General features: G+C 60.6%; 51 protein-coding genes. 29 read left to right on the plus strand and 22 right to left on the minus strand.

The genetic code is table 11. The features are described 5' to 3' along the window. The 5 genes from V6S97_RS25605 to V6S97_RS25625 form a co-directional block, all read left to right on the plus strand. On the plus strand, positions 1-246 hold a 246-nt coding region (locus V6S97_RS25605; protein ID WP_334428001.1), incomplete at its 5' end, for a TOBE domain-containing protein. Beyond that, positions 243-1,019, plus strand: a complete 777-nt coding sequence (locus V6S97_RS25610; protein WP_060724570.1) for an L-iditol 2-dehydrogenase — start codon at positions 243-245, stop codon at positions 1,017-1,019. The genes V6S97_RS25605 and V6S97_RS25610, both read left to right, overlap by 4 nt. Before the next feature lie 61 nt (positions 1,020-1,080). Next, positions 1,081-2,565, plus strand: coding sequence for a mannitol dehydrogenase family protein (locus tag V6S97_RS25615; RefSeq protein WP_107676908.1), 1,485 nt, complete (start codon positions 1,081-1,083; stop codon positions 2,563-2,565). Positions 2,566-2,572: 7 nt separating this feature from the next. Continuing rightward, positions 2,573-3,292: an HAD family hydrolase gene (locus V6S97_RS25620; RefSeq protein WP_111834942.1), complete on the plus strand. Its 720-nt coding sequence runs from the start codon at positions 2,573-2,575 to the stop codon at positions 3,290-3,292. A 60-nt stretch (positions 3,293-3,352) separates the two neighbouring features. Beyond that, positions 3,353-4,927, plus strand: a complete 1,575-nt coding sequence (locus tag V6S97_RS25625) for an FGGY-family carbohydrate kinase (RefSeq protein WP_162691907.1) — start codon at positions 3,353-3,355, stop codon at positions 4,925-4,927. 210 nt (positions 4,928-5,137) lie between these two features. On the opposite strand, the gene V6S97_RS25630 is transcribed toward V6S97_RS25625, so the two are convergent. After that, the gene (locus tag V6S97_RS25630) at positions 5,138-5,971 is read right to left on the minus strand and encodes a MurR/RpiR family transcriptional regulator (protein ID WP_111834944.1); all 834 of its coding nucleotides are present in this window, start codon (positions 5,969-5,971) and stop codon (positions 5,138-5,140) included. A gap of 298 nt (positions 5,972-6,269) precedes the next feature. Between V6S97_RS25630 and V6S97_RS25635 the strand changes: the two genes are divergently transcribed. Next, positions 6,270-7,007 (plus strand): sulfate transporter family protein, encoded by a 738-nt coding sequence (locus V6S97_RS25635; protein ID WP_111791378.1) that lies wholly within the window; start codon positions 6,270-6,272, stop codon positions 7,005-7,007. On the opposite strand, the gene nth is transcribed toward V6S97_RS25635, so the two are convergent. After that, positions 6,969-7,751: an endonuclease III gene (gene nth, locus V6S97_RS25640; RefSeq protein ID WP_111791379.1), complete on the minus strand. Its 783-nt coding sequence runs from the start codon at positions 7,749-7,751 to the stop codon at positions 6,969-6,971. The two genes, V6S97_RS25635 and nth, sit on opposite strands and share 39 nt — an antisense overlap. Before the next feature lie 37 nt (positions 7,752-7,788). Between nth and V6S97_RS25645 the strand changes: the two genes are divergently transcribed. Then, on the plus strand, positions 7,789-8,271 hold the full coding sequence (locus V6S97_RS25645; RefSeq protein WP_020809873.1) for a DUF2244 domain-containing protein: 483 nt from the start codon (positions 7,789-7,791) through the stop codon (positions 8,269-8,271). 246 nt (positions 8,272-8,517) lie between these two features. Further along, positions 8,518-9,390: a methylated-DNA--[protein]-cysteine S-methyltransferase gene (locus V6S97_RS25650; RefSeq protein ID WP_020809874.1), complete on the plus strand. Its 873-nt coding sequence runs from the start codon at positions 8,518-8,520 to the stop codon at positions 9,388-9,390. Positions 9,391-9,654: 264 nt separating this feature from the next. Here the strand turns inward: V6S97_RS25650 and V6S97_RS25655 are convergent, their stop codons facing one another. Beyond that, entirely contained in the window at positions 9,655-10,629 is a 975-nt protein-coding gene (locus V6S97_RS25655; RefSeq protein WP_003505414.1) for a sugar-binding transcriptional regulator, read from the minus strand. A 205-nt stretch (positions 10,630-10,834) separates the two neighbouring features. Between V6S97_RS25655 and tal the strand changes: the two genes are divergently transcribed. Beyond that, entirely contained in the window at positions 10,835-11,800 is a 966-nt protein-coding gene (gene tal / locus V6S97_RS25660; RefSeq protein ID WP_003505415.1) for a transaldolase, read from the plus strand. A 106-nt stretch (positions 11,801-11,906) separates the two neighbouring features. On the opposite strand, the gene V6S97_RS25665 is transcribed toward tal, so the two are convergent. Then, positions 11,907-12,680 carry an IclR family transcriptional regulator gene (locus V6S97_RS25665; RefSeq protein WP_087746748.1) on the minus strand — a complete coding sequence of 258 codons (774 nt, stop codon included), beginning with the start codon at positions 12,678-12,680 and terminating at the stop codon, positions 11,907-11,909. A gap of 199 nt (positions 12,681-12,879) precedes the next feature. On the opposite strand from V6S97_RS25665, the gene V6S97_RS25670 reads away from it, so the two are divergent. Then, the gene (locus tag V6S97_RS25670; protein ID WP_003499083.1) at positions 12,880-13,611 is read left to right on the plus strand and encodes an SDR family oxidoreductase; all 732 of its coding nucleotides are present in this window, start codon (positions 12,880-12,882) and stop codon (positions 13,609-13,611) included. A 58-nt stretch (positions 13,612-13,669) separates the two neighbouring features. Here V6S97_RS25670 and V6S97_RS25675 read toward each other — a convergent pair whose 3' ends face one another. From V6S97_RS25675 to V6S97_RS25695, 5 genes are all read right to left on the minus strand, one after another. Beyond that, positions 13,670-13,843 (minus strand): DUF1328 domain-containing protein, encoded by a 174-nt coding sequence (locus V6S97_RS25675; protein ID WP_003499086.1) that lies wholly within the window; start codon positions 13,841-13,843, stop codon positions 13,670-13,672. A 109-nt stretch (positions 13,844-13,952) separates the two neighbouring features. Next, positions 13,953-14,807, minus strand: coding sequence for a metal ABC transporter permease (locus V6S97_RS25680; protein ID WP_003505418.1), 855 nt, complete (start codon positions 14,805-14,807; stop codon positions 13,953-13,955). Then, entirely contained in the window at positions 14,804-15,664 is an 861-nt protein-coding gene (locus tag V6S97_RS25685) for a metal ABC transporter permease (RefSeq protein WP_003505419.1), read from the minus strand. The genes V6S97_RS25680 and V6S97_RS25685 overlap by 4 nt, the downstream gene beginning before the upstream one ends. Beyond that, a complete protein-coding gene (locus tag V6S97_RS25690; RefSeq protein ID WP_060727311.1) occupies positions 15,645-16,553 on the minus strand; it encodes a manganese/iron ABC transporter ATP-binding protein in 909 nt (302 codons plus the stop codon). The genes V6S97_RS25685 and V6S97_RS25690 overlap by 20 nt, the downstream gene beginning before the upstream one ends. Further along, positions 16,550-17,440 (minus strand): metal ABC transporter substrate-binding protein, encoded by an 891-nt coding sequence (locus tag V6S97_RS25695; RefSeq protein ID WP_003505422.1) that lies wholly within the window; start codon positions 17,438-17,440, stop codon positions 16,550-16,552. Before V6S97_RS25695 ends, V6S97_RS25690 begins: the two co-directional genes overlap by 4 nt. A gap of 314 nt (positions 17,441-17,754) precedes the next feature. Here V6S97_RS25695 and V6S97_RS25700 point away from each other — a divergent pair, with 314 nt between their 5' ends. After that, complete coding sequence (locus tag V6S97_RS25700; RefSeq protein WP_162691908.1) at positions 17,755-18,666, plus strand: hypothetical protein; 912 nt, start codon at positions 17,755-17,757, stop codon at positions 18,664-18,666. Positions 18,667-18,719: 53 nt separating this feature from the next. Here the strand turns inward: V6S97_RS25700 and V6S97_RS25705 are convergent, their stop codons facing one another. From V6S97_RS25705 to V6S97_RS25730, 6 genes are all read right to left on the minus strand, one after another. Beyond that, positions 18,720-20,423 (minus strand): patatin-like phospholipase family protein, encoded by a 1,704-nt coding sequence (locus V6S97_RS25705; RefSeq protein ID WP_442886112.1) that lies wholly within the window; start codon positions 20,421-20,423, stop codon positions 18,720-18,722. Between the two features lie 428 nt (positions 20,424-20,851). Beyond that, positions 20,852-22,351 (minus strand): lysine--tRNA ligase, encoded by a 1,500-nt coding sequence (gene lysS, locus V6S97_RS25710; RefSeq protein ID WP_111834948.1) that lies wholly within the window; start codon positions 22,349-22,351, stop codon positions 20,852-20,854. 224 nt (positions 22,352-22,575) lie between these two features. Beyond that, positions 22,576-24,033 carry a glutamate--tRNA ligase gene (gltX, locus tag V6S97_RS25715; protein ID WP_334428003.1) on the minus strand — a complete coding sequence of 486 codons (1,458 nt, stop codon included), beginning with the start codon at positions 24,031-24,033 and terminating at the stop codon, positions 22,576-22,578. Between the two features lie 245 nt (positions 24,034-24,278). Beyond that, complete coding sequence (locus V6S97_RS25720) at positions 24,279-26,051, minus strand: SLC13 family permease (RefSeq protein ID WP_334428004.1); 1,773 nt, start codon at positions 26,049-26,051, stop codon at positions 24,279-24,281. A gap of 287 nt (positions 26,052-26,338) precedes the next feature. After that, entirely contained in the window at positions 26,339-27,100 is a 762-nt protein-coding gene (locus V6S97_RS25725) for a TerC family protein (protein ID WP_020812092.1), read from the minus strand. Between the two features lie 182 nt (positions 27,101-27,282). Next, positions 27,283-27,969, minus strand: coding sequence for a TetR/AcrR family transcriptional regulator (locus tag V6S97_RS25730; protein ID WP_020812093.1), 687 nt, complete (start codon positions 27,967-27,969; stop codon positions 27,283-27,285). Between the two features lie 160 nt (positions 27,970-28,129). On the opposite strand from V6S97_RS25730, the gene V6S97_RS25735 reads away from it, so the two are divergent. From V6S97_RS25735 to V6S97_RS25790, 12 genes are all read left to right on the plus strand, one after another. Then, positions 28,130-29,344, plus strand: coding sequence for an HlyD family secretion protein (locus V6S97_RS25735; protein WP_334428007.1), 1,215 nt, complete (start codon positions 28,130-28,132; stop codon positions 29,342-29,344). Positions 29,345-29,378: 34 nt separating this feature from the next. Continuing rightward, positions 29,379-30,962, plus strand: a complete 1,584-nt coding sequence (locus V6S97_RS25740) for a DHA2 family efflux MFS transporter permease subunit (protein WP_003505432.1) — start codon at positions 29,379-29,381, stop codon at positions 30,960-30,962. 232 nt (positions 30,963-31,194) lie between these two features. After that, positions 31,195-31,845, plus strand: a complete 651-nt coding sequence (locus tag V6S97_RS25745; RefSeq protein WP_334428008.1) for a pyridoxamine 5'-phosphate oxidase family protein — start codon at positions 31,195-31,197, stop codon at positions 31,843-31,845. Positions 31,846-31,962: 117 nt separating this feature from the next. After that, on the plus strand, positions 31,963-32,985 hold the full coding sequence (locus V6S97_RS25750) for a LacI family DNA-binding transcriptional regulator (RefSeq protein WP_111794686.1): 1,023 nt from the start codon (positions 31,963-31,965) through the stop codon (positions 32,983-32,985). A 105-nt stretch (positions 32,986-33,090) separates the two neighbouring features. Continuing rightward, the gene (gene xylB / locus V6S97_RS25755) at positions 33,091-34,545 is read left to right on the plus strand and encodes a xylulokinase (RefSeq protein ID WP_334428018.1); all 1,455 of its coding nucleotides are present in this window, start codon (positions 33,091-33,093) and stop codon (positions 34,543-34,545) included. Between the two features lie 240 nt (positions 34,546-34,785). Continuing rightward, on the plus strand, positions 34,786-36,096 hold the full coding sequence (gene xylA / locus V6S97_RS25760) for a xylose isomerase (RefSeq protein WP_111792706.1): 1,311 nt from the start codon (positions 34,786-34,788) through the stop codon (positions 36,094-36,096). 746 nt (positions 36,097-36,842) lie between these two features. Continuing rightward, positions 36,843-38,222 carry a GH1 family beta-glucosidase gene (locus tag V6S97_RS25765; protein WP_020812099.1) on the plus strand — a complete coding sequence of 460 codons (1,380 nt, stop codon included), beginning with the start codon at positions 36,843-36,845 and terminating at the stop codon, positions 38,220-38,222. A gap of 245 nt (positions 38,223-38,467) precedes the next feature. Further along, positions 38,468-39,097 carry an NAD(P)H-dependent oxidoreductase gene (locus V6S97_RS25770; RefSeq protein ID WP_334428009.1) on the plus strand — a complete coding sequence of 210 codons (630 nt, stop codon included), beginning with the start codon at positions 38,468-38,470 and terminating at the stop codon, positions 39,095-39,097. A gap of 432 nt (positions 39,098-39,529) precedes the next feature. Next, positions 39,530-40,570: a methionine ABC transporter ATP-binding protein gene (locus tag V6S97_RS25775; RefSeq protein ID WP_077998810.1), complete on the plus strand. Its 1,041-nt coding sequence runs from the start codon at positions 39,530-39,532 to the stop codon at positions 40,568-40,570. Then, positions 40,560-41,228: a methionine ABC transporter permease gene (locus V6S97_RS25780; RefSeq protein ID WP_020009081.1), complete on the plus strand. Its 669-nt coding sequence runs from the start codon at positions 40,560-40,562 to the stop codon at positions 41,226-41,228. The genes V6S97_RS25775 and V6S97_RS25780 overlap by 11 nt, the downstream gene beginning before the upstream one ends. 33 nt (positions 41,229-41,261) lie before the next feature. After that, a complete protein-coding gene (locus tag V6S97_RS25785; protein ID WP_020009080.1) occupies positions 41,262-42,041 on the plus strand; it encodes a MetQ/NlpA family ABC transporter substrate-binding protein in 780 nt (259 codons plus the stop codon). 198 nt (positions 42,042-42,239) lie between these two features. Continuing rightward, positions 42,240-44,483, plus strand: a complete 2,244-nt coding sequence (locus V6S97_RS25790) for a bifunctional diguanylate cyclase/phosphodiesterase (RefSeq protein ID WP_334428010.1) — start codon at positions 42,240-42,242, stop codon at positions 44,481-44,483. Positions 44,484-44,709: 226 nt separating this feature from the next. Here V6S97_RS25790 and trhO read toward each other — a convergent pair whose 3' ends face one another. The 3 genes from trhO to V6S97_RS25805 form a co-directional block, all read right to left on the minus strand. Continuing rightward, positions 44,710-45,654: an oxygen-dependent tRNA uridine(34) hydroxylase TrhO gene (gene trhO, locus V6S97_RS25795; protein WP_111792709.1), complete on the minus strand. Its 945-nt coding sequence runs from the start codon at positions 45,652-45,654 to the stop codon at positions 44,710-44,712. 275 nt (positions 45,655-45,929) lie between these two features. Beyond that, on the minus strand, positions 45,930-46,838 hold the full coding sequence (locus V6S97_RS25800) for a CHAD domain-containing protein (RefSeq protein ID WP_334428012.1): 909 nt from the start codon (positions 46,836-46,838) through the stop codon (positions 45,930-45,932). Continuing rightward, positions 46,822-47,310, minus strand: a complete 489-nt coding sequence (locus V6S97_RS25805) for a CYTH domain-containing protein (protein WP_003505452.1) — start codon at positions 47,308-47,310, stop codon at positions 46,822-46,824. The genes V6S97_RS25800 and V6S97_RS25805 overlap by 17 nt, the downstream gene beginning before the upstream one ends. 170 nt (positions 47,311-47,480) lie before the next feature. Here V6S97_RS25805 and V6S97_RS25810 point away from each other — a divergent pair, with 170 nt between their 5' ends. The 4 genes from V6S97_RS25810 (at position 47,481) to V6S97_RS25825 (ending at position 50,130) form a co-directional block, all read left to right on the plus strand. Next, a complete protein-coding gene (locus V6S97_RS25810) occupies positions 47,481-48,119 on the plus strand; it encodes a 2-dehydro-3-deoxy-phosphogluconate aldolase (RefSeq protein WP_003505453.1) in 639 nt (212 codons plus the stop codon). Positions 48,120-48,227: 108 nt separating this feature from the next. Next, positions 48,228-48,923, plus strand: coding sequence for a tellurite resistance TerB family protein (locus tag V6S97_RS25815; protein ID WP_020812108.1), 696 nt, complete (start codon positions 48,228-48,230; stop codon positions 48,921-48,923). A gap of 297 nt (positions 48,924-49,220) precedes the next feature. Then, positions 49,221-49,907 (plus strand): GNAT family N-acetyltransferase, encoded by a 687-nt coding sequence (locus V6S97_RS25820; RefSeq protein ID WP_334428013.1) that lies wholly within the window; start codon positions 49,221-49,223, stop codon positions 49,905-49,907. Next, complete coding sequence (locus V6S97_RS25825) at positions 49,900-50,130, plus strand: hypothetical protein (protein ID WP_003505456.1); 231 nt, start codon at positions 49,900-49,902, stop codon at positions 50,128-50,130. The genes V6S97_RS25820 and V6S97_RS25825 overlap by 8 nt, the downstream gene beginning before the upstream one ends. On the opposite strand, the gene V6S97_RS25830 is transcribed toward V6S97_RS25825, so the two are convergent. From V6S97_RS25830 to V6S97_RS25840, 3 genes are all read right to left on the minus strand, one after another. Beyond that, positions 50,121-51,170 carry a nickel/cobalt transporter gene (locus V6S97_RS25830; protein ID WP_334428015.1) on the minus strand — a complete coding sequence of 350 codons (1,050 nt, stop codon included), beginning with the start codon at positions 51,168-51,170 and terminating at the stop codon, positions 50,121-50,123. The genes V6S97_RS25825 and V6S97_RS25830 overlap by 10 nt on opposite strands. After that, a complete protein-coding gene (locus V6S97_RS25835; RefSeq protein WP_003505458.1) occupies positions 51,164-51,805 on the minus strand; it encodes a DUF1007 family protein in 642 nt (213 codons plus the stop codon). The genes V6S97_RS25830 and V6S97_RS25835 overlap by 7 nt, the downstream gene beginning before the upstream one ends. A 107-nt stretch (positions 51,806-51,912) precedes the next feature. Next, positions 51,913-53,091, minus strand: coding sequence for a hypothetical protein (locus V6S97_RS25840; protein ID WP_334428016.1), 1,179 nt, complete (start codon positions 53,089-53,091; stop codon positions 51,913-51,915). Positions 53,092-53,361: 270 nt separating this feature from the next. Here V6S97_RS25840 and V6S97_RS25845 point away from each other — a divergent pair, with 270 nt between their 5' ends. After that, on the plus strand, positions 53,362-53,649 hold the full coding sequence (locus V6S97_RS25845) for a hypothetical protein (protein WP_003505460.1): 288 nt from the start codon (positions 53,362-53,364) through the stop codon (positions 53,647-53,649). A gap of 868 nt (positions 53,650-54,517) precedes the next feature. After that, positions 54,518-55,699 (plus strand): MFS transporter, encoded by a 1,182-nt coding sequence (locus V6S97_RS25850; RefSeq protein ID WP_162690443.1) that lies wholly within the window; start codon positions 54,518-54,520, stop codon positions 55,697-55,699. A gap of 101 nt (positions 55,700-55,800) precedes the next feature. On the opposite strand, the gene V6S97_RS25855 is transcribed toward V6S97_RS25850, so the two are convergent. After that, on the minus strand, positions 55,801-56,793 hold the full coding sequence (locus V6S97_RS25855) for a WD40 repeat domain-containing protein (RefSeq protein ID WP_334428017.1): 993 nt from the start codon (positions 56,791-56,793) through the stop codon (positions 55,801-55,803). Positions 56,794-57,025: the final 232 nt, after the last annotated feature.

Here is a 57,025-nt window from a genome sequence, read left to right on the forward strand (position 1 = left end):
GCGACCACCGCCGGCGTGCGGCCCGAGCACCTGACGCTGTCGAAAGAAACCGGGCTGTGGCAGGGCAAGGTCACGGTTGCCGAACATCTCGGCTCCGACACCTTCCTCCACCTCGACGTCCCCGGCATCGGCCCCATCACCGCCAGAACCGACGGTGAATTCGAATGCAAACACGGCGATACCGTCTTCATCACGCCGGATGACACAAAGATCCACAGGTTCGATGAAAAGGGCATCGCGATATGACGGGAAGACTGGAAGGCAAATCCGCGCTGATAACAGGTTCGGCGCGTGGCATTGGCCGCGCCTTTGCGGAGGCCTACATACGCGAGGGCGCAACCGTCGCTATTGCCGATATCGATTTCGAACGCGCCAGCAAGACCGCCCGTGAAATCGGCGAGAACGCCTATGCCGTCGAACTCGACGTGACCAAGCAGCACTCCATCGACACGGCCATCCGCACGGTGGAGGGCCAGACCGGTGGCCTCGATATCCTCATCAACAATGCCGCGCTCTTCGATCTCGCACCGATTGTCGAGATCAAACGCGATAGCTACGAAAGACTGTTTTCAATCAACGTATCAGGCACGCTGTTCATGATGCAGGCCGCCGCAAAAACAATGATTGCTCGGGGAAAAGGCGGCAGGATCATCAATATGGCAAGCCAGGCGGGCCGGCGTGGCGAGGGACTGGTGGCGATCTATTGCGCCACCAAAGCCGCCGTCATCAGCCTCACCCAATCGGCCGGGCTCGATCTCATCAAGCACGGCATCAACGTCAATGCGATCGCGCCCGGCGTGGTCGATGGCGAGCACTGGGACGGCGTGGATGCGCTGTTTGCGAAATATGAAAACCGCCCGGCCGGTGAAAAGAAGCGGCTGGTCGGAGAGGCCGTGCCCTTCGGCCGCATGGGCCGTGCCGAAGACCTGACCGGCATGGCGATCTTCCTTGCCTCCGATGAGGCCGAATACATCGTCGCCCAGACCTATAATGTCGATGGCGGCAACTGGATGAGCTGAGTATCGGGCGCTTGCCGCCCGGCCTTGGCACGAACAACGTTTCCCCTTCGAGGATCGTGACATGACATGCAAACTCTCCCTCGCAACGCTTGACGAAGCCAGAAAAACGGCGGCGGTTCCGGCCTATTCCCGGACCGATCTTTCAGCCGGCATCGTGCATTTCGGCGTTGGCAATTTCCACCGCGCGCATCAGGCGGTTTATCTGGATGACCTCTTCAACACGGGTGCGGACCATGACTTCGCCATCATCGGTGCGGGTGTTTTGCCCTCCGATGCGGTGATGCGTGAGAAACTTGCCGCGCAGGATTTCCTGACCACTGTTGTGGAGCAGGACAATAACCGCACCGGTGCGCGTGTTACCGGGCCGATGATCGACATTCTGCAAGTTGGCGATACGCAGCGCATCATCGATACGCTCGCCGATCCGAAAATCCGCATCGTTTCGATGACGATTACCGAAGGCGGTTATTTCATCGACGCTTCCGGTTCCTTCAATCCGCAGCACCCGGCAATTGCCGAAGACGGGCACAACCCGGCGACGCCGAAAACCGTGTTCGGCTTCATCGTCGCCGGGCTGAAGGCGCGGCGCGACAGGGGGCTTCAACCCTTTACCGTCATGTCCTGCGACAACATTCCCCATAATGGCAAGGTCACCAAAAACGCGGTGGTCGGGCTCGCGGCTCTCTCCGATCCTGCTTTCGCCAACTGGATCGGCGAAAACGTCGCTTTCCCCAATTCCATGGTCGACCGCATCACGCCCGCCACCGGCGAACGCGAACGCAATATTGCCCGTGACGATTTCGGCATCGACGACAACTGGCCGGTCTTCTGCGAGGAGTTCAAGCAATGGGTGATGGAGGATAATTTCCCTGCCGGTCGCCCGGCGCTCGAAAAGGCTGGCGTGCAGTTCGTCAAGGATGTCGCGCCTTACGAGCACATGAAAATCCGCATCCTCAACGGCGGCCATGCGGCAATCGCTTATCCGGCCGCGCTGCTCGACATTCATTTCGTGCATGAGGCGATGGAGCATCCGCTGATCCGGGCATTTCTGGCAAAGCTGGAAAAGGAAGAGATCATCCCGGTCATTCCGCCGGTTCCCGACACGAATCTCGCCGACTATTTCGGCCTGATCGAGCGGCGTTTCCTCAACCCGAAGATCGGCGACACCATTCCGCGTCTGGCGCAGGACGGATCCAACCGTCAGCCGAAATTCATCCTGCCATCCACCGCCGACCGTCTGGCGCGCAGCGAGGATATCATAGGCCTTTCGCTGGTTTCGGCTCTGTGGTGCCGTTATTTCTACGGCACCACCGACAGCGGCAAGCAAATCACCTTCAACGATGCCAGCGCCGAGCGTCTGCAGGCGGCGGCCATCAAGGCCAAGGATGATCCGATGGCCTTCCTCGCACTCGACGATATTTTCGGGGAGGTTGCCGAATCGGAGCTTTTCCGTAAACGCTTTGCCCATGCATTGAAGACGTTGTGGCGCGAAGGCACGGCGAAGACCTTGCAGCTTTATCTGGATGACAAGCTGGCTGAAAAGTGACCACGAGATGGAAGACGAGACCGCGCCCCTTTTGATTTTCGATTGCGACGGCGTTCTCGTCGACAGCGAGCCGGTCTCCATCTCCGTCCTTCTCGACATGCTCTCCCATCTCGGCGTGACGATGGGAGAGGAAGAGGCCTATGAGCGCTTTCTCGGCCGCAGCGTCGCCAGCATGACGGCGACGCTGTTTGAGGACTACGGCGTCGAGACGGACATCGATTTTCTTGATCATATGCGCGCGACGCTGTTCGAACGTTTCCGCACTGAGCTTCGGCCGATTGATGGTATTGGCGAAACACTGGACAGGCTGTTGCCGCTTCGGCGTTGCGTCGCTTCCTCAAGCCAGCCGGAGCGCATCCGTTATTCGCTGGGACTGTCCGGCCTGATCGACAAATTCGAACCGCATGTCTTCAGCGCCACCATGGTGAAGAACGGCAAGCCGGCGCCTGATCTTTTCCTGCATGCGGCGCGCGAAATGGGCGCTGATCCGCGTCACTGCATCGTGATCGAGGACAGCCCGGCGGGCATTGCTGCCGCAAAGGCCGCCGGCATGGGCGTTTTTGCTTTTACCGGCGGTTCGCATGCCCGCTTTCCCGCATTCCGCGAAAAGATCGCCGGGCTTGGGGCGGATGCCGTGTTTGACGCGATGCCGGATTTGGTCCAACTTGTCGGCAATTATGTGGGGAAGGGCGGTTTTGACAGGCGGGCGGAACGCGATGCAGGCTGAGCGGGACTCTGCCTGCTGCCGTCCGGAGGTCGTTGCGCAAGGGATGGAATTGCAGTCTTGATGCGTCAAAATCTCGTCGCTGTCGATGTCGGCACCGCCAGCGCCCGGGCCGGCATTTTCGATCCGGCCGGCCGGCTGCTTGCCCGCTCCACCCATCCCATCCTGATGCAAAGGCCGCAGGAAAACCACGCCGAACACGATTCCACCGATATATGGAACGCCGTCTGCATCGTGGTGAAGGCAGCGCTTGCCGAGGCAGGTGTTTCGCCGCAAAGTATCGCCGCCATCGGTTTTGACGCCACCTGCTCGCTCGTTATCCGTGATGGGCGGGGTGAGCCCGTTTCGGTTTCCGTTGCCGGTGAAGACCGGTTCGACACCATCGTCTGGCTCGATCACCGGGCGATAGGTGAGGCCGACCGGCTGACGGCATCCGGCCACCGGGTGCTGGATTTCGCCGGCAACAGCGTCTCGCCGGAAATGCAGATACCGAAGCTGATGTGGCTGAAACAGCATATGCCGGCCAGCTGGTCGCGCATGTCCTTCGCCTTCGATCTGGCGGATTTCCTGACATGGAAGGCGACCGGCTCAGCGCAGCGTTCAAATTGCACGCAGACGGCGAAGTGGAATTTCCTGGCACAGGAAAATCCCGGCTGGCAGGCGGATTATCTTGAACTGGCGGGCCTTGCCGACCTGAAGGAGCGGGCAGGCCTTCCCGAAACCACCGTGATGCCGGGGGAAAGCATCGGCCCGCTTTCGCCCGAAGCTGCCGCCGAGCTCGGTCTCGATACCGGCTGTGAGGTGGCGGCGGGCATGATCGACGCCTATGCCGGCGCGCTTGGCGCGCTTGGCGGCTGCCTGTCTGCAGATGTCGGCCGGCATGTGGCCCTGATCGCCGGGACTTCGAGCTGCCTTGTCGCCATGTCGGAGCGGCAGATGCCCGGCCACAGCCTCTGGGGGCCCTATTGGCAGGCGATCCTGCCCGGGCACTGGCTGGTGGAAGGCGGGCAATCAGCCACCGGTGCGCTGCTCGACCATATCGTGCGCATGCATGCGGCAGGCGGTGAGCCGGATACGGCGCTGCATGCGCGCATCGTTGCGCGGGTAACGGAGTTGCGCGCGCTTGAGGGTGAGGCCTTCGCCGAGCGGCTGCATGTGCTGCCGGATTTCCACGGCAACCGCTCGCCGCTTGCCGATCCACATGCCGTCGGCGTTATCAGCGGGCTGACTTTGGATACGTCTTTCGACAGTCTCTGCCGTCTTTACTGGCGCACCGCCGTGGCCATTGCGCTTGGCGCCCGCCATGTGCTCGATGCGATGGAGCGTTTCGGTTATGCGGTGGAAAGCCTGCATGTCACCGGCGGACATGTGAAGAACCCGCTGCTGATGGAGCTTTATGCCGATGTGACGGGCAAGCGCATCGTGGTTCCCGCAACCGCCGACGCGGTGCTTCTCGGAACGGCAATGACGGCGGCGACGGCTGGCGGGGTGCATGCGAGCCTTGCGGCCGCCGGGGCCGCCATGTATCCGGGCAATGCGGAAATATCAGGCAACCGGGCGCTCGCCCCCCGTTATGAGCGGGATTATCGTCGTTTCCTCGCCATGTACCGGCATCGGCAGGAACTGGAGAGCCTTTGATTTTCTGAAGGAAAATACAAGGCCGAGTGGGTGCCGCGCGTTTCTTCTCCCCGCCGGGGAGAAGGTGGCCCGAAGAGCCGGATGAGGGGGAACGCGAGCGATGAACGCACTCTAGCCCCCTCATCCCGCTGCCGCGGACTTCTCCCCGGCGGGGAGAAGAAACGAGCGGCAACCGCTCGATCCATATGCTGCCGCTGCTGTTAGCCGCAATCAACCACGCAGCGAGCGTTTCAGGGCGGTTAGGTTCTTTGCCCTTGCCCTGCCGCTATCATCAGCGTTGGCGCCAAGCGCACAGAGGGTGAATTCCAGCAGGGAAACCAGTTGAAGCAGGCCCTGGCCGCCATTCTGCGCCTGCGGCATGGCAAGACAGAGATCGGTGCTTTCGGGGCCCCATTCATAAAAGCGTGTGGTGATCAGCAATGTCCTGTAGCCGCTCTTGCGCGCCATTGCCGACAGGCGCTGCAGCGGCGACAGGCTGCCGCCGCAATCCATGATGACGAGCAGGGTGTGAGCGGGGTCGAAATCCCACAGGGCGACATAGGCCGCGCTGTCGCTGCCGAGATAATGGATGTGGCCTCGGCTCTCCAGAAGCCGCCCGTAAAAATGACGCCCGGCGTCGAGACCTTCCGGGGAGGTTGCCAGAAAGACATCGCCCGCCGTGGCGATCTCGTTCATGGCAAGCCGCCAGATCGACTGGGTCGTCATGTCGAAGGCGGTCTGGATGGCCTGGATCTGCTGGGACAGAAGCTGCGAAAACGGGTTGGACTGGCGTTCGCCGCCTTCTGCCGTTGCTGGCTGGTCCACACCGGCGGTTTCTTCGGCATGGCGCAGATCGGCGCGGATATCGCTGAATTGCCGGTATCCCAGCGAACGCAGGAAACGTCCGACCGTCATCGGGCTGAGACTGAGCTTGGCGGCCAGTGTCTGCGCCGTCTCGAACGGCAATTCGTCCAGATGTTCGATCAGATATTTAGCGATCTTGCGCTCGGAAGGCGTCCCTGCCTTCATGGCGCGTGTAAGGTTCAACAGCAGCTTTTCCACCAACGCCTCATTCTTTTATCTTTATTGAACGATGATGCATGCGCGCGCGCAAACGAGCGTGCGAACCGCAATTTGACGGTGGGGGATAGCTTCTCCGGCCTTGTCCTCCACCGGACCGGTATGCGAATTATAATAGATAGATTATTATATTTTAGAGATACCTTTTATTCAAGAGAAATTCCATCTGCGGTTTAAATCCAGACATCTGGCGCCTTTCCGTCCGTCTTGCAGAGCGGGCGGGCAGCGCTTATCTCTCGCCTGATAAGAGTGTTTCAATGCTAAAGGCGTCGAGGAGTTCCGAATGATTTTTGATGCGGCGAGGCTTGCCTTTCACAATCTCTTTGCCGCCGAAACCCGGTCAGTGTTCTGGAAGGTTCTGGGGCTCACGCTTCTCGTGCTGGCGGCGCTCTGGTTCGCTATTCGCTCGATCTTCATTTATTTCGCCCTGCCGTGGGTGGATACGCTGATACCCGGCGTGCCTGACTGGGCGGGCTGGCTGAGCTTCGTTTTCGCCATTTTCGCCGGAATAGGCCTTGCACTGGCGCTTGCGCTGCTCATCTCGCCGGTCACCGCCGTCATTGCCGGCCTGTTTCTCGATGATGTCGCCGAAGTGGTTGAAAAAAAGAGCTATCCGAACGATCCGCCCGGCGAGGCGATGCCGATCGGCGAGGCCGTGCTGTCGTCCATCAAGTTTTTTGGTGTCGTCATTGCCGGCAACCTCGTCGCGCTGTTGCTGCTTCTGGTGCCGGGCGTCAACCTCATCGCGTTTTTCCTGGTGAACGGTTATCTGCTCGGCCGGGAATTCTTCGAATTTGCGGCGATGCGTTTCCGAACACCCCTGGAAGCTAGGCAGTTCCGCTCAAAACACCGCGCCACCGTCTTCATGGCCGGGCTGGTGATCGCGGCCTTTCTGGCGGTGCCGTTCCTCAATCTGTTGACGCCGCTTTTTGCCGCCTCGATGATGGTGCATCTGCACAAGGCCGTCAGCCGGCGCGATCCCTCACTCGCCGCCGGCCGCACCGAACAGCTGCGCGGGTAGTTCCACCAGCGGCGCCGGAATATCGAAGGTCTTTTCCGGCGACTTGCAGATATCGGCAATCACGCAGCGCTCGCATTCCGGCTTGCGCGCCTTGCAGCAATAACGCCCGTGCAGGATCAGCCAGTGATGGGCGTGGAACAGATATTGTTCGGGAATGATGCGGATCAGCCGGTCTTCAACCTCGTCAGGGGTTTTGCCCGGCGCAAGACAGAGCCGGTTGGCAATGCGGAAGACGTGGGTATCCACTGCAAGGGTGGGCACGCCGAAGGCCATGGACATCACCACATTGGCCGTCTTGCGGCCGACACCAGGCAGGGTCACCAGTTCCTCGCGGGTTTTCGGCACCTCGCCGCCGAAATTGTCGATCAGGATCTGCGACAGGGCAATGACGTTTTTGGCCTTGTTGCGGTAAAGTCCGATGGTCTTGATATAGCCGATCAGCTGTTCCTCGCCGAGCGCCAGCATTTTTTCCGGCGTATCGGCCACCTTGAACAGCGCGCGCGTGGCGCGGTTCACGCCCACATCGGTCGCCTGTGCGGAAAGCGCCACGGCCACCAGCAGGGTGAAGGGATTGGTATGTTCCAGCTCGCCTTTCGGCTCCGGCCGCTGAATGGAAAAGCGGCGAAAGATTTCGGTCAGCTCATCCTTCGAATAGGCTGTTTTCACCCGCGCCGGCTTGCGGGCGGATGCCGGATTTGACTTTTTCAATGTTTGGGTGCTGGATCGTTTTTTGGCGATTGTCATGGTCTATCTATAGCCAGCCCGCCCAAAGGAAAGCAACGTGGATACGCTCAACGACCAGCCGATTTTCGCGGCGGAACTCGTTCCGCACCGTTCGCTTGGCAGAAGGGGTTTCCGGCTGCTCCTGCTTGTCTCCGGTCTGGCCTGCCTTGTCTATGGCGGCTTTTTCCTCGCCACCGGGGCATGGCCCGTCGGCCTCTTCTTCGGGCTGGATTTTCTGCTGCTTTATGTCGCCTTCCGCGCTAATTACCGGGCCGCGAAGGCGCGGGAAGAGGTCAGCGTTTCGCACACCAGCCTGTCGATCCGCAAATTTTCTCCGGCCGGGCGTATGGTGGAGCATCGCTTCAACCCCTTCTGGGCGCGCTTCAGGGTCAGGCGGCATGACGAGATCGGCATCGTCTCCATGCATGTGACGGGCGAAGGCCGGGCGACCGATATCGGGTCGTTTCTCAATCCCGATGACCGTGAAAGCTTCGCCAAGGCTTTCGGCGGTGCGTTGGCGACCGTCAGGCGGCGGATGTGAGGGGATGCTCTGCCGCCCTCATCCCCGTGCTTGTCACAGGGATCCAGCCAGCCCAAGTCCCTGGGCTGAAAGAACTCCTCCTGCCACGCGGACGCGTGTATGCTGGATTCCTGTGACGGGCAAAGGAATGAGGGTGAGTGCGTGTTCGGGCTAACGAACATTCCTTGCGTATCGTGATGCCGCGCAAGAAACGGGTGGAGACGAAGTCGCTTTAATGGTTTTCTCTTACCCGTTAGGAGATTTGCGATGAACGCCAATATTACGCTGAACGAAGACATTACCCCCATCGGATCGGACTACGACACGGTGCGCGGGGTCATCGAGCTTTTGACGCTGGATTATCGCGAGCAGCCTTCCCTCGAAGCCATTGCCGCAGAGCTCGGCCAGTCGCCGACGCAATTGCAGAAGACCTTCACCCGTTGGGCCGGTCTGTCGCCCAAGGCCTTTTTGCAGGCCGTGACGCTCGATCATGCCAAGCGGCTGTTGCGCGAAGAGGATCTGCCGCTGCTGGAAACCTCGATTGAGGTCGGCATGTCGGGGCCGGGACGCCTGCACGATCTGTTCGTGACCCATGAAGCCATGTCACCCGGCGAATGGAAGGCCAAGGGCGGCGGGCTGACGATCCGTTACGGGTTTCACGCCTCGCCCTTCGGCCTTGCGCTGGTCATGGTGACTGATCGTGGCCTTGCCGGCTGCGCCTTTGCCGATCCGGGCGAGGAAAGAGCCTGTTTCGAAGATATGGCCGGCCGTTGGCCGAATGCTGACTATGTCGAGGATCGCGAAGCGACCGCGCCCTATGCTGCCCGCATCTTCGATCCGTCCATGTGGTCGGCGGACAGGCCGCTGCGCGTCGTGCTGCTCGGCACGGATTTTCAGGTGCGGGTCTGGGAAAGTCTTCTCAAAATTCCGATGGGCCGCGCCGTCACCTATTCGCACATCGCCTGCGATATCGGTCAGCCCACGGCTTCCCGCGCCGTGGGTGCAGCAGTCGGCGCCAATCCGGTGTCCTTCGTCGTTCCCTGCCACCGTGCCGTCGGCAAAAGCGGGGCGCTGACGGGTTATCACTGGGGCCTGACCCGCAAGCGGGCGATGCTCGGCTGGGAAACGGGGAAGGTGTGAGTTTGGTCGACCGTTCGAGCCCCGCAACAAAACGCACTAAAGAAGATGCGTTGCCGGAGAGTTCGTTACTGCAGAAGAGATCGGCGTTGTTTTGAGCAAATATGCCAAGGCATGAAATGCCCGGAGTTCTCGCGTATCGTCATCCTCGGCCCTGTGCCGAGGATCTAATCACGTAGAATAAAATCAATCGGTTGCAGATCCTCGGGACAAGCCCGAGGATGACGGTGGAGGTTGGATGACTGCCCGAGAATGGCCCGACGAGGCTTAAACCAATTCCATCAACGCCCGGGCCGCTGCCTCGTCCGTTATCAGCGTATTGCACCCGATGCGCTTGATCGTGGCGCGGATGGCGATGGCGCGGTGGGCGCCGCCGGAGGCCAGCACGATGTGTTTGGCCTTGCGCAGCGTATCGAGATCGATGGCCATGGCGCGCTGATTGATCGGGTGATCGACGGAGCGGCCTTCCGCATCGATGAAGTTGAACATGGTGTCGCAGACGCAGCCGGCGTCGATGAGTTCCTGCAGCGTCGCCTTGGAAATGAAACCCTCCGACAGCGAGGTCGAATGCGGGCCGATATCGCCGCAGGAGACGATGGCGAGGTCGAGCGTTTCGGCCAGATCATAAAGCGTCGCCAGCCCGCATTTTTCGATCAGCGCCCGTTTGGTCTCGACGGAATCCACCAAAAGCGGCGCGAGGAACATGTAACATTCCGCCCCGAGCGCGCTTGCCAGCCGCCAGGTGTAATCGAGCGGGTTGGTCTGGTGCACGGCGACGATACCGCCGAGCAGCGAGACGACCTTGCAGTTTTCCCGGCGCGGCGGGCGGAAGCTGGAAAGCGAAGCGGTCATGGTGCGGCCCCAGCCGACGCCGATGGTGGCGCCGTTCGGCACCGCTTCGGAGAGAAATTGCCCGAGCGCCAGACCCACGGCCTTGGCCGTGCCCTCGACGCTTGCTTTATCGGGGGAGGGAATGATGACGGCCTCATCCAGCCCGTAAGCCGCCTCCAGCCGGCCGGCCAGTTCAACGAAATCCTCGATGCCCTCGTTGATCCAGATCTGCACCTCGGAGCGCTTCATCGCCTCGTCCAGAAGGCGGATGACGGTGGAGCGGCTAATGCCGAGCTTCTCGGCGACGTCTTTCTGCGTCATGCCCTGATTATAATAAAGCCATGCGGCGCGCAGCCTCAGCGAAGCCGCTTCCGAATAGGCCGTATGGGTTTCTCTTCTCAGTTTCGCCACGGTTTCCGCCATTCTTTATGTCGGCGGAGTATCGCAGGCGTGAAACTTATGTCAATTGCGATGCGCAAATGTCTTGACTTTGGGCCGTGCCGCTTGCGATAGTCGGAGCCGGACAAACCGCGATTTCGGCCTTGGGCGCACCCATGGTGCGGGAACGAAAAGACGGGTGAGCAAGTTTTCAAGAGATCATGAAGGATCATTCGATATGACGTCCAAACTCGAACAACTTCGCGCCATCACCACGGTTGTTGCCGACACCGGCGATATCGAGGCGGTTGCGCGCCTGAAGCCGGTGGATTGCACCACCAATCCCACCATCGTTCTGAAAGCACTCGGCACGCCTGCCTTTGCGGATGCGGTGAAGGAAGCCGTCGCATGGGGCAAGAAGCAGGGCGGCCAGTCCGACGCCGTTGTTGCCGCCGTTGCCGATCGTCTGGCCATTTCTGTCGGTGCGGCGCTTGCCGGCCTCGTTCCGGGCCGCGTTTCGACCGAAGTCGATGCCGACCTTTCCTTCGATACGGAAGCCTCCATCACCAAGGCGCGCCACATCATCGCGGCCTACAAGGAGCGCGGCATCGAGCGTGAACGCATCCTCATCAAGCTTGCCTCCACCTGGGAAGGCATCAAGGCTGCCGAAGTGCTGCAGTCCGAAGGCATTGACTGCAATCTGACGCTCCTGTTCTCGCAGGCCCAGGCGATTGCCTGCGCCGAAGCCAAGGTGTTCCTCATCTCGCCCTTCGTTGGCCGTATCCTTGACTGGTACAAGAAGTCGACCGGCGAGAACTACACCGCCGAGACCGATCCGGGTGTCGTCTCGGTGCGCAGCATCTACAACTATTACAAGGCCAATGGCATCAGCACCGTCGTCATGGGTGCGTCCTTCCGCAATGTCGGCGAAATCGAAGCGCTGGCCGGTTGCGACCGCCTGACGATCAGCCCGGCGCTGCTGGAAGAGCTGGACAAGGACAGCGGCAAGCTGGAGCGCAAGCTTTCGGCTGACAACGTCAAGGCAGAGCCGCTGCAGTCGCTCGACGAGAAGGCATTCCGCTGGGCGCTCAACGAAGACGCGATGGCCACGGAAAAGCTCTCGGAAGGCATCCGTTTGTTCGCCAAGGATCTGGTGACGCTGCGCGAGATGGTCCGCAAGGAGCTGACGCTGGCTGCGGCCTGATACAAAAAAGGGGGAACCATCCACGTTCCCCCGACGTTTAAGAGATATAATCTCCAGTCACTCAAAACGCGATCGGGTCCCTGCCGGTCGCGTTTTTTTGTGCGTTTCAGGAATTTCCGTTTCCGGTCGCCACTTCGGAAATCCGCTTTGCCGCCTCGCGGATCAGTGCTTCGCAGGCCTCACGTGTCGGCGCCTTGCCGCCAAGCGGTGTGATATAGGGGCAGGTGATGACGGCGAGCGCCGTGCCATCGAGCGTCAGCACCGGCGCGGAAATATTGCGCACGCCGGCGGTCTGAAGGCTGTCCATGGATTCGAAACCGTTTTTGCGCACCTCCGCCAGCCGCTCGGCGAGGGAGGGCGGCACGGTTTCGCCGCTGCCGCGCACCTGCTCGGTTATCATGATCTCACGTTGCGCCTCGGTCTGGAAGGCCAAGAGCACATGGCCGGAGCCGGTGTGGAACAGACTCATCTGCGCGCCGACCCGCATGGACATGGCCCAATAGGTGGCGGATTCCTGCTGGGCGATGACGACGACGCTGCCGCGGTCATAAACGGCCAGATGACAGGCCTGCTCAGCGCTGGCCGAAAAATCGCGCATGACAGGTGCGGCAAAAGAGACCAGCCGGCGTATCGGTGCATGGAAATGCGCCAGCCCGAACATCTTCAGCGTCAGCGAAAACCGGTCGCCGTCAAGTCGCTGCACGTAGCCGCGGCGCACCAGCCGGTCCAGCATGCGATAAAGCTCGTTCGGGCTTTTACCGATAGACTTGGCGATCTCAATCTGCGTCAGCCCGCCATCGGTGCGGGCCAGAAGCTCGAGAATGTCGAGACCCTTGTCGAGGGCGGGAGCGCGATATCTTTCGCTGTCGTCGTCGGTCATCTGGCCTCGATGTGTTTTCTATGAGTGCCCGGTGGAGGCGCCATAAAATATGGTTGCCCGATACCCGACATCCGCGCAAGTTTGCTTGACGCCATATGAATACCGCGTTTACATATGAATTGTCGATCCATATTTGAGATCATCGAAATTCAGCGGTCCGATCCCCGAAGGGCGGACGCGCCTTAGCGGGAGGCTATTCATGGTGCAGGATTTTAACGGCCGGACAGTGGTGATCACCGCCGCCGGTCAGGGTATCGGCCGGGCGACGGCGGAGCGGTTCATCTCGCTCGGCGCGCGCGTCATCGCCACTGATATCAACGAGCAGGCGCTTTCCACCCTCAAGGGCGCGGAAACCCGAGTTCTGAACGTGCTTGATGGCGATGGCGTCAAGGATTTCGCCGCCGATATCGGCCATGCGGATGTGCTGTTCAACTGCGCCGGCTTCGTTCATTCCGGCACCATTCTGGACTGCGAAGAGAAGGACTGGGACTTCTCCTTCGATCTCAACGCCAAGGCCATGTATCGTACCTGCCGCGCCTTCCTGCCCGGCATGCTGGAAAAGGGCAAGGGCGCGATCGTCAACATGTCCTCGGTTGCATCAAGCGTGAAGGGCGTGCCGAACCGTTTCGCCTATACCGCTTCGAAAGCGGCCGTGGTGGGCCTGACAAAGGCGATTGCCGCCGATTTCGTCACCAAGGGCATTCGTTGCAACGCCATCTGCCCCGGCACGGTCGACAGCCCGTCCTTGCATGACCGCCTGCGCGCCACCGGCAATTACGAACAGGCTCTGGCCGATTTCATCGCCCGCCAGCCGATGGGCCGTATCGCCACACCGGAAGAAATCGCGGCGCTCGTCACCTATCTTGCTTCTGATGAGGCAGGCTTCACCACCGGCCAGATCCATGTGATCGATGGCGGCTGGACTGGCTGAATTCCGTTACGGGAGAGAGGAGAGGCGACCGGCGTAAAACCCGGTCGCCTTTTTTCATTCAGACGACGGCGCTTCCGGCCATCAGTGCAAGCACGAGGAAGACCAGGAAGATCACCACGGCGATGAAGAACAGGATACGGGCCACGCCCGCCGCGGCTGCCGAAATGCCGGTAAAGCCGAACACGCCTGCGATCAAAGAAATGACAAAGAAAATAAGAGCCCACTTCAGCATGGTGCTTCCCCTTTTGCATAATTTTCCCGAGCCCGCCGCCCCGCGACTGGCTCAGTAAAATGACGCGCAAAAGGGGAAAATGTTCCACACGCCCGCAAAAATCGTTGTTTTAGAAGCCTGTTTCCCCCGCCGCGTCGATCCGCCGGGCCTTCCAGGTGGTGCGGATGAAGGTGGCAACGAAAGCAAGGCTCATGAACATGACGATGGTGGGGGCCGGCGCACTGTCGATCAGGAAGCTCAGCCATATGCCCGAAAGCGATGAGGCGACCGCCACCGCCATGGCCACCAGCAGCATGGCGGAAAAACGCCGGGTCAGCAGGAAGGCGATTGCGCCCGGCGCGACAAGCATCGCGACCGAGAGGATGATGCCCACCGCCTTCAGCGCGCCAACCACGGTCAGCGACAGAACCATCAGCAGGCCGTAATGCAGGATACGCACCGGCAGGCCGATGGCTTTGGCGTGCTGCGCATCGAAGGCGTTGACCAGCAGGTCCTTGCGCAGGATACCGAGAAACAGCGTGGCGAAAAGCGCGATCAGGCCCGTCTCCAGCATGTCTGAGGGCGCAATGCCGAGCATGTCGCCGAAGAGGATGTGATCGAGATGCACGTCGCTCTGCACCTTCACATAAAGCACCAGCCCCAGCCCGAACATGCCGGAAAAGACGATGCCGAGCACCGTGTCTTCCTTGATGCGGCTGTTTTCCTTGATGAAACCGGTGCCGAGCGCACAGATCATGCCGGCGATGAACGCGCCGATGGAAAGCGGGATGCCGACAATATAGGCCACCACCACGCCGGGCAGCACGGCGTGGGAAACCGCATCGCCCATCAGCGACCAGCCCTTCAGCACCAGAAAACAGGAGAGCATCGCCATCGGCACCGCGATCATCAGCGTGATCACGAAGGCATATTGCATGAAGGGCAATTGAAACGGCAGGATGGCGAGTTCGAGATAGTCGCTCATGGCGTTTCCTCCAGCGCCTTGCGGGCCTTGGCCCTGGAAGCGAGAAGCCCGTGTTTGGGCGCAAAAACGAAGGCGGCAAGGAAGATTGCCGTCTGCAGCACGACGATGACGCCGCCGGTCGCACCATCGAGGAAATAGCTGAGGTAAGCACCGACGAAGCTGGTGGCCGCGCCGATGATCAGGCTCATCAGGATCAGTCGCTCGAAACGGTCGGTCAGGAGATAGGCGGTGGCGCCCGGCGTCACCACCATGGCAACGACGAGGAAGGCCCCGACCGTCTGAAGGGCGGCAACCGTGGAGGCGGCCAGCAGGGTGAAGAAGATCACCTTCAGCACTTCCGGTTTCAGCCCCACGGTGCGGGCGTGGTTCTCATCGAAGAACACCACCATGAAGTCACGCCATTTCAGCGCCAGCACGATGAGGCTGATACCGCCGATCAGCGCCAGCTGGATCGTGTCTTCGGTGGTGATCGCGAGAATATTGCCGAGCACGATGGTCTGGATATTCACCGAGGTGGGCGAGAGCGACACCATGAACAGCCCGAGCCCGAAAAACGAGGTAAAGATCAGCCCGATGATCGCGTCTTCCTTCAGCCGCGTCTTCTGGTTCAGGAACAGCATGGAGCCGGCCGCAAGCCCGCCGGAAAGGAACGCACCGAGCGAAAAGGGCAGGCCCAGCATATAGGCGCCCGCAACGCCGGGAACGATGGCATGGGAAAGAGCATCGCCGATCAGCGACCAGCCCTTCAGCATCAGATAGGCCGAGAGGAAACCGCAGACGCCGCCTACCAGCGCGCTGACCCAGATGGCGTTCAGCATATAACCATAGGTGAAGGGCTCAAGAAGGCTGTTTATCATCGACTTTTTCTTTCGGAGCCTCAGGATCGTGCCCGTTCTGGCCGTTCTTGCCGTAGATCACAAAGGGCCGCTCATCATCGGTAATGACCTTCACCCGCCGCGGATCGGCGTCGTTATGCAGGTCGGCCCCGCCAAGCACGAAGTGGCGAAGGCTGCCGCCAAAGGCCTTTTGCAGGTTCTCCTCGTTGAAGGTATCCGCCGTCTTGCCCGATGCCAGAACCGTGCCCTTGACGAAGACGGCGCGGTCACAGAATTCCGGCACGCTGCCGAGATTATGGGTGGAGACCAGCATGACCCGGCCCTCGTCTCGCAGCGCCTTCAGAAGCGTGACGATCTGCTCTTCCGTTGTCACATCGACACCGGTGAAAGGCTCGTCCAGCAGGATCACCTGACCCTCCTGCGCCAGCGCGCGGGCCAGAAACACCCGCTTCTTCTGCCCGCCCGAGAGCTCACCGATCTGGCGCTTGCGATAATCGAGCATGTTGACGCGTTTCAGCGCCTCTTCCACCATCTGGTGGTCGCGTTTCGAGGGGATGCGCAGGAAATTCATATGGCCATAACGGCCCATCATCACCACATCCTCCACCAGCACCGGAAAACTCCAGTCCACCTCCTCGGCCTGCGGTACGTAGGCGACGAGGTTTTTCCTGAGCGCTTCCTTCACCGGCAGGTCGAAGATCGAGACGGAACCGGCGGCCAAAGGCACGAAACCCATGATCGCCTTGAAAATCGTGGACTTGCCGGCGCCATTGACGCCGACAAGTGCAGTGATCGTTCCGCGGGGGATGGAAAAGCTGGCATTTCTTAATGCGGTGTGGCCGTTTCGATAGGTCACTGTCGCATTTTGAACCGTCAGGCCGCCGCCTGATTTTTTACTGCCCATTCTCATGAAGACAGCCCCTTGGCGATGGTTTCGCTCGTCACGCGCAGGAGGTCGAGATAGGTCGGAACCGGACCATCGGCTTCGCTCAGCGAATCCACATAAAGAATGCCGCCATAGGCCGCACCGGTTTCCTTGGCCACCTGCTGGGCGGGATCGGCGGAAACCGTGCTTTCGCTGAAGATGACGTTGATATTGTGCTCGCGCATGGCGTCGATCACGCCGCGAACCTGCTGCGGTGTGCCCTGGCTGTCGGCATTGACCGGCCACAGGAACAGTTCCTTCAGGCCGAAATCACGGGCGAGATAAGAAAAAGCGCCTTCGCTCGTTACCAACCAGCGCTTGTTTTCAGGCAGGACGGAAAGCGTGTCGCGGATCGGCTGCACGGTGGCCTTGATCTTGTCCGAATAGGCCTTGGCATTGGCGGCATAGACATCGGCATGGGCGGGGTCGATATCCGTCAGGCCCTTGCGGATATTTTCCACGTAGATCAAGGCGTTATCGGGCGACATCCAGGCGTGCGGATTGGGCTTTCCCTGGTATGCCCCGCCGCTGATGGCCATGGGTTTCACGCCCTCGCTCACCGTCACGCTCGGCACGCCGGAAAGGTTGACCAGGAACTTCTCGAACCACAATTCCAGATTGAGGCCGTTGCGAAGCACCAGATCGGCCTTGCGGGCTTTGAGAATATCGCGCGGCGTCGGCTGGTAATTGTGAATTTCCGCACCCGGCTTGGTGATGCTTTCCACCTCGGCCGCATCGCCCGCCACGTTGCGCGCCATATCCGCGATGATGGTGAAGGTCGTCACGACAACAGGTTTTTCCTGGGCAAGGGCCGCACCGGGGAGGAAAAGCGAGAAGGCGAAAACTGCATGCCGGATTTTTTGAAAGTTCACGGGACTCACCAGATTTTGTTGCGATTAATTCGCAATACCATCTGTTATAAAATCACCCTTGTCAACGCTATTGCAAATCATTCGCAAATTAGTGGATTTCAAGAATGTCTGAAAATGGTGCGTTTTTGCCGGCGACGCGCCAGTGGGATTAAACTTTTTTCAATGAGAAAGCGGCACTATCGCAGGGCTCGGACAGCGTGGTCCGTAGCTTGTCCCGCGTGTGTTCCTCATCCATCGAGCCACGTTTTGGGATGAGGGCGTAAGACGGGGTACTTGATGTCAGGATGTTGCGGGTGAAAGCTGTATTCGGACGAATGCGGTTTTCGCGCAAGCTCGTTATGATTGGAGGCGGGATCCTGCTTTTGGCGGGTGCGACCGGTTCTGCTGCCGTATTCATCGGCAGCGATCGGCTGCTTGGTCCATCCTACGCTTCCACCAACGGGCTCTCCTGCGACGCGGTCCAGACAGTCAACATTCGCAAGAACGGTTCTTTATGGGTCCGTAAATTCATTCGTACCCAGGGCGGTGATGGCACAGAGCGGCTGAAGACCGCACTGCGCGTCGCCCAGGCGGTTTACGACAAGCAGAAACCCGATCTGGTTCAGGTCTCCGTGCTCGACAAGAACGGTCCGCAGCTGCGCTCGGAAATGCGCGGCCGCGCCATTGCCGCACAGGTGGTTTTCATTCCGGACCTCGCCAAAATCCCTGAGGGTGCGGAGGCGCGGCGTTATTCGGCTTTTTATTACGATGGCGTGGCAAACGGCGCCGGGCAATTTTACGGGCTGCGCATCGATTTGCCGCTGGAAGATACCGAAGCGCTGGCGGCAAGCCTCAGCGATTCAGCAGATTGTGCGACCCCGGCTCTGGATGCCGGCTCTGAAGGCCACGACGCAAAACCCGCAAAGAGCGCGACGGGCCACGGCGAAACCAAGGATGATGGCGCAGGCGGCCACGGCGGCGCGCCGGCGGAAACCAAGGAAGGCGGCGCCGGTGCGGAAGCCCATGGCGAAACCCCGTCTCCCGAAGCGCATGGCGAACCCACCGCCGATGAACTTCTGACCTCGACACCGGAAGCCGATGGCGGCAGCATCTTCAGCCTGTCCTACCTGAAATCGCTGATCTTCGGAAAAGGCTCGACGACCGCACAGGCGGCGGAAGAGAAGCCGGCGACCGAAAATGCGCCCGCGGAAGAACCGGGTGCGGAGAAAAAGGCCGCAAGCCACTAAGCGGGCGAGGGCGGTTCTCGGAGAAACCTTCCGGCGACCTTGCCCCGGTCGCGTCAGATATCGGGTCCGATCCGCAGACGGCCAGCCGGATTTGGAAATTTCTTGCGCTTGTTGACGATTGCCGGAGAGAAACTCTGCGACAGGGCGGCAAAGGCGGCAATTCGGGCGATCAGCTTTTCCCGCTCACCCTTTGTCACGGCTTCGTAGCTTTTGATCTCGTCAATGTAACCCGTCAGCCATTCTTCATATTTGCCTTCGCTCCACAGACGCTCAGTCGCAAACACCGCGTCTTCCAGCCGATCATAGGCAACAAGCGTCCGTCGCCAGCGATGCTCGTCGAAATCCAGCGCGCCATTTGCAAAAAGCGATCCGACCTCGAGGCCGTAGCTCATCAGTTTTGCCGAGCGTTCCGGCGGCATGGTGAGGTTTAGCCCGCCTTCCTCCTCATTGAGGAAAACGCGGGCGATGCGCTCCCTTTGGCCGGGCATGGTGGCAAGGGATTGGTCCTGCCAGTCTTTCGCCGAACTGAGGATGCTGCCCAGGAAGCCGCTCATTTTTTCCATCTTGTGAACGGGCACGCCTATCCCTTCGCCGGCCGCCTGCGGGATAGTGACGCGCTTCATGCTGCCGGCGATGGATTTCGGCAATTCATCAAGGCTGAGGGCGAAGGTCGGACGTGACGGAAGCAGGGCGTCGAAAAGATGAATGGGAAAGTTGCTGCTGATGCCGCCATCGGAGAACCAGATTTTCGCCTTCATGACAGGCCGTGCGTCGCCGCTGATACGTCGCACGATATCCAGTGTGCCGCGATCATTGGTATAGGCCGGAATGGCCTTGAACAGGACCGGGAAACTCAGGCTCATGCGTGTTGCGATGATGACGGGCAGCTGGGCGGGCTCCGGAAAAGCCTTGAGTTCAGGAAAGGGGCCGCCCGGTGTCGCGATCTGCTTCAGCCAGTCCATCACGCCAGCGGGAAACAACTGGCTCCATTCCTTCGGGTCGTAAGCCACCATGAGATTCGTGGTCGGAAGCGTGTGCGGCCGCCGCATCGACAGGTTCGTCGTGACCATCTTCAGGTTTATGACCGGCTTCTCCGGCTCCGCACCAAAGAGATCGCCGAAGGTCAGCGGCGGCGCCGTTGCGGCGTCGCTGCCGAAAGCGATGTCCTGGATCGAGGCATGCAGCCATTCCGTCAGGCCCGGAACCTCCCGATCGGAAACCGTCAGTCCTGAACAGAAGCCGAAGCCGTCCTTCGGCAACCGGTGAAAAACCAGCCACAGCATCTGGCCAAGGATGCCGGCCAGCATGCCCACCAGCCCGCCGAGAATGGACCCGGCGCAACCGCCACCCAGAGCCCACAAGATGCCGGCGCCGATGACAATGCCTGCTATGGCTGCCAGCGGAAAAGCCATGGGCAAGCCCAAAACCTTGCCCGGCCAGCCACCGGCCTGCGCCCACAGCAGATAACGCATCAGGGGGCGAAAACGGCGCTCCGGCTGGAAAAGCCTGTCCAGAATAGTGGGTATCGTGTCGCAATGGGCCTGCAGGCGGGTGAACCCGTCAGGATCTTTCCTGACTGTGCGGGAATATTCCGCCGCAGCCGCGAAAGCGGCGGCAATCGCCCCGGCCGATGTGCCGCCAATCGAGCGGAAACGGTATCGGCGCGCCAGTTCCAGAACCGCATAGGGATAAACGACACCGGAGGTGATGCCGCCCTTCATCACCACGTCGCATTCCTTTTCAGGTGTTGCGAACATATCGGGCTGGTATCTGGGAAGCTCATTCTCGGGCATGCGTATCTCCCCCGGCGGCCCTTGATCGAAAGCCGTCAAACACAATGCGAATGATGCGGAATGGGTATCACAAGTTGAGGCGATGTCGCCAGTATATTCTACTAAAAGTTATATGAATTTATTCGATCCGCTCACAGATGGCCGGATAGTTACTTGCCGTGTCTATGTATGGAGAGGAAAACCGACAGGCAAACGGAGCGAAATCTCGCCACACACTCCGGCGTCATCCTCGGGCCTGTCCCGAGGATCTGCAACGGATTGACTTTATTGGACGTGATTAGGTCCTCGGCACAGGCCCGAGGATGACGCTGAAAAAATACGTCCCCTTCGCCACCAGCGAGACAATCGGGGAGCGGCAGGCGGCCGCGAGGCCGCCCCCGGGTTTCGTCCGATCAGTCCGCCTTGTTGCGGCGGGCCGGGAAGAGGATGACGTCGCGGATCGAGGGCGCGTTGGTCAGAAGCATGATCAGACGGTCGACGCCGATGCCGAGGCCGCCGGCGGGCGGCATGCCCTGGTCGATGGCGTCGAGGAATTCGTCGTCGAGCTGCTTGTCCTTTTCGCCGCGGGCATGGGCCTGCTCCAGCTGCTCCACCATGCGGCGGCGCTGTTCTTCCGGATCGTTGAGTTCGGAGAAGGCGTTGCCCACTTCCCAGGCGTTGCAGTAGCTTTCGAAACGCTCGACGAGGCGCGGTTCGCCCGGTACTTCCTTGGCAAAGGGCGAAATGTCCTTCGGGAAATGCGTGACGTGGCTCGGCTGGATCAGCGTGCCTTCCACCTTCTCTTCGAAGATGAAGGCAAGGCATTCGCCCCAGGTCCAGTCCTTCTCGACGGCAAAACCGGCGGCCTTGGCAGCAGTGCGGGCTTCTTCATCGGTCTTGATGGCGAGGAAGTCGATACCGGTCGCTTCCTTTACCGCGTCAGGCATAGGCACGCGCTTGAACGGACCCTTGAAGGAAATCGTCTGGCCCTGGAATTCAACCTCGGTCGTGCCGTGCAGGGCAATCGCCAGCGTCTCGAACAGCCGCTCCACGAGACCCATGATGTCTTCGTAGTCGGCATAGGCCCAATAGCACTCCATCATGGTGAATTCAGGATTGTGCCTTGTGGAAACGCCTTCGTTGCGGAAGTTGCGGTTGATTTCGAAGACCTTGTCGGAGAGGCCCGATACCAGCGTGCGCTTCAGGAACAGTTCCGGCGCGATGCGCAGATACATGTCCATCTTCAGCGTGTTGTGGAAGGTCTTGAACGGATCGGCCGTCGCGCCGCCATAGACGGTCTGCAGCATCGGCGTTTCCACTTCGAGGAAGCCTTCGGCTTCCATGAAACGGCGGATGCCCGACAGGATCTTCGAGCGCTGCAGGAAGCGCAGCTTGGATTCTTCGTTGGCGAGAATATCGAGATGGCGTTTGCGGTACCGCAGCTCGATGTCCGAGACGCCATGCCACTTCTCCGGCATCGGCAGCAGCGACTTGGTCAGCATGGTGATTTCTTCGGCGTTGATCGTCAGCTCGCCGCGCTTGGTGCGACGCACCTTACCGGTCACGCCGATGATGTCGCCGATGTCGATCATCGGCAGAAGATTGCGCGCCGTTTCCGGCGTCGTATCCTTGTGGCTGAAGATCTGCACCTTGCCCGAGGCATCATGGATGTCCATGAACATGCCGGAATTGCGCGAGGAATAAACGCGGCCCGCCACCGTCACCGTGTCGCCGGTTTCGACGTCGGCTTCGATATCGGCATATTTTTCCGCCAGCTCCGCATTGGTCAGCGTGCGGTGGAAATGCGCCGGGTAAACGTCGCCGATCTGCTCGCGCAGCAGCGCAAGTTTCTGGCGGCGCACTTCTGTCGCGTCGGAGGAAAGGGCGGTGGTTTCGGTTGTCTTGTCGTTCATCGTATTCGCCTTTATGGGCACATTGTTCTGTTTGCTGCTGCGGTCGCCAAATGCGCCCACACTTTCCACATCCGTCATCCTCGGGCTTGACCCGAGGATCCATTCTCCAGGCGGTACGTCGTCCTGTCGGAGCTCATCGAAACCGGCGTGGATCCTCGGGTCAAACCCGAGGATGACGACCGTTGATGAGCGGGGCCGACAATCAAAAGCCTCGCCGCTTTGTCTTACGTTCCGCTGCCAACCATCGTGGCCACAACGGCAATCGCCGCCTTCAGCCGCTGGCGCACCACGGAGCGGCCGAGCAGCGCCATACTGTCAAACAGCGGCAGCGAACGCGAAGAACCGGACATGGCGACAAAAAGCGGCGGCGTCACGACGCGCAGCTTCTTGCCGGTGCGTTCGGCGACATCGCGCAGTTCGGCCTCGATCGCTTCTACATTCCAGTCCGGCATTTTTTCCAGATCAACGGCAACGGTGGTGAGGATTTCGTGGATTTCCTCCGGCTTGCTCTTCAGGCCCGCAAAGGAGGCCGGCGTCAGGCCGGCATCGCTTGCCAACAGGAAGCCTGCAAGGTTGGGCAATTCGCCGAGCTTGGAAATGCGGCTCTGCGCAAGCTTCAGGCCTTCGGTCAGGCGTGCATTCTCCATCGCCCATTCCAGCGTGCGGGAGATGAACTCTTCCGGCGAAAGCTTTTCGCGCAGCCAGCGGCCGTTCAGCCAGTCCAGCTTCTGGATATCGAAGATGGCGCCGGCCTTGGAAAGCGCTTCCGGGTCGAACTTCGCCGCCAGCTCTTCCATGGTCAGCAGCTCTTCGCCTTCGGCGATCTGGATGAAGAACAGGCCGAGGAAGTTCATCAGCGCTTCCGGCAGGTAACCGAGAGCGGAGTAATAGGAGATCGAGGTCGGGTTCTTGCGCTTTGAAAGCTTGGACTTGTCGGCGTTGCGCATCAGCGAAAGATGCATGAACACCGGCTGCTCCCAGCCGAAATAACGATAAAGCAGAATGTGCTTGGGCACGGAAGCCAACCACTCCTCGCCGCGCGCCACATGGGTGATCTTCATCAGATGGTCGTCGATGACGTTCGCCATATGATAGGTCGGCATGCCGTCGGCCTTGACCAGTACCTGCATGTCAACCGAGTCCCACGGAATCGAGACATCGCCGTAAACGCCGTCATGGAAATCGCACGAACCTTCGGTCGGGATCTTCATGCGCACGACGTTGGCTTCGCCGGCGGCGACGCGGGCGGTCACTTCCTCGGCCTTCAGGTGGAGGCAAAGGCCGTCATATTTCGGCGGCTTGCCGGCCGCGCGCTGCGCCTCGCGCATCTGCTCAAGCCGCTCGGGCGTGCAGAAACAGCGGAAGGCATGGCCCTTTTTGAGCAGCTCTTCGGCATGGGGCCAGTACATGGCTTTGCGCTCGGACTGGCGATAGGGACCATAGGAGCCGCCGACATCCGGCCCTTCCGACCAGGTGAGGCCGGTCCAGCGCAGCGCCTCGAGCACCTTCTGCTCATATTCCAGCGTTGAGCGGGTGGCGTCGGTATCCTCGATGCGCAGGATGAACTCGCCACCGTGTTTCTTGGCGAAGAGATAGTTGAACAGCGCGATATAGGCGGTGCCGACATGGGGCTCGCCGGTGGGGGAAGGTGCAATACGGACGCGAACGCCGGAAGTGGTCATGAAATTCACTCGTCGTGACGTGGCAGTGACATGGGGGCGAAGTCGCCCTTATATCACGGAGTTTTCGTTTGAATGCGGCAGGAAATCATGCGGAAAGGCGCGTGTCACGCGCGCTTTTGCACATTCCCGTTCGGCATCGGCTTAGGCCATATTATGCCGCAGGCGTCAAGGAAATAAGGATATTTACCGTCTTGCCTCAACGCATTGCTGCGATGCAAGGATGCCGCGCTTTTCCTCGAAAAGTTTCAGGAAACCGGCCAGACGTAAAGCAGCATCGGAATGCTGGCGATGACGATCATGATCGACAGCGGCAGGCCGAGGCGCGGGTAGTCGCTGAAGCGGTAACCGCCGGGGCCCATCACCAGCGTGTTGCACTGGTGGCCGATGGGGGTGAGAAAATCGCAGCCCGCGCCGATCGCCACCGCCATCAGGAAGGCTTCCGGCCTGAAGCCGAGTGTAGTGGCGAAACCGGCGGCGATGGGGGCCATGACCAGCACGGTTGCGGCATTGTTGAGAAAGGGCGTGACCGCCATGGCGGTGAGCAGGATCATGCCGAGCGCCGCAAAGGGCGGCAATCCCTGTGCGGCATGGCCGAGCCAGGCGGCGATCAGTTCGCTCGCCCCGCTGGTGCGCAGACTGTCGCTGACGGGAATGAGGGCGGCGAGCATGACGAGGATCGGCCCGTCGATGGATTTATAGACCTCTGTGAGCGGGATCGCGCCGACGAGGATCATCAGGAAGGCGGCGGCGAAGAATGCGACCGAGACCGGCACCAGTCCGCTGCCGGCGGCGATCATGGCGGCGGCGAGCACGATGACGGGTAGCAGCGCGCGGCGCTGCACTCCAAGCAGGATTTCCCGCTGCGCCAGTGGCAAGAGCGAAAATTCCTGCAGGACCTGCGGCAGGTTCTTGCGGCTGCCCTGCAAGAGAATGACGTCCCCCGTCTGCAAAGTCAGCTCGGAGAGCCGCTGGCTGACGCGCTGGCCGCGGCGGTTGACGGCGATCAGATTGACGCCGCGCGTATAGGAGAGCGAAAGCTCGCGCGCCGAAATGCCGCTCAGCACCGATTCATTGCTGATGACCGCTTCCATGGAAATGAGATCGACGGTCTTCTGGCCGTTCTCCATCAGCGGCTTGCCTGACAGCAGCAGCTTTGCTTGCGAGACGATGCGGTCAAGCCCTTCGGGGCTGCCTTCGAGAAGCACGGTGTCCCCGGCCTTGAGCTTCACATCGGGGAAGGGGGAGATGCGTCTCGGCCCGCGCAGGATGGTGCTGGCGATGACGTCGCCATCGGCCTGTTTGAGCAATTCGCGCAGCGGCTTGTCCGCATAGGTGCTGTCGGCGGGCAGCGTCGCTTCGGCGGTATAGGCCGACTGGTCGAGAATATCCTCCACCGATGCCTGCTGGCGGTTGCGCACCGGCAGAAGGCGATAACCGAAAGTCAGGAAGATGATGCCGATGACTGTCAGTCCCGCGCCGACGGGGGTGAAGTCGAACATCGAAAAGCTCTGCCCGGTCATCTCCTCGCGCAGCCGCGAGACGACGATGTTGGGCGAGGTGCCGATCTGCGTCATCAGCCCGCCCAGAAGTGCGGCAAAGGCCATGGGCATCAGATAATAGGAAACGGGGCTGCCGGATTTGCGGGCAAACTGGAAAGCGACCGGCATCATGATGGCGAGCGCGCCGATATTCTTGATGAAGGCCGACATGACGGCGACGACGATCATCAGGAAGGCAAGCTGCAGGCTCTTGGAGTGCATTTCGGGAAAATATTTCTTGATCGTCATATCGACGATGCCGGAGCGCGCCACGGCCGAACTGACGATCAGCGCGCTGCCGACGATGATGACGATATCATCCGAAAAACCGGAGAAAGCCTTCTCGAAAGGCACAACCCCCACCGCCACCGCCACCAGCAATGCGCTGCAGGCGACGACATCGTAACGCAGCCTGTCCCAGATGAACGCGACCATCATGCCGGCGATCACGGTGAAGGCGAGGATCTGGTCGGTTGTCATGCTGCCTGTTTGCTTTCGAAGGAGAAAAACGCGCCGTCGCCGGGCGTAAGGCGAGGATGCATTGAAACGCAAGCCGCGGCTTTGAGGTTCCGGACGGAAATAAAGAGTACGATTGGTGGAAGCCTGCTTCGCGCAGAAGGCTTTGGATGGCCGCCTATCGGCCTAAAGCTTTCCGTCATCCTCGGCCTTGAGCCGAGGATGACGTGGAGTATGAGGAGCGGTCCTTCCTCAATCCGAGACCCGTCTGCAAACGGGCCTCGGAAAATCAGGGAAACGTCACGGCAACATCAATGCACGTCGCCGGCGGCCTCCGCCTTCTTTCGACGCCGCGCATTGCGGGCCAGCATATTGAGCAGTTCCACCAGCGCCGAAAACGCCATGGCGGCATAAACGTAGCCCTTGGGAACGTGGAAGCCCATGCCTTCGGCAATCAGTGTCGTGCCGATCATCATCAGGAAGGCGAGCGCCAGCATGACGATGGTGGGGTTACGCTCGATGAAGTTGGCAAGCGGCGTTGCGGCCAAAAGCATGACGGTGACGGCGACGATGACAGCGACGATCATGATCGGCAGATGCGGCGTCATGCCAACGGCGGTGATGATGCTGTCCACCGAGAAGACGAGGTCGAGCAGCAGGATCTGGCCGATGGCGGCGCCGAAATTCATGCCCACAGGGCCGCCGACCATGTCTTCCTTGTGGTCTTCCGGGTCGACATTGTGGTGGATTTCCTTGGTGGCCTTCCACATCAGGAAAAGACCGCCGGCGATGAGGATCATGTCCTTCCATGAGAAGGCGTGGCCGAAGAGCTCGAAGACCGGGGTGGTCAGCTGCACGATCCACGCGACGGTGCCGAGCAGGCCAAGCCGCATGACGAGCGCAAGACCGATGCCGATCTTGCGAGCTTTTTCGCGCTGTTCAGGCGGAAGCTTGTTGGTGAGGATCGAGATGAAGATCAGGTTGTCGATACCAAGCACGACCTCCATGACGATCAGGGTGACGAGCGCCACCCAGGCGGCGGGGTCGGACAGAAGAGGGAGAACGGACTCCATCAGGGAATTTTTCCTTTCAGCAACAAGGCCACCCGAAACATTCGGTGGGTGGAATTTATAGCGCAATACGCGAGAAACAAGGAGACCGCCCCTGTGATGGGCAAGATTTCATCGAAATTTCGCGCAAACCGCGTATCGGGCACTGTCCCGTTGCCGGTCTGGTCGCCCGTTGCTGAATGATTTCAGGCCTTGTCAGTTCCGTAGGCAGCCATGAACACATTGACGGCGCTGCCGATTATCCGGTCCAGTTCCTCTTCGGGAACCGGGCCTTCGAGTTCCCCGAACAGGCGCAGCTTGAAGAAGGTGCCTGTGGAAAGCTCGATATATTGCCGGGCGGCCAACTCGGGGTCATCCACCTTCAGATGGCCGATCTTGACCTGATGCTCGATGAAATCCAGGAGCACCGTGCGCACATTGTTCGGCGCAGAGAGGAAAAAACGCTGCGCCAGCTTCGGCATGCGATCGATGACGCCGATCACCGAGCGCATGGCGGGGATCATGTCGGAACAGATCATCTTGTTGGCAAAAGCCTTGCCGAACTGTTCCAGCCCCTCGCGTACCTCTTCGGTGCCCTCAAGAATATGGCGCATGGAGGTGGCGAATTCGTTGCGGTGATGGTCGACGAGCGCAACGAACAAATCTTCCTTGTTGGAGAAGTAGACATAGATCGTGCCCTTGGAAACGCCCGCTTCCCGGGTGATGTCGTTCATGCTGGCGGCGTCGAAGCCCTTGCGCTTGAACACGCGCCAGGCGCCGGCCAGAATCTGGTCGCGTTTGGCCGGGTCTTCGCCCGCCGCAAAACGCCCGGCGGGGTTTCCCGGACAACCCGTTTCCGTTTCCGTCTCCATATCCCTGTCTTCACCTGCCATCACTGCCGCCTCTTAGCATCGTAATGACGTAAAAAAAATTAACCGAACGTCGAACCAATCGGTTCGATAACACTTGATATGTGTCAGGAAAGGGATTATGTCAATCGAACCGAACGGTTCAGTTCGAAAAACTTTCTTCAATTTATCACGGTACATTCTCATGTCGGCCCAGAAGAATAGCGCGGTTCGCGCCGTCAACGATGCGGAAGAGGCGGATATCTCTGCCAAGGCCGAGACCTCTCCCGCAAAGCCGGCCGAGGCCGCGCCGCAGCAGCCGGCCCAGACCGTTGCGGCGCCGAAGGCCAAGAAGCGTTCGCCGCTTCTGCCGGTCTTCGCCCTTGCCATTCTCGCCAGCGCCGGCTGGTATGGTTACAACTGGTGGGTCGACGGCCGCTTCATGGTGTCGACGGATGACGCCTATATCGAAGGTGATATCGCCGTCATAGCGCCGAAGGTTTCGGGTTACGTCGCCAAGGTGAACGTGGTCGAGAACCAGGAAGTCAAGGCGGGTGACCCGCTGGTGACGCTTGATGATGGCGATTATCGCATCGCTCTGGAACAGGCCGAAGCCCAGATCCGCACCGAGGAACTGTCGCTGAAGCGTATCGACGCGCAGATCATCGGCGGCGAAGCCGCGCAGGAACAGGCCGTTGCCCAGAAGGGTGCGCTGGATGCCGCCCTTCGCGGCGCGGAAATCACCCAGAAGCGCGCCAGCGAGCTGCAGGCGAAGGATGTCGGCACGGTTGCCGCTTCCGACAGCGCCCAGGTCGCGCTCGATCAGGCCAGGGCGAATGTCGTGGCGGGCGAGGCGGCGATTGCGTCGGCCAAGGCCAATGTCGAGCTTCTGCGCGCCCAGCGCGAGGAAGCCGAAAGCACCATCCGCTCGCTGCAGCTTTCCAAGGACAAGGCTGCCCGCGATCTGGCCTTCACGGTTCTGAAGGCGCCTTATGACGGCGTTATCGGCAATCTCGGTGTGCAGAACGGTGATCTGGTGTCGGTCGGCAAGCGTCTGGCTTCGCTGGTGCCGATGAACGAGCTTTATATCGACGCCAATTTCAAGGAAACGCAGCTTGCCCGCGTTGTGCCCGGTTCGAAGGTGCGCGTGCATGTCGACGCCTTTGACGATGCGACGATCGAAGGCACCGTGCAGTCGATCTCGCCCGGTTCGGGCTCGGTCTTCTCCATGCTACCGCCGGAAAATGCGACGGGCAACTTCACCAAGGTCATCCAGCGCGTGCCTGTTCGTATCGTCTTCTCCAAGGAAGACCTTGAAAAGCACAATCTCCGCGCCGGCCTCAGCGTCGTTGTCGATGTCGATACCCGCACTGCGCCGGAAACCACCAGAACGGCGCAAGTCAACCCGGAAGCCAAGTAAGGCGCGTCTTTGACGCACCGTTGAGGGCAAGATCATGGCGGCTACGGTTGTCGGTACGGGCGGGGCGTCCATCCCCGCCGATCCCCCGATGGACAGGCGCAGGCTCATCGCGTTCTTCGCGATGGTCTTCGGCATGTTCATGTCCATTCTCGACATTCAGATCGTTTCCGCCTCGCTGGCGGAAATCCAGGCCGGCCTCGGCGCCGGCTCGGATGAGATCGCCTGGGTGCAGACCTCCTATCTGATCGCCGAAGTGATCATGATCCCGCTTTCGGGCACGCTGGCGCGCATTCTCTCCACGCGCGTGCTCTTCGCCACCTGTGCTGCGGGCTTCACCATATCGAGCGCGCTCTGCGCCACCGCCACCAATATCGACCAGATGATCGTCTATCGCGCGATCCAGGGCTTTATCGGCGGCGGCATGATCCCGTCCGTCTTTGCTGCCGCCTTCACGATCTTCCCGCCATCGAAACGCTCGGTCGTCTCGCCGATCATCGGTCTGGTCGCGACGCTTGCACCCACAATCGGTCCGACGGTCGGCGGTTATCTTTCCAATGCCTTTTCCTGGCACTGGCTGTTCCTCGTCAACATCATTCCCGGCATCATCGTCACCATCCTGACCTGGAGCCTCATTGATTTCGACAAGCCGGAGCACTCGCTCTGGAAGAAGTTCGACTGGTGGGGGCTGATCTCCATGGCGGTCTTCCTCGGCTCGCTGGAATATGTGCTGGAAGAGGGCAACAACAAGGACTGGTTCAACGACGAGCATATCGTTTTGGGCTCCGTCGCCATGGTCATCGGCGCGGTGGTCTTCTTCTGGCGTGCCTTCAAGGTGGAATTCCCCGTGGTTGATATCCGCGCCTTTGCGGATCGCAACTTCTCCATCGGCTCGCTTTTCTCCTTCGTCATGGGCATCGGGCTTTACGGCCTGACCTATCTCTACCCGCTCTATCTTGGCCGGGTGAGGGGTTACGATGCGCTGATGATCGGCGAGACCATGTTCGTCTCAGGTCTTGCGATGTTCTTCACCGCGCCGATTGCCGGCAAGGTTTCGACCAAGCTCGATCCGCGGGCGATGATGGCGATCGGTTTCATCAGCTTCGGCTGCGGCACCTGGATCATGACGCATGTGACGACCGACTGGGACTTCTACGAGCTGCTGATCCCGCAGATCCTGCGCGGTTTCGGCCTGATGATGTGCATGGTGCCGATCAACAACATCGCGCTCGGCACCTTGCCGCCGGCCCGTATCCGCAACGCGTCCGGCCTGTTCAACCTCACCCGTAACCTCGGCGGCGCCGTCGGTCTTGCTGTCATCAACACCATGCTGTCGCAGCGCACCGACGACCATTATGTGCGGCTGGCCGAACATATCAGCTACTCCAACCCGCAGGCGCTGGAATGGCTGAACAATGTCGGCGCCAACTATGATTCCTACGGGCTGGACGGCGCTTCCGTCGCCGTCAAGAAAATGGTCGGCATGGTTTCGCAGCAGGCCTGGATCTTGGCCTTTGCCGATGTGTTCTTCGCACTGACGATTTTGTTCTCCAGCCTGATCTTCATGACCGTGCTGATCCAGAAACCCAAGGCAGCGCCGCCGCCGGACGCGGCGCACTGATAACAATCCCCTCCCATCCACCGCAGAGCTGGGGCCGTCGGAAATGACGGCCCCTTTTTTATATCCTACCGAAAATCCCGATTCCTCCTGTTGATCGCCGCGGGCAAGCGATGTATGTCAATTCTTGAGGTACGTACCTCAGATATGCTTGAGAGGGAGCCAAAACGGGGCCGGGAGGACGGCTGACCCGGATTTCGGCCGCCTGGGCGGGGGCAGTTCAGAGGGGGAGATCATGACGGCCTTGGAACTCAATCCAGACTTCGCAATCACGGATGAGCAGTCGCTTCGCGGGCTGTTCGAGCCGACACATGCCCTGGCGGTACAGAAGTGTCAGGACAGGCTCGGCGAACATGCGCAGGAATTCATAAGGCGTTCGCCGTTTCTCTGCATCGGCACCCAGAATCTCGAAGGAAAGGCCGATGTCAGCCCCCGCGGCGATCCGGCGGGCTTTGTAAAGGTTCTCGATGCCCGCACCCTGGCGATCCCTGACCGGCCGGGTAATAATCGCCTTGATACCCTCAGCAACATCATCGCCAATCCTGTTATCGGGCTGTTGTTCATCGTGCCCGGTTTCGACGACACCCTGCGGGTGAACGGGCGCGCGACACTGAGCAATGACCCTGAACTCCTGAAGCTCATGAGCATTGCGGAACGCACTCCAAAACTCGCCATCGTCGTAAAGGTGGACGAGGTTTTCATGCATTGCGCCAAGGCGTTCAGGCGCTCCCGCCTGTGGGATCCGGCACATTTCCAGGTCCGGTCGGAAATGCCCTCGCTTATCAAGATCATTCTTGATGAGACGACAGGTGCGCCGACGAACGGGGATGAGATGCAGAAGATGGACGAGCAGCTGGAGCAGGACTACCGGCGAACCCTTTATTAACCGCAGCCCATGCCGCTCTTGATATTCCGCAGCCATTTGATGAATTGTGAGGTACGTACATCATTTTTCGATTTACGGCGGCGGCAAAGCTGGATATGCAAGGGGGAGGGAGGAGCCATGAAGCCTACAGTTCACGATATCGCCGAGCGCGCGGGCGTCAGTCTCGCCACCATCGACCGGGTGCTGAACATGCGCCCCGGCGTGCATGCGGCAACGCGGGCACGGGTGGAAGCGGCCATTGCCGAGCTGGGTTACGTGCGCGATATCGCGGCCGCCAACCTAGCCAAGGGCCGCAATTACTCGATGATCTTCATCCTGCCCGGCAATGACAATTCCTTCATGGCGACCCTGCGCGCCGAGGTGCGGGCTGCCGCCAGCCGTTCCCATCTGGAGCGCACGGCCATCCGTGTCATCGAGGTGCCGCCGTTTAATGCCGCTGCGTTGACGGAAGCTCTGGAAGTTGCACGCCGGGAAAAACCCTCGGGCGTCGCTTTTGTCGCCACCGATTCCGAAGATGTGGCGGAAGCCGCCGACCGGCTGGCGGAAGACGGCATCGCCACGGTGACACTGGTCTCCGATCTCTCCGGTTCGCGGCGCGATCATTATGCCGGTGTGGACAACGTCGCGGCCGGGCGCACGGCGGCGAGCCTGATGGGGCGTTTCCTCTCCGGACGCGGCGGCGATGTCGCTGTTGTTGCCGGCTCCATGCTGGTGCGCGACCACCGTGAGCGTCTGGAAGGATTTCGCGCCGTGATCGAATCTGAATTTCCCCAGCTGCGGCTGTTGCCGGTGCTGGAGGGCAGGGACGATCCGCTGACCGTCGAGACGCTGGTGCGCGAGGCGCTCGGCAACGCCTCACTTTCAGGCATCTATAGCCTCGGTGCAGGTAATCGCGGCCTCATCCGGGCGCTTGGGGCCGCAGATGACGAAAGAGCGCTTTCAGTCATCGCCCATGAACTGACGGAAAACACCGCCAATGCGCTGCGGGAAGGGCTGCTTGATGCCGTGCTCAACCAGGATGCCGGCCACGAGGTGCGCAGCGCCATCCGCGTGTTGAAGGCGCGCGCCGATGGCCTGCCCGTCATCGCCGCGCAGGAACGGATCCGTATCGACATATTCCTCAGGGACAATCTGCCCTGACGAGAGCATTTCCAGGAAAAGTGGCCGCTGGTTTTCCGTCCGGAAATGCGGCGACTTTTAAAAAACGCTGAAAGCGGCGCATGGCGCGCCGGAATGGAGAAATACATGTATCTCGGTCTCGATCTTGGCACTTCAGGCGTCAAAGCCCTGCTGATGGACGGCGATCAGAAAATCATCGGCTCGGCCAACGGCTCGCTGGACGTCTCGCGCCCGCATCATGGCTGGTCCGAACAGGACCCGGCGGACTGGATTGCTGCCACGAAAACCGCCGTTGCCGGCCTGAAGCAGAAGTTTCCTGGGGAACTCGCCGTCGTTAAGGGCATCGGCCTTTCCGGCCAGATGCATGGTGCGACGCTAGTTGATGCCGATGGCAAGGTGCTGCGCCCCTGCATCCTGTGGAACGACACGCGCTCCCATGCCGAGGCCGCCGCACTGGATGCCGATCCGCGTTTCCGCAAGATCACCGGCAACATCGTTTTCCCCGGCTTCACCGCGCCTAAGCTTGCCTGGGTGGCGAAGAACGAACCCGATATCTTCGCGAAAGTGGCCAAGGTGCTGCTGCCGAAGGATTATCTGCGTCTGTGGCTGACCGGCGAATACATCTCTGAAATGTCCGACTCCGCCGGCACCTCCTGGCTCGATACCGGCGCGCGCAAATGGTCTTCCGAACTGCTCGCCGCCACCGGGCTGGATGAAAAGCACATGCCGTCGCTGGTGGAAGGCACGGATGAGGCGGGCGTGCTGCGCGCCGAGCTTGCTTCCGAATGGGGCATTTCCGGCCGTGCCGTCGTTGCCGGCGGCGCAGGTGATAATGCCGCTTCGGCCTGCGGCATGGGCACGGTGAAGGAAGGCCACGCCTTCGTATCGCTCGGCACATCGGGCGTGCTTTTCGCCGCCAATGCATCATACCTGCCGAAGCCGGAAAGCGCCGTGCACGCCTTCTGCCACGCGCTGCCCAACACCTGGCACCAGATGGGCGTTATCCTTTCCGCGACGGATGCGCTGAACTGGTATTCGCGCCTCACCGGGCAATCCGCCGCCGATCTGACCGGTGAGCTGGGCGAGACGCTGCTTGCGCCGACCGGCGTCACCTTCGCGCCCTACCTTTCCGGTGAGCGCACACCGCATAACGACGCCGCCATCCGCGGTTCCTTCATCGGCCTTTCGCATGAAAGCGACCGCAAGGCGCTGACGCAGGCTGTGCTGGAAGGCGTCACCTTCGCGATCAGGGACAATCTCGAAGCGCTGAAATCTGCCGGCACCTCGATTTCCCGCGTCACCGCCATCGGCGGCGGCTCGCGCTCGGCCTATTGGCTGGCCTCCATCGCCACCTCGCTCGGCGTGCCCGTCGATATTCCGGCAGAGGGCGATTTCGGCGCCGCCTTCGGTGCGGCTCGCCTCGGCCTCATCGCCGCGACGGGGGCCGATCCGGTGGCGGTCTGCTCGCAGCCGGAGACGGCGAGGACGATCGAGCCGGTGGCTGATCTGGCCGGTGCCTATGAGGAGGCTTACCGGCGGTATCACGCGCTTTATCCGGCTATTCGGCCGCTTTCGCATTGAGGCGTTGAGTGCGGGGTTTACCTCCCTCTGCCCTGCCGGGCATCTCCCCCTCAAGGGGGGAGATCGGCAAGCGGTGGACACCTCGCTTCATCTTCAGCCTCGCGAGAGGTGAAGAGCTAACCACGAGTCAATCTCCCCCCTCGAGGGGGAGATGTCCGGCAGGACAGAGGGGGGTGAGCGGCAAACGCCGCCCCTGAAATTTTCGAACACCACCCAAACCCACCATGGAGGAACAACCCAATGACCACAGGCTTCTTCGGCGATATCGCCAAGATCAAATATGAAGGCCCCGACAGCACCAACCCGCTGGCCTTCCGCCATTACAACCCAGACGAAATCGTCGCCGGCAAGCGCATGGAAGATCACCTGCGTTTTGCGGTCGCCTATTGGCACACCTTCACCTGGCCGGGCGGTGACCCCTTCGGCGGCCAGACATTTGAGCGCCCGTGGTTTGAAGATACGATGCAGGCCGCCAAGCTGAAGGCAGATGTGGCTTTCGAATTCTTCTCGCTGCTCGGTTCGCCGTTTTATTGCTTCCACGACGCCGACGTGCGCCCGGAAGGCAAGAACTTCGCTGAGAACACCAAGAACCTCAACGAGATCGTCGACTATTTCGCGCAGAAGCAGGCCGATACCGGCGTGAAGCTTCTGTGGGGCACGGCGAACCTCTTCTCCAACCGTCGTTTCATGTCCGGCGCCGCCACCAATCCCGACCCGGATGTCTTCGCTTTCTCTGCCGCAACCGTGAAGACCTGCATGGACGCCACCAAGAAGCTTGGCGGCGCGAACTACGTTCTGTGGGGCGGCCGCGAAGGTTACGAGACCCTGCTCAACACCGATCTTTCCCGCGAGCTGGACCAGCTCGGCCGCTTCCTCAATCTGGTGGTGGAGTACAAATACAAGATCGGCTTTGAAGGCACGATCCTGATCGAGCCGAAGCCGCAGGAGCCGACCAAGCACCAGTACGACTACGACGTCGCCACCGTTTATGCCTTCCTGCAGAAGAACGGTCTGGAAAAGGAAGTGAAGGTCAATATCGAGCAGGGCCACGCCATCCTCGCCGGCCACTCCTTCGAGCACGAACTGGCCATGGCCAACGCCTTCGGCATTTTCGGTTCCATCGACATGAACCGCAACGATTACCAGTCCGGCTGGGATACAGACCAGTTCCCGAACAACGTGCCGGAAATGGCTCTTGCCTATTACCATGTTCTGGCCGGCGGCGGCTTCAAGAATGGCGGCACCAACTTCGATTCCAAGCTGCGCCGTCAGTCGCTCGATCCGCAGGACCTGCTGATCGGCCATATCGGCGGCATGGATTGCTGCGCCCGCGGCCTGAAGGCGGCGGCGAAGATGATCGAGGACGGCGCGCTTTCGAAGCCGCTTTCCGAGCGTTACGCCAAGTGGGATTCGGCTGAAGCCCAGAAGATGCTGCGTGGCGAGCTGAAGCTTGACGAGATTGCGGCACTGGTGGAGCGCGAGGATATCAATCCGCAGCCGAAGTCCGGACGTCAGGAATATCTCGAAAACGTGGTCAATCGTTACGTTTGATGCGGGCAATAGGGGGCAACGGCAGCGTTGCCCCCTCATCGCCTCGCTGCGCTCCGGCACTTCTCCCCGGCGGGGAGAAGAACAAGCGGGCTACTTCTTGCCCAAAGTAATGTTTGCGGAAAACAATACAGCGGGCTCGGCACATTTCTTCTCCCCGCCGGGGAGAAGGTGGCCCGAAGGGTCGGATGAGGGGGCCTGCTCTCCATTGTGCTCCAAACGATGCGCATAATTTGCATCCACCCCTCCTTCGTTTTCAGCCACTTCCGGAAAAATCCTTCCCCTCCCATCCCCATCACCCCCTTTGGCCGCATCATTCCTCCCGCAACCGGAACGGAAGGGCGATACGCGCGGCGCCTTTTGCGAACCGGCTGCCGGCATCGACAAGCATGGTTCTGGCAGACCGTGTTTCGGAGAGGCGTCCCGGACGGCCAGAGGCGGGGAGAGCCGATCGGATAGATGCCGTGAAAAGGCTGTGAGCGAGAGGCCGTGATTATGGTCTCTATGATGCGGCCCGGTGAATGCAAATACTTCCACCACTTCCCATTCCATCCGCATTCGCCGGGCCTGCCTCTTGCGCCGCCGGCTAACCGCTGCGGCGGTATTAGCGCATGCAAAGCGCTTTGGACTTGTTAACTGCGCAGCCTGAAACGTTGTAGATTCTTTGCGGTCCGACTGTACCTCGCAGGCGGCATGGTCTAAACCGCTGCTGATCTTTTCACACCCGATGGACGACAAGGGCCTCTCCGATGACCGATCCCAAAACGCTAGCAGCCCGTTTCCCCGGCGACTTCCTCTTCGGCGTCGCGACTGCCTCGTTCCAGATCGAAGGCTCCACCAGGGCGGATGGCCGCAAGCCCTCCATCTGGGACGCCTTCTGCAACATGCCGGGCCATGTCTTCGAGCGTCACAATGGCGATGTCGCCTGCGATCATTACAATCGCTGGGAACAGGATCTCGATCTCATCAAGGACATGGGTGTCGAGGCCTATCGTTTCTCCATCGCCTGGCCGCGCATCATTCCCGATGGTTTCGGGCCGATCAACGAGAAGGGTCTGGATTTTTATGATCGCCTCGTTGACGGCTGCAAGGCGCGCGGCATCAAGACCTATGCGACGCTTTACCATTGGGACCTGCCGCTGACCCTGATGGGCGACGGCGGCTGGGCCTCGCGCTCCACGGCGCACGCCTTCCAGCGTTACGCCAAGACCGTCATGGCCCGCCTCGGCGATCGACTGGATGCGGTGGCGACCTTCAACGAACCCTGGTGCGCGGTGTGGCTCAGCCATCTCTACGGCATTCACGCGCCGGGCGAGCGCAACATGGAGGCGGCCCTTGCCGCCATGCACCACATCAACCTCGCCCACGGTTTCGGCGTGGAGGCATCCCGCCATGTCGCGCCGAAGGTGCCGGTGGGGCTGGTGCTCAACGCCCATTCCGTCATCCCGGCTTCCGATAGCGACGCCGATCTCAAGGCGGCGGAACGGGCCTTCCAGTTCCACAACGGCGCGTTTTTCGATCCTGTTTTCAAGGGCGAATATCCGGCCGAGATGATGGAAGCGCTGGGCGACCGCATGCCTGTGGTGGAGGCGGAAGACCTTGCCATCATCAGCCAGAAGCTCGACTGGTGGGGCCTGAATTATTACACGCCGATGCGCGTTGCCGACGATGCGACGCCGGGCGCGGAGTTCCCCGCGACCACACCGGCCCCCGCCGTCAGTGATGTGAAGACCGATATCGGCTGGGAGGTTTACGCGCCGGCGCTCGAGTCGTTGGTGGAGACGCTCTACAAGCGTTACGACCTGCCGGAATGCTACATCACCGAAAACGGCGCCTGCTACAACATGGGCGTTGAAAACGGTGAGGTGAATGACCAGCCGCGTCTCGACTATTATGCCGAACACCTCGGCGTCGTCGCCGATCTCATCCGCGACGGTTACCCGATGCGCGGTTATTTCGCCTGGAGCCTGATGGATAATTTCGAATGGGCCGAGGGCTATCGCATGCGTTTCGGCCTCGTGCATGTGGATTACGACACGCAGGTACGCACGCTGAAGAACAGCGGCAAGTGGTACAGCGCGCTGGCCTCGGGTTTTCCGAAGGGGAACCATGGCGTGACGAAGGGGTGAGACCTCTCAACCGTTATCCTCGGGCTTGTCCCGAGGCCCGAGGATGACGTCGAGAAGATGCTACGAGGGCAGGCCAGAAAGTTCTCTCCCCTTATTATCAGTTTTCCAAACTTTTTTACCGGTTACCGCGCGGTGCCTGCTTGCACGCGCCGTCCCGTCTCCTATGTCAGGCGGGCTACGACGGCGTAGCGTCCGTTCTGCCGGTCAAGGGGCAGGGCGGGATGGTCCTCCCAGGGAAAACGAACATGCTTATCGAAAAACTCAACTGGCGTTATGCCACAAAGAAAATGGATCCTTCCAAGGCCGTGTCTGAAGACAAGGTTGAACGGATCGTGGAAGCGGCGCGGCTTGCGCCGACCTCCAGCGGCCTGCAGCCCTTCGAAGTGATCGTCGTCACCGATCCAGAAGTGCGTGCGAAGATCCGCGAGATCGCCTGGAACCAGGCGCAGGTCACCGACGGCTCGCATCTGCTGGTCTTTGCAGCATGGGACAATTACACCGAAGAGCGGATCAACCACATGTTCGATCTGGTCAATGAAGAACGCGGCATCAAGAATGAAGGCTGGGAAGCCTACCGTCAGATGCTGCTCTCCACCTATCCGCAGCGCGGCGAGCAGGTGAACTTCGAACACGCCGCCCGTCAGGCCTATATCGGCTTCGGCATGGCCGTGGCGCAGGCCGCTTTCGAGGGTGTGGATTCCACCCCGATGGAAGGCTTCGATCCCGTGAAGCTCGATGAAATCCTCGGCCTGCGTGAAAAGGGTCTGCGCTCCGTCACCATCCTGCCGCTCGGCTACCGTGAACCGGAAGGCGACTGGCTGGTGAACCTGAAGAAGGTGCGCCGCCCGGCCGAAGAATTCGTCAGCCGCGTCTGATTTTACGCCGCTCGCGAAAGCTAAAGCATTTCCAGGAAAAGTGGAATCCGGTTTTCCGTCCGGAAATGCGGCACACAAAACGCTCCAGACAGCCGCAGGGCCGCCTTGGCGGCTTTGCGGTAGATTTTTCCTCTCTTTTCAGATAATTGAAAAAACATCCCTGTTAAAAGGTGGCGTGTGCAGGCAAGTATGCGCCATCGAATTGCCGATCCCCGGCATTTCTGAGTGAAAGCCTGACGAAATGACCCGGAAAATCAGCTGTCATCGAATGTGCCCGAAGGCTGCATGAAGAGAGCGGTTCAGCACCGCAACAGGATTTTTTGAGACCCGATCCGTCACGCATTCCCAGAGTTCACAATGAGTTTTCCATCCAGTGCGGCTTCGCCCGCGCGTTCAGAACAGGCGGTCCCGGAAGGGGCGGCAAAGGAGCCGATGGTCACGTTTGAAGGCGTGACCAAGACCTTTGGCGGCACGGGCGGCAAGCCCGGCTTCGCCGCCCTTGCCGGTATCGATTACATCGTGCCGAAAGGCTCCATCACGGGCATCATCGGCCGCTCGGGTGCGGGCAAGTCCACGCTGATCCGCCTAGCCAACGGCCTCGAAAAGCCCTCGACCGGCCGTGTGGTCGTTGATGGCGTCGATGTTGCGGCGCTCGATGAAAAGAGCCTGCGCACGCTGCGCCGTTCCGTCGGCATGATCTTCCAGCACTTCAACCTTTTGTCGTCGCGCACCGCTTTCGACAATGTGGCGCTGCCGCTCGAAATCGCCGGCATGGGCAAAAGGGAGATCGAAACACGCGTTGCGCCGCTGCTCGATCTCGTCGGGCTTTCCGACAAGGCCAATCGTTATCCGGCGGAACTCTCCGGCGGCCAGAAGCAGCGTGTCGGCATTGCCCGTGCGCTCGCCACCCAGCCGAAGCTGCTTCTCTCCGACGAGGCGACATCGGCGCTCGATCCGGAGACGACCCAGTCCATTCTTGAGCTTCTGAAGCGCATCAATGCTGAACTCGGCCTCACCGTGCTGCTCATCACCCACGAGATGGAGGTGGTGAAGACCATCGCCTCGCAGGTGGCCGTCATCGACAGGGGCCTGATCGTCGAGGAAGGCACGACCTTCGATATTTTCACCGCGCCGAAACACGAGACGACCCGCAGCCTGCTGTCGTCCTCGGTCGGCGTGAAGCTGCCGCACTGGGTTACCTCAGGGCTGAAGCCTGAAGCCACGGAAGGCGATCGTGTTCTGGTTCGTCTGGTGTTCTTCGGCGAAACGGCTTTCCAGCCGCTCACGGCCCGACTGGTTGCCGAAATCGGCCCCGACGTGAACATCCTTGCAGGCACCATCGAGGAAATTTCCGGCCAGCCCTTCGGCTCGCTCGTCGTCTCCTACCCGGCCTCGACTGAGGTCACTGCCCGCGCCAGCCGCTTTTATGCTGAGACCGGTCTTCACACGGAGGTGCTCGGTTATGTCGCCTGATATGCTGTTCAACCTTCTCTCCAAGGGCCTGTGGCAGACGCTGCACATGGTCGCGGTCGCCGGCATCGTCGGCTCGCTGATCGGCGTGCCCATGGGCGTTTTCCTTGCCACCAGCGGCAAGGGCGAACTGTTTCCCGCGCCGATGACCAACCGCATCCTCGGCCTCATCGTGAATGCGGCGCGCTCCACACCCTTCATCATTCTTGTCGTGGCGATCATTCCCTTCACCCGCCTCGTTGCCGGCACGTCGATCGGCACCAGCGCCGCCATCGTGCCGCTGACCGTCGCAACTGTGCCCTTCATCGCAAGGCTGGTGGAAGCGGCGATCCGCGAGGTGGACAAGGGTCTCATCGAGGCCGCCCGCGCCATGGGCGCCACCCCGCTGCAGATCGTCACCAAGGTACTACTGGCGGAGGCCAAGCCCGGTATCACGCTGGCGCTCACGCTCACGCTGGTCAGCCTCATCGGCTATTCGGCCATGGTCGGCGCAGTCGGCGGCGGCGGGCTGGGCGACCTCGGCATCCGCTATGGTTACCAGCGCTTCATGCCCGACGTGATGCTGGCGGTGGTTCTGGTGCTGATCGTGCTGGTGCAGCTGGTGCAGAGCGCCGGCGACAGGCTGGCGCGCAGCTTCGACAAGCGGACCCGCAAGAATTAACTGCGTTCATAATAACAACCCAAGGAGACACCCATGAAGAAACTCATCCTCGCGGCTTCGCTCGCCGCTCTCTTCACCGCCGGTCAGGCGCTGGCCGAGACCATCAAGATCGGCGTAACCCCCGCCGAGCATGCGCAGATCATGGAGCAGGTGAAGAAGATCGCGGCCGCCAAGGGCCTCGATATCGATATCATCGAATTCTCCGACTATGTCGTGCCGAACCAGGCGCTGGCCGATGGCGAGCTGCAGGCCAACTCCTTCCAGCACCAGCCTTACCTCGACAACCAGATCGCTGACCGCAAGTTCGATCTCGTCAGCGTCGGCACCACCATCACCACGCCGATGGGGGTCTATTCGAAGAAGGTGAAGAGCCTTGACGAGCTGAAGGACGGCGCAACCGTCGGCATTCCCAACGACCCGACCAATGGCGGCCGCGCGCTGCTGGTGCTTGCTTCCAAGGGTGTCCTCAAGGTCAAGGAAGAAGCCGGCCTGAAGGTAACGCCTGCTGATATCACCGAAAACCCGAAGAACATCCAGATCGTCGAACTTGACGCCGCCCAGCTGCCGCGCTCGCTTGATGACACCGACGCTTCGGTCATCAACACCAACTATGCGACGGCAGCCGGCCTGAACCCGAAGAAGGACGCCATCGCCGTCGAAAGCGAAAAGTCCCCTTACGCGAATGTCATCGCCGTTCGTGCGCAGGACAAGGACAAGCCTTGGGTGAAGACGCTGGTGGAATCCTACCAGAGCCCGGAAGTGAAGGCCTTCATTCTGGAAAAGTACAACGGCACGGTCATCCCGTCCTGGTAAGCCGCTCCGGCACTGTAAAAAAATGACGACCTCTCCCGTTCGCGGGGGAGGTTTTTTGTTTCCGGGCGGGCGCAAATCCGCGTTCCATGAAAAACCCGGAGCATTTCAGGGAAGAATTTTTCAGAGCCGCTGCCGGACTGTCGTTTTATACCCGTGTTTTTTTGGGGCGGGGCCGCGATGCGGTTTAACGGCTTCTGAATGTTTCCTTCGGAAGATGATGCTTTCGAAGGGGATTTTATGCGGATTGCGCCGCGCAACATTGGGGACTATTTGCCGGTCGGGCGCAGAACCGCCGTGGGCGTTGTATTGTCCACCTTCGCGCTGGTGCTTCTCATCGTCACCGCGCTGGTCCTGTCCGCCCTCAGCCAGGTCCGGGAAAAGGCGAATTTGCTCGACAATGCCCGTTCGCGCGAGACGACGGCGGGTGCTCTCGTCACCTTTCGCGAACAGCTCGGCGCAACGCTGAATGACTACGCCGCCTGGGATGATGCCGCCGAATATGTCTACGCCCCTGATCGTTTTGACTGGGTGGCGAGCAATTACGGCGAGATGACGGTCAATAACGATCTTTTCGATACTGCCGTGATCATCGACGAGGATGACAAGGTCCGCATGGCCTATCAGAACGGCAAGCCGGCGACATGGACGCCAGACGCCTATTTCGCCGGCGGCCTTAAGGAAATGATCGATCGCGTGCGGTCCATGCGTCCCGGCATCACGTCGCAGGTCACGGGTTTCGTCAAAACCGGCGATGGCATCGCCGCAGCCGGTGTTGCGCTCGTGCGGCTGAAATCCGGAGCGCTGCCGCCGGTCTATGCGGAGCGGCGTTATCTGGTTTTTGCCCGTCACTTCAAACAGGCGACGGTGGACAAGCTTGCCCGCAACTACGTCATCGAAGGGCTGGAACTGCAATATGGCGACGGGCCTGCCGCCAACCATGTGGATATCGTCAATCCCCTAGGTGAGGTGCTGGCGCGGCTCGTCTGGCGCTCGCACCTGCCCGGAGATGTCAGCTTTCATGAGGCGCGGCCGGTGGTCTTTACCGCGCTTGGCATTGCCGGCACGTTTTTCCTCGTCCTGCTCATCATCGGTTCGGCCACGCTGGACCGGCTGAAGGCGGATGAGGCGGCGGCGCGGGAGGAGGCGCTGCGTGACCGGTTGAGCGGGCTCAGCAACCGCGCGGGTCTCTTTGCGAAGCTGAACCGCATGGTCGACAACGGCCGCCACGAAAAGACGGATATCAAACTTCTCTATCTCGACCTCGACGGCTTCAAGGAAATCAACGATGCCTACGGCCATGCCGCCGGCGACCGGCTGATCAAGGGCGTGGCCGCGGCGCTGAGGGTGCTGGTGCCGGAAGGCGCGGTGCTGGCGCGGCTTGGCGGTGACGAATTCGCCATTGCCATCCAGGGCAATGACGTCTGGTCGGAAGGCCGAAAACTGTGTCTGGCGCTTCTCGAACTCTTTACCGAGCCTTTCAGCATCGGTGAAAGGGTGGCGAGCATCGGCTGCAGCATCGGCACCTCGGTTTCCCGCGCCGGCGATATCAATGGCGAGGAACTGCTGCGGCGTGCCGATATGGCCATGTATCAGGCCAAGGAAAACGGACGCGGGCGTTATGTTTCCTATGAACTGAAGATGGATGCGCTGCGCGAGGAAAAGCTGCAGCTTGAAGCCGATCTGCGCTCCGCCATCCTGAACGACGAAATACAGGTGGTCTATCAGCCGGTCGTCAGCGCCGCCACGCGCTGCATTACCGGGGTGGAGGCGCTGGCCCGCTGGCAGAGGCCGGGATATGGTTTCGTGCCGCCGGATATCTTCATTGCGGCTGCCGAAACCAGCGGCCTGATCGACCGGCTCGGCCTTCTCGTCCTGCACAAGGCCTGCGAAACGGCGCGACAATGGCCGTCCATCAAGCTGTCGGTGAATATCTCTCCCGTGCAGTTCCGCAATCCGGCCTTCTCCGGCCATATCGCCGATATTCTTGACGCGACGCAGACACCGCCCGAAAGGCTGCGGCTGGAAATGACGGAAGGTTATTTCATCCAGCATCCGGAGCGGGCAAGTGCGGCGATCGACAAGCTGAAACAGCTTGGCCTGCATATTGCACTCGACGATTTTGGCGCCGGCTTCGCCAGTGTCGGGTATCTGCGCCGCTTCGGTTTCGACCGGATGAAGATCGACCGTTCGCTGATCATGGCGCTCGATAAGGGCGGCCGGTCGCTGGAAATGCTGCAGGCCACCGTGGCGCTGGCGAAGTCGCTCGATATTCCGGTGACGGCCGAAGGCGTGGAGACGGAAGAGCAGGCGGCTATCCTGCATCTGTGCGGCTGTGATGAATTGCAGGGTTACCTGTTCTCAAGGCCGGTCGCAGCCGAGGAGATTACCGTCATGCTGGATGGGCAGGATGCACCGCTCTTTGCGTTGCGGGCAGGGGCGTGAGGCTGATTACTTCCACCCATTCTTGATCACCTGAAGGTGCGGCCCATTTCTTCTCCCCGCCGGGGAGAAGGTGGCCCGAAGGGTCGGATGAGGGGGCCACGCTGCCGGATTTCGGAGAGCTTTCCCCCTCATCCCGCTGCCGCGGACTTCTCCCCGACGGGGAGAAGAAACACGGCGCCCGTTCAAACAAACCCCAACCGTTATGCATGCCGATAGCCGACCCGGCTTACCGCCCCAGATGCTGTTCGCCGCGCTTCTTTGCCAGTTCGATCTGCTGCTGCCGGTCGCGGAACCGCTGGCGGTCCTCGTCGCTGCGCTCGTCGTAACAGCTCGGGCAGGATACACCTTCCTCGAATTTGGGAGACAGGCGCACTTCCGGCGTGATCGGGTTGCGGCAGGCGTGGCAGAGTTGATGGTCGCCTTCGGCAAGGCCGTGGACAACGGAGACGCGCTCGTCGAACACGAAGCAGGCGCCTTCCCACAGGCTTTCTTCTTCCGGCACTTCTTCCAGATATTTCAGGATGCCGCCCTTGAGGTGATAGACCTCGTCGAACCCCTGTTCCTTCATGAAGGCGGTGGCCTTTTCGCAGCGAATGCCGCCGGTGCAATACATGGCGATCTTCGGCTTGTTGTGCAGGCCGGGATTGTTCTTCACCCAGTCGGGAAACTCGCGGAAGGTCTTTGTCTTCGGATCGACCGCGCCCTTGAAGACGCCGATGGCGGTCTCGTAATCGTTGCGGGTATCGATGACGATGGTGTCCGGGTCGGAGATCAACTCGTTCCAGTCGCGCGGGTCGACATAGGTGCCGACGATGCGGTTCGGATCGATATCAGGCACGCCCATGGTGACGATCTCTTTCTTGAGCTTCACCTTCAGCCGCACGAAAGGCATGTGCGAAGCGCGGCTTTCCTTGTGCTCCAGCGCGGCAAATTCCGGCTGGGCGCGCAGGAAGGAAAGCACGGCGTGAATGCCCGCATCCGGCCCGGCAATGGTGCCGTTGATGCCTTCGGCGGCAAGCAGCAGCGTGCCCTTGACGCCGTTCTTCTGGCAGAGCTCGAACAACGGCTCGCGCAGGCTTTCGAACCGCGGCAGGCGGGCGAAATGATAAAGCGCGGCCACAAGGAAATCACCAGAGGCTTCCGGGCGGGGGAGAATGGTCGTGTCGGTCATGGGCGCTGAAATACAGCGACGGCGGCCGCAAAGCAATATTTATCAGCGGGTCCGGGTATTTTGAAAATCGTCAAATATCTGACGGAGTGAGGCAAATGGGAGGCGCTTCGTGCCTCAAATCCGACATTGGCGAAAGCGCAAGACCTGTCTTCCGTCATCCTTGGGCCTGTTCCAAGGATCTAATCACGTCGCGCAAAATCGAAACGTTGCAGATCCTCGGGACAAGCCCGAGGATGACGCCGAGCCCGGCGGGACGTTTTCACGCCGTCTCCAGCCTATTTCGCCGCCTGCCGCCACAGCAGGCCGACGATGCGGCTTTCGGTGCGGGCGGATTCGGAAAAGACCTCGCCTGCCAGCGCAAGGCCTTCCGCGCGCAGCGCCTGCTGCCGCTGGATGATGGCGTCGAGCAGCAGGGCCAGCCGCTCGCCATTGCCGAACCGGTCCGGCTCGCGGTCGGCGACGGCGGCGAGAACCGAAAGATCGTGCTCGTGGCCAAGAATATCCACCAGCCGCTTGGTATCGGCCCGCTTGGCGCGCATGGCGGAAGGCCAGAGGCGGCGCATCAGGCCCAGATGCATCCAGTAGGCCTGCCCCGCCTTGCGCAATTCGTGGAAATGTTCGACGTCGGCCTGCTCGTGGCAATCGGTGAGCGCCTTGCGCGCCCTTTTTCGCTGTTTCGCCCAGGCGGTTCTTATCAGCCGCGCGGTGTCTTTCAATTCATCCGGCAGCGACAGCGCTTCGAGCTTCCTGCGCGCTTCCCGGCAGCCAGCGATGGCGGCGGCAATGGCCTCGTCGAGACCCGCTTCATGTTCTATGGCGTCGTCGCGGCGTGTGCGCAGCATCGCGGTGATCGATCGCAACGCTTCGCCCTGCGCGTCCGAGCGCGCGAAGGCATCGAGATATTCCGCCGTCTCCACCAGCGCTGTCGCATCCCGCGCAAAGGCGAGGGAGCGGGCGATATCGCGAATACGGGCATTTTCCTCGCGGCCGAAATCCGGCGCCGCCTCGCGGATGAGGCGGTAGAGGGCGCGCAGCCGCTTGAAGCGTTTGCGGGCCTCGTGCACCGCCTCGTGCGATCCCGATGGCTGATCGCGCAGGATCGTGATCGCATCGTCGATCAGTTCCAGCCCGGCGCGACGGATTTCGTCGTCGAAGGGCTTTTTCGGGTCAATTCTGAAGGGCATCCGACAGGTCTCCGTTCGGACAGTCCATGGCGAGCGACTGGTTGGAGAAGCGCTTGTCCCCGGTTACTTCGCGGCCCAGCCATGACGGCAGAGCGGGATCGGCATTCTCGTCATTCATTTCCACTTCAGCCACGATCAGCCCGTGATATTTCCCTTCGAAAACATCCACCTCCCAGGTGAAGCCGCCGTGATCGACGGTGTGGCGGGTTTTCTCGATCACCACGCCCGGCGCGCTTGCCATCAGCTCTTCGGCATCCTTGAGGGGTATGGAATATTCATATTCGTCGCGGACAAGCGCGCTTGCGCCGATCTTGATGGTCAGGGTCGCGTCACGCTGGTCGACGATCCTCACCCGAACCGAACGGTCTTCCACCGAGGCGACATATGCCTGCCGGAAAGCCATGCTATGCGTTACCTCATTACGCCATTCACCGCCTGCAACCAGAAACTTCCGTTCAATTTCCTTGGCCATGCTGTCTCCGCGAACTGGTGCTGCAGATTATCGCACTATGACATTATGATGAAGCGAATTGATTGAAGTATCTGGATAAAAATGCGGCTGGCGCGCCTCGACATGAAAGCCGAGGCAGGCTAATCCGTAGACGGAATTTCAATCGTTTCAAACGCGCAAGGAGGCTCATCTTGGCCCAGGACTCCGAAAAACTGCTCTCCATCCTCAAGCTCCAGCCGGTCGTGCCGGTGCTGATCGTGGATGACGCCGCTTCCGCCGTGCATTTGGCGCGCGCTTTGGTCGCAGGCGGCCTGAAGGCGATCGAGATCACCATGCGCACGCCGGCGGCGCTCGACGCCATCCGCGCGGTTGCGGCGGAAGTGGAAGGCGCGCATGTTGGCGCTGGCACCATTCTCAACGCCCGGGATTTCGAAGCGGCGGCCGAAGCCGGCTCCACCTTCATCGTCAGCCCCGGCATCAATAAAAGCGTGCTGGAAGCCGCGCGCGGTTCCAAGGTACCGCTGCTTCCGGGTGCGGCCACAGCCAGCGAAGTCATGGCCCTGCGCGACGAGGGTTATAAAGTGCTGAAGTTCTTCCCGGCCGAACAGGCCGGCGGCGCACCTTACCTCAAGGCGCTGTCTTCACCGCTCGCCGGCACCGTGTTCTGCCCGACTGGCAGCGTGTCGCTCAAGAACGCCAATGATTATCTCTCCCTGCCGAACGTCGTGTGCGTCGGCGGTTCCTGGGTTGCCCCGCGCGAACTGGTGGCGACCGGCGACTGGGCGGGCATCACCAAGCTTGCTGCCGAAGCCGCGGCACTGCGCGCCTGATTTGCGTCCCGTCAAACCCGTTCACGAAGGCGTGAGCGGGTTTGACATTTGTATTCGGCCCACGACTTCCTATCTCCCCTGTAGATTTGACCTTTACAGGAGATTTTGATGTTCGACGCCAAGAAGCTTCTTGAACAATTCCTCGGCTCTCAGGTGCCGGGCCTTTCGGGAAGCGTCCGTGACAGAGCCGGGCAGGCCGCCGATATCGCCAAGAACAATCCCCTGAAGGCCGGTGCCCTTGCCGCCGCAATTCTGGGCACCAAGACCGGCCGCAAGCTCGCCGGCAATGTCGCCACCATCGGCGGTGTCGCCGCCATCGCTGGCCTCGGCTATCTCGCCTACAAGAATTACAAGTCTGGCCAGGCCCCGGAAGCTGCGCCGAAACCCGAGCCGGAGCTTCTCGCCCCGCCCACAGATTCCGCCTTCCACCCGCAATCGCCGGCCCTTTCCAATGATTTTGCGCTGAAGCTCATCCAGGCGATGATCGCCGCCGCCAAGGCGGATGGTCATATCGATGAGAAGGAGCGCGCCAATATCATGGACAAGGTGCAGGTCTCCGGCATCGATGACGAAGCGGAGCGGTTCCTCGAAAAGGAACTGGCCGATCCGCTCGACATCGACGCGCTGGTGGCCGCCGCCCGCACGGAAGAGCAGAAGGTGGAGCTTTATACCGCCTCGCGCCTTGCCATCGAGGCTGATACGCGGGCGGAGCGGGGGTATCTCGATCTTCTTGCCGGGCGACTTGGGTTGCCGGATGCGCTGGTGGACCATATCGAGGCGACGGTGGTGGCGGCGAAGGTTTGAGGTAGTGCTTTAGGCTTGGGCACGAAGGTTTGAGCGTGTGGTTCACCCCCCTCTGCCCTGCCGGGCATCTCCCCCACAGGTGGGGAGATCGGCAAGACGCTCTTTCGCCACTTCCTTCTCGAACGTTGAGATGGGCGAGACTTTACCGCAGGTCGATCTCCCCCCTTGAGGGGGAGATGCCCGGCAGGGCAGAGGGGGTGAGCCACACCCGCCGAGACCACCGCATCCCACCCCACATGCCCTGTTGTCATCCCGCCCCGCTTGCCCTAATCCTTCTCCCAGCAAATGGGGAAGAGAATGCGCGATCTGAGTGATTTTAGGGGATGTCCGCCGCCGCAGCCGGTGGTGCTAAAGGGCCGTTACGTCACGGCCGAGCCGTTTGATCGCGAAAAACACCTCGCAAGGCTCTGGTCAGCCCTTGGCGGCGAGGGCACCAATGCGCTTCTCAAATATTTCCCGCAAAACGCCTTCCCTGATGCCGACGCCTTTGGCGACTGGCTCATCGGCGCGGGGCAGAAGCTTAACTGGGTCACGCTGGTCTTCGTGGAAAATGCCACTGGCGATATCGTCGGCATGGCGAGCTATATGCGGCCCGATCCGGCCAATGGCGTGGTCGAGGTCGGCTCCGTCGCCCATGGCGCGAAGATGAAGCGCTCGCCTCTTGCCACCGAAGCGCATTACCTGATGGCGAAACATGTTTTCGAGGATCTGGGGTATCGCCGTTACGAGTGGAAATGCCACAATGAAAACGAACCCTCCAAGATCACGGCGAAGCGTTATGGCTTCACCTTCGAGGGCGTTTTCCGCCAGCACATGATCTCGAAAGGCCAGAACCGCGATACGGCGTGGTTTTCGATGGTCGACGGCGAATGGCCGCTGATCGGCAAGGCCTTTGAAGCGTGGCTTTCGCCTGACAATTTTGCAGCCGACGGGGCGCAGAAGCGCAAGCTTGAAGATATCCGCGCGGAGCTTGCCAATGCCTGAAAAACCGACATCAGGGAAAAAGGACTGGTCGCCGGCAATTGCCGCCGCCCTCATTATCGTCGGTTTCGGGCTCGTGTTCTTCGTCATGCCGAAGATCATGTTGTGGCTGGGTGATTATTCGCCCTGGCTCGCCGCCGCCTTCGGTTCGGTTGCCGTGCTGTGTTTCTTCCTGCTGTTCTGGCTGCGCGCTCGTTACCAGCGCCGCCGCGATGATCAGAGCTGAAGCGAAGCGCCGAGCAGCAGCAGTCCCATGATCAGCACGAAAAGCGCGCCGGCGATTTCGATCGCGTGGCTGATGCCGGCCGCCTTGCGGCTGCCGGGGCCGGCGAAACGCACGGCGAGCCCCTTGGCCGAGACGGCCATGATGGCGAGGGCCGACACCGTTATGGCGGTGCCGAGCGACATGGCGAGCACGGAGAGCACGCCGCCGAGATAAAGCCCGTTCAGAAGCGCGAAGCTCATGACGATGATCGCGCCCGAGCATGGCCTGAGGCCGACCGCAATGATGGCCGACCATGCTTCATGCAGGCTGAAGTTCTTGCCCTTCAACAGCATGGGGTCCGGCGCATGGGACTTTCCGCAGGCGTTGCAGAGATCGCCGGTGCCGTTATGCTCATGATCCGCGAAAACCGGCTTGCCCTGAAAGCGCAGCCCCGTCCCCATGCCGGTGGTTCTGCCGGCCGTGGCTTCACCCGCCGTGGCAAAGACGGGGACGGGTTCCCGCCGGATGCGCAGTGACCAAAGCTTCCGCACCAGGAGCCAGGCGCCGAACAGTGCCACCATGGCGAAGCTGGCGATCTCCATCGCCTGCGTCGCCTTGGTCATGGTGATGGAGGTGCCGCGCAGCACCAGCCAGGCGGCCCCAACAAGGCCGATGGCCATCAAACCCTGAATGAGGGCCGAGACGAAAGAAATGAGAATGCCGCGCTTCAGCTGCGTTTCATTGGCGATCATGTAGGACGAAATGACCGCCTTGCCGTGGCCGGGACCGGCGGCATGGAAAACGCCATAGGCAAAGGAAAGGCCGATCAGCGAGCCGAGTGCCCAGCTGTCCTCGCGCATGGCCTTCAGCGCCCCGGTCAGCGCCCGGTAAAACATCTGCTGGTGCACGTTGATCCATTGCATCAGCGGTGCGAAGGGGCCACCAACGGAAAAGGAAGGCTCGGCCGAGCCGATGCCGAGCGGCGACTGCGCATGGGCGACACTGGCCACGGCGATGAGGCCGATGGCGACGGCGGCAAGGCGTGCCCTGCGGCTCAGCATGAGACCTCCAGCCGGGTGGCGAAGAGCTTGGTCATGTCGGTGCCGGTCGGATCGTTGAAAAAGGCGTCGGTCAGCGAACCCTGGTTCTGCGAGATTACCTCGTCGGGATCGGGGCGGACGATATGATGCTTGCAGGCATTCAGATCCTTGCCCTGTGTCGCGATATCGCTGTCCTTGGCGAAATCGATCGCCGTATACATCGTCGGATCCCAGGCGCCGAAGCTGAGCTTGCCCTTGACGGCGAGCGGCTTGGTCGGCTTCACGGAGAAGAACATCAGGATCTGCTGGTCCTTGTAGTCCACGTGAATGGCGTCGGGCTTGGAGAACTCCACCGGTTTTCCATTGGCGGTGATGAAGGTGTAATAGGAATATTCGGCGAGCGATTCCAGCACCGTATTGCCGATCTCGGCCAGCTCGTCCTTGTCCAGCTTCAGATCGCTGTTCTTGTCGTAATCCATCACCACGCTTGCCGAAAACATCTCGTCGAAACGCCAGATATTGCGCACTTCCTGAACGGTGCCGTTCGGCCCCTCGACGATTTCCATGCGGGCTTCGGCAAAGATGTGCGGATGCGCAGCCGCCGCGACGGGAACGCAGGCGAGGCCGGCCGCGAGGAGCAAAAAGCGTCTGTTCATTATCCGGTCTGTCCTGCCTTCGAATCTTGAAGACCCGACTCTAGCAGAAATTGGGACCGAATTTCGACCTGATGCGTCTGATCCTTCGCGCGGGCCGTCAAGGGATTTCAGAAGGTGCCGCTGAAACGCGACGTGATGCTGGAGCCGCTATAGGCGAGGTCGGTCTCGCGCTCACCATGCAGCAGGCGGTTGAACTCCAGCTCCAGCTTGCTGTTCTTGCCGGTATCGAAGGATAGCGTGGCGACCAGCCTGCGCTCGCTGGTATCGTAATTATAATAGATCCAGTCCTTATGGACCCGGTTCAGCGCAAGATCGAGCCCGACCTTTTCGGTGAGCCTGCTTTTCACGACGAGTTGCCAGCGACGGTGAAACTCGGCGATCGGATCATCCGGATCGAAAAGCGCATAGTCCTGCGAATAGCCGACGCCGAAGGCGATGCGCTCGGTGGCCTTCACCTCGGCTTCGGCCCGGAGATAGGGGCGGCTACGCTTCACCTGGTCGCTGATCTCGTCACCGGAAATGGATGTGAAGCCCGCCTCGGCCAGAACCGCGAAACGATCGGAGAACTTGTAACCATAGGCCAGCGAGCCGCGCAGCGTATTGGCAGGGAAACGTTCATATTTCTCCTGTTGCCCCTCGGGCACGACGATACGGTCATAAGCAAGCGTCAGGCCCGCCTCGCCGCCGGCCAGCGGCCGCGCATGTTCGGCCTTCAGCGATAAAAGCGCCTCGTTTGCCTCCAGCCGGGTGGGCATGAAATAGGCCGGACGGAACCGCGCCTTGCCCTTCATCAGGCTGGCAAAGCTTGCCGTCAGCGTGTTCTTGCCGCCGAGCGCAAGGATGCCGAGCTGGGAAGAGGCCTCCAGCTTGTGATCGAGCTGCCGGTAACCAATGTCTTCTTCGGGCAGATGCAGGAAGATGTCGCCGGCATCGCTGCGGGTGCCGCGTAGCTCGATGGCCCATTCCAGCTTTTCGGAAAACCGTTTCGTCAGTCCCAGCGCCGCGATGGTGTTGTGTTCATTGGCGAAGCGGTAACGGGGGAGGCGGACCTCCTCGTGTTCGAGCGAATAACGCAGCTCCGCACCATCAAGCACGACCTTGCCGTTGAGCCCGAAGCCGGCACGCAGCGAAATTGCGCTCAGCCTGTTGGTGTCGGCGAAATAATTGGTGTCATAAGCAATACCGGACTTATAGGTGACATTATGCTCATCAGCCTTTTCACCCGCCCGCGCGCCGCAGGCGCAGGCAAGGCCGAGAACAAGCGCGATATATCCCCCCAGCCGCATTCGCATCTCCGGTCGCTAATTAAGCAATATCTTATATTTGGATGGTTAATAAAGTTTCCCGCACCGTTTTACTTTCGTAACCGAAATTCATGGCGTCTATGCCGAAATAGAGATGGCGGGTTCGAAAAGACGATATGTAAAATTCTATTAAAATCACCAGTATTAAAGTTAACTGTTTATTGTAATATTAGCCTTTGCTTGAATTAGAATCCTCTAAATATACAGTTCAGTTACGCCAGATGGCGTGATCAAACAAAAGAGGAGAGAGAAATGATTGCAAAGTTCGCTTGTGTAGCCGCTATTCTTACTGTCGCTTCCGTTGGTCAGGCCAATGCGGGCGGTCTTCTGGGTGGCATCCTGTCCGGCAATAGCAACAAGGGCGGCGCCCTTGTCGTCGTCTCGCCGAGCATCGATCTCGGCGTCAGCGGCATCCTGTCCAATAACGGGATTCTGAACGGCAACAAGACCGGCATCCTGAACGGCCTGCTGAACGGCAACAAGACGTCAGTCGATGTCATCGACAACAAGAATGACGGCGGCAAGAAGCGCCGGCACTAACCGAAACATGAAGCGGGATGGCGAAACCATCGGGCTTTTCTCCATCCCGCTCCAGCGAAACAGTTCGAAAATCATCAGGGATTTTCGACGCGAACGATGCGCAGCGCATAAGCCGGCAATGAACCACGAGTTGCGTGTGTTTGACGCATGGCATTTCCGGCAAGAACAAACGGCGCATCGCATGACTGGAAGGGGGCCTTGCGGCCCTCTTTTTTTGTCCGGGTCGCCGACAGGAATGACCCACACAAAAGTGCGTGAAGACCACTACTCATGATGGTTTTGTGAGTCGTGTGAGCCCAGTTGCGGCAGAGCGGACGACCTATGAATGTCCGCGTGAATTCTGATTTATATTTGGTAAATATTGCAGATATTAATCGAAATACGCTCCATGGCGGTGTTTTTGCCTAAGCTATTTACGCGATTTTAACCACGATGTTCTTCAATCTGTGGGTGCGCTAACCCCGTCATGATGCTGCGCTTCTGGTCGCGAAATACTCGCAGCCCGCAGGTGACGGGATGTTATTTTCAAGGAGCTATCGCATGTTGAAACAATCCCTTCTCACGCTCGGCCTGCTCGGCGTTCTCTCCGGCGTGGCCGCTGCCGCCGGCGCCGTCAGCGAACACGTCGTCAAGGTTGGCCTTGGCGTGAAGTTCTGACGGTTATTCCGTTTTCGACAGGGGGCGGCGCAGCGTTGCGACGCCCCACACGCCTGATGCGGTGGCGCCGGCATCGATCCGGCGAAGCTTGAAGGCGTTCCGCCGGAAACGAAAACGCACATTGCCTTCCGCGCAGGCTTGAACAGCGGGCCGTTTTGATGTGATGGTGGGTTCCACTCCACTCCCGCTTGCCAGTCTCCAGTCGATTCCCATGCTACAGAAAAGCACTTCGCCGGGCGCTTTTGACCGTCAGGCCTATTTGATCGCGTTGCTGGTTTTCATCGCCGGCAGCACCAATGCGGCCATCGTGCCGTTTATCGGGTTCTACATCATCCAGGTGCTCGGCCATCCGCCGGCGACGCTCGGTCTTTACAGCGTAACGGCGGCGCTGGCCTCCATCGCTGCCAGCCGTCTTTATGGCGAGCGGGTGGATTCCGGCGTGCGGATCAGGCCGCTGCTCATGCTTTCCGTCGCAGGCGCCTTCGTGGCGGCGGCGGCCGCAAGTTTCGGGCATCTGGCGCTGCTGGTTGCGGTAACGGCGACGGGCATGGGGCTTTCCAACGCCGCCACCACCCTCGTCTTCAGTTACGGCCGTTATCATGGCCGGGTCGAGGCGCTCGATACCACCGCTTATAACGCCTTCCTCAGAATGACGGTGTCGCTGGCCTGGATGCTGCTGCCGGCTGCAGCTTTCCTGATCGTTGATCTCGCCGGCGCAAAAGCCGTCTTCGTGAATGCCATGCTGATGGCGGCCATCTGGGGGGCGCTTGCGTTTGCCATCGTGCCGCGTGGGCAGACCTGCCCGATGGAGCGGCGGGATGAGGGCGCGGCCGATGCGGGGCGCAACCTGCCGCTGCTGATGGCGGCGACGGCCAGTTTCTGCATGTCTTTCGCCCATGCTCTCTGCGCCTCGGCCCTGCCGGTATTTCTGGTGCGCGAGGTGGGCCTGCCGGATTATGCGCCGGGCCTTTCGCTCAGCGTCAAATGCGCCATGGAAGTCCTGCTTATCCTGCTCGCGCCGAGGATCATGCGCCGGATCAGCGCGCGGCTGCTTCTAAGCATCGCGGCGGTGACGGCGATCGTCGCTTTCAACATCATCGCTTCGGTCACGACCCTGCCAGCCATGCTGGTGGGGGCGGCCATGGAAGGTTCCTATTACGGCCTCTTTGCCGGTACGTGCCTCACCTTCGTGCAGGGCTTTGCCCGCGGGCGCACGGCGCGGGCGACGGCGCTCTACATGAATTCGATCTTTCTTGCCGCACTTTTTGCGGTGCCGCTGATGGGGTTCGTGTCGCAATATGCAAGCTTCGGCGCCTCCATCCGGCTTGCTTCGGTCGGTGCGGGCGCTGCGCTGCTGCTCTTGTTTCTGACGCGGCGGCAGGTGGCCGATTAGGGCGCTCCGGTCCGGGTGGGGAGGATTTTATCTGGCCATGCGCCCCGAAACATCCCTCATTCCTGTGACAAGGACAGGAATGAGGAGCAGGGTGTTGGCCCTCAAGCCGAAATATCGATGATCCCGCAATCGCCCGCTTCCGAGGCGAAGGCGAGCAATTTGCCGGTGGCGCTCCAGTCCATGGCTGTAATGGCGCCCTTGCCGGGGCGGCGAAGCAGGGCTTCCTTGCTGTCGGCCAGGCGCACACCGAGGATCATGCCGTCGATGAAGCCGATGGCGAGCACGTCTTCCACCGGGTGGAAGGCGACATTGGTGACCATGATATTGGCGCGGCTGCCGAGTTCTTCCGGGGCCTTGCCCATCGGGCCGTCCTTGCCGGAAAATGGCCAGACAATGGCGGCGGGCGCACCTGATGAGGCGAGCCATTTGCCCTTTGCCGACCAGGAAATGGATTTCACCTTGGCGGGATAACCGGTCATGCGCATGTGGCGAGCTTCCATGCCGCCCTTGGTCGCTTCCATCTTCCAGCCATGCAGGGCATTTTCCTGCATGGTGGTGACGAGGAACTTGCCATCGGGCGAGAAGGTGACGCCGGTATGCGCGCCCTTCCATTCCAGATCGACCGGATCGCCCGCGCTTGCCACCCAATGCAGCGTCACGCCGTTATAACGGGCGACTGCGATGCGCAGGCCCTTGGGCGCAAACGCGATGGCTTCCACCGTGCGCTCTTCCTTGAATTCCTTGACCGTACCGTCGGATAGCCGCACGAAGCTGGATTTGCCGACGCCATAAGCCACCGCCTTCTGCGGCCCGCCGGCAACGACGCCCACCCATTTGCGCGGCACATTGGCGAGCTCGCTGATACTGCCATCATGGCCGATGCGCAGCACACGGCCGTCTTCGCCGCCGGAAAGCAGCGTGGCGCTGTAGGGATCGCGAATGCAGGTCAGAAGCCCGTCATGCGCCTCTGTCACCTTCTCTCCGCCATCCAGCCGGTGAATGGTGCCGGCGGCGGTGGCAAACAGGGGAATGTCGCCGAGAAAATGGGTCGAGACCACGTGGCCTTCGATATCAAGCGGGGCAACAGTCGGCATGGGGCATCGGTCTTTCGTATCTGTGTCGGATGGGGTGACGATGTCGACCCCGGCGGCAGGCATGGTTCTAAAGCATTTCGGGCAAAAGCGGAACCGCTTTTACGTTCGGACGATTCGTGAAATCAAGGAGATAGAGCGATTTGTGGTAGAGGAACCACCCTACACGGCAGTTGAAAATCATTGACACTCCGGCGTTCCGGGCTCACCCCCCTCTGTCCTGCCGGACATCTCC

The organism is Agrobacterium sp. CCNWLW155 (assembly GCF_036888815.1).
In the GTDB taxonomy this organism is placed as follows: Bacteria; Pseudomonadota; Alphaproteobacteria; order Rhizobiales; family Rhizobiaceae; genus Agrobacterium; species Agrobacterium radiobacter.

Bases quoted from the DNA above. Each gene is read 5' to 3' on its own strand.
- V6S97_RS25610 (WP_060724570.1), top strand. From the start codon at position 243: ATGACGGGAAGACTGGAAGGCAAATCCGCGCTGATAACAGGTTCGGCG.
- V6S97_RS25615 (WP_107676908.1), top strand. From the start codon at position 1,081: ATGACATGCAAACTCTCCCTCGCAACGCTTGACGAAGCCAGAAAAACG.
- V6S97_RS25620 (WP_111834942.1), top strand. From the start codon at position 2,573: ATGGAAGACGAGACCGCGCCCCTTTTGATTTTCGATTGCGACGGCGTT.
- V6S97_RS25625 (WP_162691907.1), top strand. From the start codon at position 3,353: ATGCGTCAAAATCTCGTCGCTGTCGATGTCGGCACCGCCAGCGCCCGG.
- V6S97_RS25635 (WP_111791378.1), top strand. From the start codon at position 6,270: ATGATTTTTGATGCGGCGAGGCTTGCCTTTCACAATCTCTTTGCCGCC.
- nth (WP_111791379.1), bottom strand. From the start codon at position 7,751: ATGACAATCGCCAAAAAACGATCCAGCACCCAAACATTGAAAAAGTCA.
- V6S97_RS25650 (WP_020809874.1), top strand. From the start codon at position 8,518: ATGAACGCCAATATTACGCTGAACGAAGACATTACCCCCATCGGATCG.
- tal (WP_003505415.1), top strand. From the start codon at position 10,835: ATGACGTCCAAACTCGAACAACTTCGCGCCATCACCACGGTTGTTGCC.
- V6S97_RS25665 (WP_087746748.1), bottom strand. From the start codon at position 12,680: ATGACCGACGACGACAGCGAAAGATATCGCGCTCCCGCCCTCGACAAG.
- V6S97_RS25670 (WP_003499083.1), top strand. From the start codon at position 12,880: ATGGTGCAGGATTTTAACGGCCGGACAGTGGTGATCACCGCCGCCGGT.
- V6S97_RS25675 (WP_003499086.1), bottom strand. From the start codon at position 13,843: ATGCTGAAGTGGGCTCTTATTTTCTTTGTCATTTCTTTGATCGCAGGC.
- V6S97_RS25680 (WP_003505418.1), bottom strand. From the start codon at position 14,807: ATGAGCGACTATCTCGAACTCGCCATCCTGCCGTTTCAATTGCCCTTC.
- V6S97_RS25685 (WP_003505419.1), bottom strand. From the start codon at position 15,664: ATGATAAACAGCCTTCTTGAGCCCTTCACCTATGGTTATATGCTGAAC.
- V6S97_RS25690 (WP_060727311.1), bottom strand. From the start codon at position 16,553: ATGAGAATGGGCAGTAAAAAATCAGGCGGCGGCCTGACGGTTCAAAAT.
- V6S97_RS25700 (WP_162691908.1), top strand. From the start codon at position 17,755: ATGCGGTTTTCGCGCAAGCTCGTTATGATTGGAGGCGGGATCCTGCTT.
- V6S97_RS25705 (WP_442886112.1), bottom strand. From the start codon at position 20,423: ATGTTCGCAACACCTGAAAAGGAATGCGACGTGGTGATGAAGGGCGGC.
- lysS (WP_111834948.1), bottom strand. From the start codon at position 22,351: ATGAACGACAAGACAACCGAAACCACCGCCCTTTCCTCCGACGCGACA.
- gltX (WP_334428003.1), bottom strand. From the start codon at position 24,033: ATGACCACTTCCGGCGTTCGCGTCCGTATTGCACCTTCCCCCACCGGC.
- V6S97_RS25720 (WP_334428004.1), bottom strand. From the start codon at position 26,051: ATGACAACCGACCAGATCCTCGCCTTCACCGTGATCGCCGGCATGATG.
- V6S97_RS25725 (WP_020812092.1), bottom strand. From the start codon at position 27,100: ATGGAGTCCGTTCTCCCTCTTCTGTCCGACCCCGCCGCCTGGGTGGCG.
- V6S97_RS25730 (WP_020812093.1), bottom strand. From the start codon at position 27,969: ATGGCAGGTGAAGACAGGGATATGGAGACGGAAACGGAAACGGGTTGT.
- V6S97_RS25735 (WP_334428007.1), top strand. From the start codon at position 28,130: ATGTCGGCCCAGAAGAATAGCGCGGTTCGCGCCGTCAACGATGCGGAA.
- V6S97_RS25740 (WP_003505432.1), top strand. From the start codon at position 29,379: ATGGCGGCTACGGTTGTCGGTACGGGCGGGGCGTCCATCCCCGCCGAT.
- V6S97_RS25745 (WP_334428008.1), top strand. From the start codon at position 31,195: ATGACGGCCTTGGAACTCAATCCAGACTTCGCAATCACGGATGAGCAG.
- V6S97_RS25750 (WP_111794686.1), top strand. From the start codon at position 31,963: ATGAAGCCTACAGTTCACGATATCGCCGAGCGCGCGGGCGTCAGTCTC.
- xylB (WP_334428018.1), top strand. From the start codon at position 33,091: ATGTATCTCGGTCTCGATCTTGGCACTTCAGGCGTCAAAGCCCTGCTG.
- xylA (WP_111792706.1), top strand. From the start codon at position 34,786: ATGACCACAGGCTTCTTCGGCGATATCGCCAAGATCAAATATGAAGGC.
- V6S97_RS25765 (WP_020812099.1), top strand. From the start codon at position 36,843: ATGACCGATCCCAAAACGCTAGCAGCCCGTTTCCCCGGCGACTTCCTC.
- V6S97_RS25770 (WP_334428009.1), top strand. From the start codon at position 38,468: ATGCTTATCGAAAAACTCAACTGGCGTTATGCCACAAAGAAAATGGAT.
- V6S97_RS25775 (WP_077998810.1), top strand. From the start codon at position 39,530: ATGGTCACGTTTGAAGGCGTGACCAAGACCTTTGGCGGCACGGGCGGC.
- V6S97_RS25780 (WP_020009081.1), top strand. From the start codon at position 40,560: ATGTCGCCTGATATGCTGTTCAACCTTCTCTCCAAGGGCCTGTGGCAG.
- V6S97_RS25785 (WP_020009080.1), top strand. From the start codon at position 41,262: ATGAAGAAACTCATCCTCGCGGCTTCGCTCGCCGCTCTCTTCACCGCC.
- V6S97_RS25790 (WP_334428010.1), top strand. From the start codon at position 42,240: ATGTTTCCTTCGGAAGATGATGCTTTCGAAGGGGATTTTATGCGGATT.
- trhO (WP_111792709.1), bottom strand. From the start codon at position 45,654: ATGACCGACACGACCATTCTCCCCCGCCCGGAAGCCTCTGGTGATTTC.
- V6S97_RS25800 (WP_334428012.1), bottom strand. From the start codon at position 46,838: ATGCCCTTCAGAATTGACCCGAAAAAGCCCTTCGACGACGAAATCCGT.
- V6S97_RS25805 (WP_003505452.1), bottom strand. From the start codon at position 47,310: ATGGCCAAGGAAATTGAACGGAAGTTTCTGGTTGCAGGCGGTGAATGG.
- V6S97_RS25815 (WP_020812108.1), top strand. From the start codon at position 48,228: ATGTTCGACGCCAAGAAGCTTCTTGAACAATTCCTCGGCTCTCAGGTG.
- V6S97_RS25820 (WP_334428013.1), top strand. From the start codon at position 49,221: ATGCGCGATCTGAGTGATTTTAGGGGATGTCCGCCGCCGCAGCCGGTG.
- V6S97_RS25825 (WP_003505456.1), top strand. From the start codon at position 49,900: ATGCCTGAAAAACCGACATCAGGGAAAAAGGACTGGTCGCCGGCAATT.
- V6S97_RS25830 (WP_334428015.1), bottom strand. From the start codon at position 51,170: ATGCTGAGCCGCAGGGCACGCCTTGCCGCCGTCGCCATCGGCCTCATC.
- V6S97_RS25835 (WP_003505458.1), bottom strand. From the start codon at position 51,805: ATGAACAGACGCTTTTTGCTCCTCGCGGCCGGCCTCGCCTGCGTTCCC.
- V6S97_RS25840 (WP_334428016.1), bottom strand. From the start codon at position 53,091: ATGCGGCTGGGGGGATATATCGCGCTTGTTCTCGGCCTTGCCTGCGCC.
- V6S97_RS25845 (WP_003505460.1), top strand. From the start codon at position 53,362: ATGATTGCAAAGTTCGCTTGTGTAGCCGCTATTCTTACTGTCGCTTCC.
- V6S97_RS25850 (WP_162690443.1), top strand. From the start codon at position 54,518: ATGCTACAGAAAAGCACTTCGCCGGGCGCTTTTGACCGTCAGGCCTAT.
- V6S97_RS25855 (WP_334428017.1), bottom strand. From the start codon at position 56,793: ATGCCGACTGTTGCCCCGCTTGATATCGAAGGCCACGTGGTCTCGACC.